The 44942-nt window shown below is 66.7% G+C and carries 40 protein-coding genes and 1 CRISPR repeat array; of the genes, 14 read left to right on the top strand and 26 right to left on the bottom strand.

Going from position 1 to position 44942, the window contains the following annotated elements; genetic code table 11:
* Together FAZ21_RS16460 and FAZ21_RS16455 are read left to right on the top strand one after the other, a co-directional pair.
* Window positions 1-1352, top strand: a 1352-nt coding sequence (locus FAZ21_RS16460; RefSeq protein ID WP_211243499.1) for a 3'-5' exonuclease, incomplete at its 5' end; no start/stop codon positions are given.
* 38 nt (window positions 1353-1390) lie between these two features.
* Window positions 1391-1639, top strand: coding sequence for a hypothetical protein (locus FAZ21_RS16455; protein WP_136774538.1), 249 nt, complete (start codon window positions 1391-1393; stop codon window positions 1637-1639).
* Between the two features lie 5 nt (window positions 1640-1644).
* Here FAZ21_RS16455 and FAZ21_RS16450 read toward each other — a convergent pair whose 3' ends face one another.
* The 3 genes from FAZ21_RS16450 to FAZ21_RS16440 all read right to left on the bottom strand — a co-directional run bounded on the left by FAZ21_RS16450 (window position 1645) and on the right by FAZ21_RS16440 (window position 3802).
* Complete coding sequence (locus tag FAZ21_RS16450; RefSeq protein WP_136774537.1) at window positions 1645-2208, bottom strand: DUF1415 domain-containing protein; 564 nt, start codon at window positions 2206-2208, stop codon at window positions 1645-1647.
* A gap of 13 nt (window positions 2209-2221) precedes the next feature.
* Complete coding sequence (locus FAZ21_RS16445) at window positions 2222-3109, bottom strand: hypothetical protein (protein WP_136774536.1); 888 nt, start codon at window positions 3107-3109, stop codon at window positions 2222-2224.
* A gap of 93 nt (window positions 3110-3202) precedes the next feature.
* Window positions 3203-3802 carry an IMPACT family protein gene (locus tag FAZ21_RS16440; RefSeq protein WP_136774535.1) on the bottom strand — a complete coding sequence of 200 codons (600 nt, stop codon included), beginning with the start codon at window positions 3800-3802 and terminating at the stop codon, window positions 3203-3205.
* Window positions 3803-3932: 130 nt separating this feature from the next.
* Here FAZ21_RS16440 and FAZ21_RS16435 point away from each other — a divergent pair, with 130 nt between their 5' ends.
* Together FAZ21_RS16435 and FAZ21_RS16430 are read left to right on the top strand one after the other, a co-directional pair.
* A complete protein-coding gene (locus FAZ21_RS16435; protein ID WP_136774534.1) occupies window positions 3933-4421 on the top strand; it encodes a GyrI-like domain-containing protein in 489 nt (162 codons plus the stop codon).
* 130 nt (window positions 4422-4551) lie between these two features.
* Window positions 4552-4764, top strand: a complete 213-nt coding sequence (locus tag FAZ21_RS16430) for a YMGG-like glycine zipper-containing protein (RefSeq protein WP_136774533.1) — start codon at window positions 4552-4554, stop codon at window positions 4762-4764.
* Between the two features lie 91 nt (window positions 4765-4855).
* Here the strand turns inward: FAZ21_RS16430 and dbpA are convergent, their stop codons facing one another.
* From dbpA to ettA, 4 genes are all read right to left on the bottom strand, one after another.
* Window positions 4856-6241 (bottom strand): ATP-dependent RNA helicase DbpA, encoded by a 1386-nt coding sequence (gene dbpA / locus FAZ21_RS16425; RefSeq protein ID WP_136774532.1) that lies wholly within the window; start codon window positions 6239-6241, stop codon window positions 4856-4858.
* Between the two features lie 247 nt (window positions 6242-6488).
* On the bottom strand, window positions 6489-7454 hold the full coding sequence (locus FAZ21_RS16420) for a Gfo/Idh/MocA family protein (RefSeq protein ID WP_136774531.1): 966 nt from the start codon (window positions 7452-7454) through the stop codon (window positions 6489-6491).
* Complete coding sequence (locus tag FAZ21_RS16415; protein ID WP_136774530.1) at window positions 7451-8383, bottom strand: Gfo/Idh/MocA family oxidoreductase; 933 nt, start codon at window positions 8381-8383, stop codon at window positions 7451-7453. Before FAZ21_RS16415 ends, FAZ21_RS16420 begins: the two co-directional genes overlap by 4 nt.
* 395 nt (window positions 8384-8778) lie before the next feature.
* A complete protein-coding gene (gene ettA / locus FAZ21_RS16410) occupies window positions 8779-10446 on the bottom strand; it encodes an energy-dependent translational throttle protein EttA (RefSeq protein WP_136774529.1) in 1668 nt (555 codons plus the stop codon).
* A 282-nt stretch (window positions 10447-10728) separates the two neighbouring features.
* Here ettA and FAZ21_RS16405 point away from each other — a divergent pair, with 282 nt between their 5' ends.
* Together FAZ21_RS16405 and FAZ21_RS16400 are read left to right on the top strand one after the other, a co-directional pair.
* Window positions 10729-11592 (top strand): hypothetical protein, encoded by an 864-nt coding sequence (locus tag FAZ21_RS16405; protein WP_136774528.1) that lies wholly within the window; start codon window positions 10729-10731, stop codon window positions 11590-11592.
* Between the two features lie 3 nt (window positions 11593-11595).
* Window positions 11596-11895, top strand: a complete 300-nt coding sequence (locus FAZ21_RS16400; protein ID WP_136774527.1) for a hypothetical protein — start codon at window positions 11596-11598, stop codon at window positions 11893-11895.
* A gap of 293 nt (window positions 11896-12188) precedes the next feature.
* Here FAZ21_RS16400 and FAZ21_RS16395 read toward each other — a convergent pair whose 3' ends face one another.
* Together FAZ21_RS16395 and FAZ21_RS16390 are read right to left on the bottom strand one after the other, a co-directional pair.
* Entirely contained in the window at window positions 12189-12479 is a 291-nt protein-coding gene (locus FAZ21_RS16395; protein ID WP_136774526.1) for a hypothetical protein, read from the bottom strand.
* A 49-nt stretch (window positions 12480-12528) separates the two neighbouring features.
* The gene (locus FAZ21_RS16390; protein ID WP_136774525.1) at window positions 12529-12801 is read right to left on the bottom strand and encodes a metal/formaldehyde-sensitive transcriptional repressor; all 273 of its coding nucleotides are present in this window, start codon (window positions 12799-12801) and stop codon (window positions 12529-12531) included.
* Between the two features lie 99 nt (window positions 12802-12900).
* Between FAZ21_RS16390 and FAZ21_RS16385 the strand changes: the two genes are divergently transcribed.
* Window positions 12901-13974, top strand: a complete 1074-nt coding sequence (locus FAZ21_RS16385; protein ID WP_136774524.1) for a nickel/cobalt efflux transporter — start codon at window positions 12901-12903, stop codon at window positions 13972-13974.
* Window positions 13975-14185: 211 nt separating this feature from the next.
* The gene (locus FAZ21_RS16380; protein WP_136774523.1) at window positions 14186-14899 is read left to right on the top strand and encodes an autoinducer binding domain-containing protein; all 714 of its coding nucleotides are present in this window, start codon (window positions 14186-14188) and stop codon (window positions 14897-14899) included.
* Between the two features lie 192 nt (window positions 14900-15091).
* On the opposite strand, the gene thrS is transcribed toward FAZ21_RS16380, so the two are convergent.
* The 15 genes from thrS to FAZ21_RS16305 form a co-directional block, all read right to left on the bottom strand.
* A complete protein-coding gene (gene thrS, locus FAZ21_RS16375) occupies window positions 15092-17002 on the bottom strand; it encodes a threonine--tRNA ligase (RefSeq protein WP_136774522.1) in 1911 nt (636 codons plus the stop codon).
* 244 nt (window positions 17003-17246) lie between these two features.
* The gene (locus FAZ21_RS16370; protein WP_136774521.1) at window positions 17247-18707 is read right to left on the bottom strand and encodes a chorismate-binding protein; all 1461 of its coding nucleotides are present in this window, start codon (window positions 18705-18707) and stop codon (window positions 17247-17249) included.
* A complete protein-coding gene (locus FAZ21_RS16365) occupies window positions 18704-19822 on the bottom strand; it encodes a 3-deoxy-7-phosphoheptulonate synthase (RefSeq protein ID WP_136774520.1) in 1119 nt (372 codons plus the stop codon). Before FAZ21_RS16365 ends, FAZ21_RS16370 begins: the two co-directional genes overlap by 4 nt.
* Before the next feature lie 19 nt (window positions 19823-19841).
* A complete protein-coding gene (locus FAZ21_RS16360; RefSeq protein WP_211243498.1) occupies window positions 19842-20627 on the bottom strand; it encodes an SDR family NAD(P)-dependent oxidoreductase in 786 nt (261 codons plus the stop codon).
* An 11-nt stretch (window positions 20628-20638) separates the two neighbouring features.
* Window positions 20639-20881 carry a phosphopantetheine-binding protein gene (locus FAZ21_RS20935; RefSeq protein ID WP_136774519.1) on the bottom strand — a complete coding sequence of 81 codons (243 nt, stop codon included), beginning with the start codon at window positions 20879-20881 and terminating at the stop codon, window positions 20639-20641.
* On the bottom strand, window positions 20878-21522 hold the full coding sequence (locus FAZ21_RS16350; protein WP_136774518.1) for an isochorismatase family protein: 645 nt from the start codon (window positions 21520-21522) through the stop codon (window positions 20878-20880). The genes FAZ21_RS20935 and FAZ21_RS16350 overlap by 4 nt, the downstream gene beginning before the upstream one ends.
* Before the next feature lie 29 nt (window positions 21523-21551).
* A complete protein-coding gene (locus tag FAZ21_RS16345; RefSeq protein ID WP_169307462.1) occupies window positions 21552-27293 on the bottom strand; it encodes a non-ribosomal peptide synthetase in 5742 nt (1913 codons plus the stop codon).
* Between the two features lie 38 nt (window positions 27294-27331).
* Window positions 27332-29038: a thiamine pyrophosphate-dependent enzyme gene (locus FAZ21_RS16340; RefSeq protein ID WP_136774516.1), complete on the bottom strand. Its 1707-nt coding sequence runs from the start codon at window positions 29036-29038 to the stop codon at window positions 27332-27334.
* On the bottom strand, window positions 29035-30357 hold the full coding sequence (locus FAZ21_RS16335; protein ID WP_136774515.1) for a hypothetical protein: 1323 nt from the start codon (window positions 30355-30357) through the stop codon (window positions 29035-29037). The genes FAZ21_RS16340 and FAZ21_RS16335 overlap by 4 nt, the downstream gene beginning before the upstream one ends.
* A complete protein-coding gene (locus FAZ21_RS16330; RefSeq protein WP_136774514.1) occupies window positions 30354-31592 on the bottom strand; it encodes a chorismate mutase in 1239 nt (412 codons plus the stop codon). Before FAZ21_RS16330 ends, FAZ21_RS16335 begins: the two co-directional genes overlap by 4 nt.
* On the bottom strand, window positions 31589-33049 hold the full coding sequence (gene pabB / locus FAZ21_RS16325; RefSeq protein ID WP_169307461.1) for an aminodeoxychorismate synthase component I: 1461 nt from the start codon (window positions 33047-33049) through the stop codon (window positions 31589-31591). The genes FAZ21_RS16330 and pabB overlap by 4 nt, the downstream gene beginning before the upstream one ends.
* Before the next feature lie 128 nt (window positions 33050-33177).
* Window positions 33178-33777 (bottom strand): anthranilate synthase component II, encoded by a 600-nt coding sequence (locus FAZ21_RS16320; protein ID WP_136774512.1) that lies wholly within the window; start codon window positions 33775-33777, stop codon window positions 33178-33180.
* Between the two features lie 17 nt (window positions 33778-33794).
* Window positions 33795-34739 carry a diiron oxygenase gene (locus FAZ21_RS16315; RefSeq protein WP_136774511.1) on the bottom strand — a complete coding sequence of 315 codons (945 nt, stop codon included), beginning with the start codon at window positions 34737-34739 and terminating at the stop codon, window positions 33795-33797.
* 224 nt (window positions 34740-34963) lie between these two features.
* A complete protein-coding gene (locus tag FAZ21_RS16310; RefSeq protein WP_136774510.1) occupies window positions 34964-35173 on the bottom strand; it encodes a hypothetical protein in 210 nt (69 codons plus the stop codon).
* Entirely contained in the window at window positions 35166-35645 is a 480-nt protein-coding gene (locus FAZ21_RS16305) for a hypothetical protein (protein WP_136774509.1), read from the bottom strand. Before FAZ21_RS16305 ends, FAZ21_RS16310 begins: the two co-directional genes overlap by 8 nt.
* 10 nt (window positions 35646-35655) lie before the next feature.
* Between FAZ21_RS16305 and FAZ21_RS16300 the strand changes: the two genes are divergently transcribed.
* The 6 genes from FAZ21_RS16300 to FAZ21_RS16275 all read left to right on the top strand — a co-directional run bounded on the left by FAZ21_RS16300 (window position 35656) and on the right by FAZ21_RS16275 (window position 42909).
* Window positions 35656-36681 carry a LacI family DNA-binding transcriptional regulator gene (locus FAZ21_RS16300; protein WP_136774508.1) on the top strand — a complete coding sequence of 342 codons (1026 nt, stop codon included), beginning with the start codon at window positions 35656-35658 and terminating at the stop codon, window positions 36679-36681.
* A 255-nt stretch (window positions 36682-36936) separates the two neighbouring features.
* Window positions 36937-38424 carry a sugar ABC transporter ATP-binding protein gene (locus tag FAZ21_RS16295; protein ID WP_136774507.1) on the top strand — a complete coding sequence of 496 codons (1488 nt, stop codon included), beginning with the start codon at window positions 36937-36939 and terminating at the stop codon, window positions 38422-38424.
* Complete coding sequence (locus tag FAZ21_RS16290) at window positions 38405-39400, top strand: ABC transporter permease (RefSeq protein ID WP_136774506.1); 996 nt, start codon at window positions 38405-38407, stop codon at window positions 39398-39400. Before FAZ21_RS16295 ends, FAZ21_RS16290 begins: the two co-directional genes overlap by 20 nt.
* Before the next feature lie 150 nt (window positions 39401-39550).
* On the top strand, window positions 39551-40504 hold the full coding sequence (locus FAZ21_RS16285; RefSeq protein WP_136774505.1) for a substrate-binding domain-containing protein: 954 nt from the start codon (window positions 39551-39553) through the stop codon (window positions 40502-40504).
* A gap of 98 nt (window positions 40505-40602) precedes the next feature.
* A complete protein-coding gene (locus FAZ21_RS16280) occupies window positions 40603-41655 on the top strand; it encodes a sugar phosphate isomerase/epimerase family protein (protein WP_136774504.1) in 1053 nt (350 codons plus the stop codon).
* A gap of 111 nt (window positions 41656-41766) precedes the next feature.
* Window positions 41767-42909 carry a Gfo/Idh/MocA family protein gene (locus FAZ21_RS16275; RefSeq protein ID WP_136774503.1) on the top strand — a complete coding sequence of 381 codons (1143 nt, stop codon included), beginning with the start codon at window positions 41767-41769 and terminating at the stop codon, window positions 42907-42909.
* Between the two features lie 105 nt (window positions 42910-43014).
* A CRISPR array of direct repeats spans window positions 43015-43716; the repeat unit is 29 nt; unit sequence GTGTTCCCCGCGTGAGCGGGGATGAACCG.
* A gap of 49 nt (window positions 43717-43765) precedes the next feature.
* Here the strand turns inward: FAZ21_RS16275 and FAZ21_RS16270 are convergent.
* Together FAZ21_RS16270 and FAZ21_RS16265 are read right to left on the bottom strand one after the other, a co-directional pair.
* Window positions 43766-44392: an NUDIX hydrolase gene (locus FAZ21_RS16270; protein WP_136774502.1), complete on the bottom strand. Its 627-nt coding sequence runs from the start codon at window positions 44390-44392 to the stop codon at window positions 43766-43768.
* Between the two features lie 25 nt (window positions 44393-44417).
* A partial coding sequence (locus FAZ21_RS16265; RefSeq protein ID WP_281279786.1) for a DNA translocase FtsK occupies window positions 44418-44942 on the bottom strand: 525 nt, incomplete at its 5' end.

The following is a 44942-nucleotide window of genomic DNA, read 5'->3' as shown; positions in this document are numbered from 1 at the left end:
TGCCGACCTTGCTGGCGCATGCGCCGCGCTTCGATCTGCTCGAAGCCGACGAACGCGCGCGCGCCGAGCGCGCCGCCGCCATCCTGCTCGATCCGGGCAACGATGCCGGTGTGCTGCCGTTTGCCGCGTGGGTGGAGCGCGTCTGGCGCCGGCTGGGCGGCGATGCCATCCACGCCGGCGCGCGCGACGCGGCCGATGCCGAGGCGCTGTTCCGCCTGCTGGAAACGTTGTCGCCGCACGGCGCGCCAGACCCGGCCGCGCTGGACGAGGCGCTGGGCCGGCTGTACGCCGCGCCCGATCCCGCCGCCGATGGTGTCGAGATCATGACCATGCACAAGAGCAAGGGCCTGCAGTTCGACACCGTGATCCTGCCCGGCCTGCATCGCAAGGGCGCGGCCGACAGCGCGCCGCTGGTGCGCTTCGAACCGCTGCGCGCACCGCAGAGCGTGCGCCTGCTGATGGGGCCGATCAAGCGGCTCGCCGAAAAGGATGCCGATCCGGTATCGCGCTATCTCGGCGTGCGCGAAGCGCGGCGCGGCACCTATGAAACCGACCGGCTGCTGTACGTGGCGGCCACGCGCGCGCGGCACCGGCTGCATCTGGTCGGCGAGGTGTCGGTGACCGACGACGGCACTGCAAAACGGCCACAAAGCAGCAGCCTGCTCGGCCGTCTTTGGCCGTTGCTGGAACTGCCGTTGCCACCCGCCGAGCCGGTGCGCGGGGTGGGCGAGGGCGCCGCCGCATTGGTCGGCCCACCGCTGGTGCGGGCCGCATTGGGCGATCTGCCGCCCGCCGGCTTGGTGCCTGTCGTGCCGCCGATGTTCGGGCGTATCGACTGGGTGCAGCGCCGGCAGGAAGCGCAGGCCGGCACCGTGGCGCATGCGTGGCTGGAGCGCATCGGCCGCGATGGCCTGACGGGCTGGGACGCCACGCGCCTGGATGCCGCGCGGCCCGCCATCGAACGCCAGCTCAGCCGTGCCGGCATGCCGCATGCCGAACTGGCCGCTGGCGCACAGACCGTACTCGATACGCTGGTCGCCACGCTGGCCGACGAGCGCGGGCGCTGGCTGCTGGCGCGGCAGGCGCAGCGCGAATGGCGGTTGGGCGGGGGCGACGGCTTGCAGCGGGTGATCGATCTGGCGCTGCGCACCGACGACGGCTGGCTGGTGGTGGACTACAAGACCACCGCGCCGCATCCCGACGAAAACCACGATGCGTTCGCCGCGCGCATGCTGGCGCGCTACCGTGAACAATTGCAGGACTACATGGCGTCGGTGGCCGCGCTGAGCGGGCTGCCGGTACGCGGCGCGCTCTACATCCCGCGCGCCCGGCTGTGGCTGGACGTGGATTGACGCACGGCGCAGGCCGGCGCATTGCGGAGGGCTGAATCATGGAAGACAGGGAATTCGACGAGCTGGCGGGGCGCATCGAAGGGGTGGCCAAGATGGTGCTGCACCTGGTGGTGGCGCTGGAGGATGCCGGCCACATCAACGGCCCGCAGTATGCCGACGGCCTGCGCCGTGCGATCCAGCCCGACGACAAAAGCCCCTCGCACCTGGCCATCGCCCAGCGCACGGTGATCGAACTGGCCGACGCGCTGGACGAAGCACGGGCGCGGCGGCGCGGGCCGGCGCACTGAGGCCTTCAGCGCGGATTGCGCTTTTCCGCCCAGTTTTCCGCCAGCGCTTCCCAGCCTTCGACGCCCAGGTCTTGTAGCAGATCGACGTTGCGCTGGTAGATCGCGGCGGGATCGGGGAAGGCATCGGCCGCGCGGGCGATGCTGGCTTCGCGCAGCAGGTGCAGCGTGGGGTAGGGCGCGCGGTTGGTGCAGTTGGCCACGTCGTCCGGGTCGCTGCCTTCGAATACGTAGCGTGGATGGAAGTGCGCCAGTTGCAGCGTGCCTTCCAGTTGCAGGTCCGTCAGCACGTCCTCGGCGCTGGCGATCAGATCGACGAAGACGTCGAAGTCGCCGAACAGCGTGGGATGGATCAGCAGCGTGGTGTCCACTTGTGCCGGATCGGCATCCGCCAACAAGCGCAGCTCAGCTTCCAGTTCGTCCAGAAAGGCATCCAGGTGGCGGGCGTGGCTGACCGCGTAACGCACCTGCTGCTTGACGTACACTGCCTTGGCGAACGGGCAGAGGTTGAGGCCGATGACCGCCGTTTCCAGCCATTGCCGGGTGCGGGCGATCACGATGTCGTCGGTCATGGCGGGCTCCGGGTCAGAACGAGGGCACGGGATTGCGCCCGGATCGCGGCACGTACCGGTCGCCCTGGTAGCGATAGATCATGCGCTGCGTGCTGCGGCGCGTGGCGGAATCGACCAGGATCGTGGGCGACGAGGCATCCTGCTGCGGGTGGTAATCCTCGTTCAGGCTCCGGAAATCCAGCACCAGGTCGCCCGGCGCGTCGTGGCCGGGGACAATCTGCCAACTGCCGGTGACTTCGTAGCAGGCGCGGCGTTCCTCGTCTTCTTCCAGGCGTTCGGTCTGGCCCGGCTCGCGGACCAGGATGGCATCGCAATCGGTGGGGGGCGGCACCGCGCCGGAGTTCAGCGCGGAAATCGCGATCGGTTCATCCAGCAGCGGGCGCACGCGCTGCTCGCCCAGTTCGTACAGTGACAGCCAGCCGCCGCATTCGCCTTGCCAGCAACTGCTGTATTCCACCGCCAGCGCGAATCGGCCTGCCGCCAGCTTCACTACCTCGGTGCTGCCGATCTCGCCGAAGAAGCCCGCGCGGCCAGCATCGTCCTGGCGTGTGTCGGCCACCCAGCGCTCGCCGTCGCGGAGCAGCCAGTAGGCGCCGATCAGGCCCGGCGTATCGTGGCCGCCGACTGCTTCACCGTGCTCGTCCACCTCGGTGGCGGCGGTGATCATCAGTGCGCGCCGGTCGGACAACCGCGTGACCTGCACCGGCGAGATATCGAACCGCCCGCTGGATTCCTCCAGTTGCAACGGCTGGATGCGCTGCCCGTCGCGCGAGGCCCAGCCGGGGAAAAACAGCGGCATCAGGGTGTTGCGCTCCAGGCTGGCGGCGGAGGGGGTCTGCGGGCCACAGGCGGCGAGGGTGAGCAGCAGGGGCAGGAGAAACAGCGAACGGTAGGACGACATGGCACCACGGCAGGATCGGAACGGGCTGCATGATAGGGCGAGTCCGCGCGCTTGCCCATGCCATCGTGTCCGCCAGGCCGGGCAGATGGGCGGTCAGGCTTCGTCGGAGGGCCCCAGCCAGCGCAGCGCGCCATGGCACGCATCGCGCGCGGCGGCCTGGAATGCCGCCGCGTCGTCGGCGGGCAGGGTGAATGCGAGCGTGACACTGTCGGCATGCGCGACGGTTTCCAGTTGCGCGCCCGCTTGCTGGATCAGCCGGCGCAGCGTGCCTTCCAGCGCGTACGGTACCTCGGCCACCAGGATGACATTGCGGCGTACCGGCACCTTGTCCGCCGACAGCAGCGCCTGCGCCACCGTGTCGGTATAGGCGCGCACCAGCCCGCCCGCACCCAGCTTCACGCCGCCGTAGTAGCGCACCACCGCCGCCACCACGCCGTCCAGGTCCTGATGCCGCAGCACGTCCAGCATCGGTCGCCCGGCCGTGCCGCCGGGTTCGCCGTCGTCCACCGCCGCCGAATGGCCGCCGGCCAGCAGGGCCCAGCAGACATGCGCGGCATCGGGGTGCCGCGCGCGCAGCGTCTCGACCAACGCTTGCGCGGCCGGGCGATCCAGCACGGGCGCAACCAGGCCGAGGAAGACGCTTTTCTTGATTTCCAGCCGGCTTTCTACCGGTGCGGACAGGGTGTAGGGCATGGAAGGGGGATTGTCCGGGCGGCGGCCGGGCGGAGCAAGCGGGCACTGTGCCACCGCCGCGCGGTCGTAGTGGTGTGGCGGCCACCAGGCCGCCGCACTACCCTGTAGCACCCTTGTCCCCGGAGCTACCATGAACGTCGAAATCCGCACCCGACCGGCCACGCACCTGGTTGGCATCGCACTGAAGACCTCCCTGCGCGACGAGCGCAACCTGCGGGAAATTCCGGCGTTCTGGCGCCAGTTGAGCCAGGACGGCGCGTTGTTCCGTCTGGCGGAGGGCGCGCCGATCTACGGCGCGGTGATCGAATTCGACCCGAGCAGCCGCGATTTCACCTACCTCGCCGGCTTCGAGCACCCGGTGGCGCAGCCGTTGCCGCAAGGCATGCAGCCGTGCGAACTGCCCGCCGGCCGCTATGCGGTGCTGACCACCACGCCCACCCCGCCCGAGAACTGCGGCGCCGAGATTGCCGCCAGTTGGTTCCATCTGCACCGGACCTGGCTGCCGGCATCGGGTTACCTGCGCGGCGCCGGCCCGGAGTTCGAGCGTTACGACGAGCGCTTCCACCCGCAGCGTGCCTTGGTGGAACTGGAGTTGTGGCTACCGCTGGGCGAGGAGTGACGGCGGGGGCGTGTCGGTGAAGTCCCACGCGATTTCAGGACTCCCCGCCGCAACCCCGCGCGGTCTCATGCCTCCAACGACTTGACGCGCTCGCAGACCGGGCGCCCATTCCATCGAAAGGAGGCGGATCATGAACCAGACATTGATCAAGGCGGTTGGCGCCACGCTGCTGCTGGCGGCGCTGGGCGGTTGTTCCAGCATGGACAAGCAGACCCGTAACACAGCGGCGGGCGCCGCCATCGGCGGCGCTGCCGGCGCCATCCTCACCAACGGCTCGGCCGTGGGCACTGTCGGCGGTGCGGCTGTGGGCGGCGTGATCGGGCATGAGACGACGAAGGATTGAAAGATGGTGAGGTGTGAGGAGTAACGTCAAAAGCAACCGCCACAGCCATGGTTTGCCTTTGCACCTCACACCTCACTCCTCACGTTTCATGTCACCCGGTCTCACCCAGCCAGCGCATCTTGAACTGGCGGCCCTTGATCTTCGCCGCCGACAGACGCTGGAATGCCTGATCCGCCACGTTGCGGTCGATGGCGACGAAGCTCTGGAAGTCGAACACATTGATCTTGCCGACCTGGCCGCTGCCGAGGCCGCCATCGCCGGTCAGCGCACCCAGGATGTCGCCAGGGCGCAGTTTTTCCTTTTTGCCGGCGGCGATGTTCAGCGTGCGCATTGGCGGCAGTAGCGGGCTGGCGTCGGCGTCGGTCAGGGTATCGCGCTCGAACCAGCGTACCGGGCCACCCTGGTATTCCTCGATCAGCTTCACCCACTTCCGGTCGCTGGGGCTGCCCAGGCTGATCGCCATGCCTTTGTCGCTGCCGCGCCCGGTGCGGCCGATCCGGTGCACGTGCACTTCGGTATCGCGCGATACGTCCACATTGATCACCATATCCAGCGTCTGGATATCCAGCCCGCGCGCGGCCACGTCGGTGGCTACCAGTACGGTGACACTGCGGTTGGCGAAGCGCACCAGTGTTTCGTCGCGGTCGCGCTGATCCAGTTCGCCATAGAGCGCCAGCGCGGAAAAGCCCGCTTCCTGCAATTGCGCCACCAGTTCGCGGCAGTGGATCTTGGTATTGCAGAACGCCAGCGCCGAGGTGGGCCGGTAATGGCGCAGTACTTCGGCCACGGCGGCGTTGCGGTCTTCGTTGGTCACTTCGTAGAAGCGTTGTTCGATACGGCTGGCCGAATGCTGGCTTTCCACCTTGATTTCGAGCGGATCACGCAGGAACGGCGCGGCGATGCGGCGGATGCTGTCCGGGTAGGTGGCCGAGAACAGCAGCGTCTGCCGGCGTGCCGGGCAGGCTTCGACGATGCGGCCGATGTCGTCGACGAAGCCCATGTCCACCATGCGGTCGGCTTCGTCCAGCACCAGTGTGCCGATGTGCGAGAGATCCAGCGTCTGGCGGTAAAGGTGATCCTGGATACGCCCCGGCGTGCCAACGACGATATGCGCACCGTGCTCCAGCGAGCCGATCTGCGGGCCCATCGGCACGCCGCCACACAGCGTCAGCACCTTCACGTTGTCCAGGTGGCGCGCCAGACGGCGTAACTCGTTCGCCACCTGGTCCGCCAGTTCGCGGGTGGGGCACAGCACCAGCGCCTGGATGCCGAAATAGCGCGGGTTAAGTTTTTGCAACAGGCCGATGCCGAAAGTGGCGGTCTTGCCGCTGCCGGTCTTGGCCTGTGCGATCAGATCGCGGCCGGACAACACCGCAGGCAGCCCGGCCGCCTGGATGGCGGTCATTTCCTGATAACCCAGGCTGGCGAGATTGGCGAGGAAAGGCGCGGGCAGGGCCAGCGAGGAAAAAGCGTGCATGGTGGCCGCCAAATACTGGAAAGGCGCTCAGTCTAGCAGTGATGAAGGGTGGTTACCGGAAGTAGGGCTCACCCCGGGGCGGGAATGACCCCCAAATCTTGAAACACACAGAGCGCACGGAGCCACGCAGAGAAAACCTGAAATCGGGAGCGCCCCTGTTGCCGGCTCACCATTTCTTGCGCTTTCTTCTGTGGAACTCTGTGTTCTCGGTGTTTCAAGATTTGGGGCCTCAACCCCCGACACGCATTCACCACCCCGCCGCGCGATAGGCCGCTTCGATCAGGGCGACGGTCTGGGCGGCGTCTTCGCCGGTGATGGGCGGTGGGCTGCCGGTTGCCAGGCTGTCGAGCCAGGCGTTCAGTTCGATGCTGTATGGGTCGGCATCGCCGAAGCCCAGGTCGGCGGCGGTGAGGCCGGTGCTGGAGGCCACCTGGACCCGCGCGGGGTCGAACGCCTGGTCGCTGTTCAGCGTGGCGTGTTCGAAGCGCAGGTGGAAGCCGTGTTCGTTGCGCGGGAAGCCGGCGCCGCCCAGGTAGTGCACGCCCGCGCCGCCCGGGAACATCAGTTGCAGCGCCACGGTGTCTTCCAGTTGGTGTGCCGACGATGGCTGGCGGGTGATCTGCGCCTGGATGGCGGTCGGTTCGCCCAGCATCGCGCGCAGCCAGTCCAGCTCGTGCGCGGCCACTTCGTAGAGATAGCCGCCACTGACGGCGCGCTGGCCTTTCCACGGCGAGATGTTCAGGAAATCATGCTCCAGCCGCCAGATCGACAGGTGCAGCGCACGCCCGAGCTTGCCGGCGCGGTAGGCGGCGGCGATGGCGCGGTAGGGCTCGAAGTAGCGCAGCACGTGGCCGACCATCAGGTTGACGCCGGCTTCGCGCACCGCCGCGTTGATCGCTTCGCAGGCGTGCTCGCCGATGGCCATCGGCTTTTCCAGAAACACCGGCTTGCCTGCGCGCGCGGCGGCGATGGCGTGCTGCATGTGCAGCGCGGGTGGCGTGGCGATCAGCACCACGTCCACTGCGGGGTGGGCCAGCAGCGCGGCGGCGTCGGCGCAGGCGGCGGCCTGGTGTTCCGCCGCCAGCGTATCGGCACGGGCGGCGTCGCTGTCGGTGGCGGCCACCAGTTGCAGCCGGCCGGTGGCGACGGCTGCCCGGGCCAGAAAGGCGCCGAACTGGCCGCAGCCGATCAGGCCGAAACGAAGCGGGTTCATGGTCGGGCTCCTTGTGGGTCGATCTCGGCGGGGCCGCCCTCGCGCGCGGCGCGCAGTACGGCGTAGTGGGCGGCAGTCTGTTCCAGCATCAGTGCGCGCGGCAGCGGCTCGGCGCCGGTGGCGAAGAAATCGCGCATTGCGGCGAACATCAGGCCGTAGCCCACATCGAATTCCAGATCCTGCGAGATGCCCAGGCTGCCGTAGAGCTTGAGGGTGAAGCCGTACCAGTCGCTGCCCGGCCCGACCAGCGCCAGCACGCCGCGTACCGGGCCAATGGCGGCGTCCTGGCCGTATTCCACACTGACGATGGCCGGGCCGCTGAGGCGATGCGGGTCGCCGTCGATGCACGGCAGGTCGGCGTGCAGCACGCGGGCGAGGCCGCAGCCCAGCGTGCCGGCCAGACAGGCGAACAGGTGCGGCAGGTACCAGTCGGCGGTGTCGGTGGGGCCGGTGACGCTGAAGAAACGCAACTCGCCCAGTTCGGCCAGCACGGCGCGGATGCGTTCGGCGGCGTGGGTGTGCAGCAGCGCGGATGCGGAATAGACGCGCGCGCCATGCGCCTCGGCCAGCGCCAGGATCTCGCGGGCATCGCCCAGGTTGCCGGCCAGCGGGCGGTTGAGGAACACCCGGCGCCCGGCCAGCAGGTGGGGGCGGACGAGTTCCAGGTAGCGGTCGGCGTCCAGCACGGTGATCAGTATGCCGTCGCAGTCGTCGGCAACGGCGTCAGGCGAATCGGCCACACTGGCGCCGAGCCGTTCGGCCAGTTGCCCGGCGATGGCCGGATCGTCATCCCACAGCCGCGCGGCGATCAGGCCGTGCTCGGGTTCGCGCTGCCATTGCTCGGCCCACATCCGGCCGTGGGTGAACGGCGCACAGCCGACGATGCCCAGCCGCAGCGGAGCGGGGGCGGAAACGGTCTGGGAGGTCATGGACACGGCCCTTGCGAAGCGATATCTGAAGATACGCTTGCCAGGTCCAGGGCGTCGATGGGGGAAGCGGGCAGGCTGTAAGGAAGGCAGCGCAGGCAAAGGAGGGGAAGAGAGAAGGGGGAAGCGCAACCGCGCGCGATACCCCAAACCCCAAGTCTTGAATCACGAAGAGCACAGCGTTTCACGAAGAAAACCGGAGGAAATGAAAGAGAGCGGAGCCACGGCGGGGCAACGCATTGCCCGGTGCGCCTGGCTTCCTTCCTCTTTCCTTTTCTTCCCTTGGTTTTCCCCGTGAAACGCTGTGCTCTCCGTGTTCTCTGCGGTTCAGGATTTGGGGGTCAGGTTTTGTTTCCCTTCCCCTTGCTCTCTTTCCCCCTCCCCGCGCGCCTGCGTGTTTAGCGCGTGATCGGCTTGTAGCGGATGCGCTTGGGCTTGGCGCCTTCTTCGCCCAGGCGCTTCTTCTTGTCGGCTTCGTATTCCTGATAGTTGCCGTCGAAGAAGGTCCACTGGCTGTCGCCTTCGGCGGCCAGGATGTGGGTGGCGATCCGGTCGAGGAACCAGCGATCGTGCGAAATCACGAACACGGTGCCGGCGAATTCCAGCAGCGCGTCTTCCAGCGCGCGCAGGGTTTCCACGTCCAGGTCGTTGGATGGTTCGTCCAGCAACAGCACGTTGCCGCCCTTGAGCAGCGTCTTGGCCAGGTGCAGGCGGCCGCGTTCGCCGCCGGACAGCATGCCCACCTTCTTCTGCTGGTCACCGCCCTTGAAGTTGAAGCGGCCCAGGTAGGCGCGGCTGCTCATCTCGAACTTGCCGACGGTGATGTTTTCCAGCCCGCCCGATACATCCTCGAACACGGTCTTGTCGCCTTCCAGGCCTTCGCGGCTCTGTTCGACGAAGGCCATCTGCACCGTGCTGCCGATTTCCACGTCGCCCGAATCGGGTTGTTCCTTGCCGGCGATCATCTTGAACAACGTCGATTTACCGGCGCCGTTCGGGCCGATGATGCCGACGATGGCGCCGGCCGGCGCGGCGAAGCTCAGGTTGTCGATCAGAAGGCGGTCGCCGAAGCCCTTGGATACGCCCTTGAACTCGATCACCTTGTCGCCCAGGCGCTCGGCCACGGGGATGAAGATTTCCTGGGTTTCGTTACGCTTCTGGTGTTCGAAGCTGGACAGTTCCTCGAACCGGGCAATCCGCGCCTTGCTCTTGGCCTGGCGGCCCTTGGGGTTCTGGCGCACCCACTCCAGTTCTTTGTTCAATGCCTTTTGCCGCGCCGATTCGGTGGCTTCTTCCTGCTTCAGCCGCGCTTCCTTCTGCTCGAGCCAACTGCTGTAGTTGCCCTTCCAGGGGATACCGTGGCCGCGATCCAGTTCCAGGATCCATTCGGCGGCGTTGTCGAGGAAGTAGCGATCGTGGGTGACAGCCACCACGGTGCCGGGGAAGCGCACCAGGAACTGTTCCAGCCATTCCACCGATTCGGCGTCCAGGTGGTTGGTCGGTTCGTCCAGCAGCAGCATGTCGGGCTTGGACAGCAGCAGCTTGCACAGCGCCACGCGGCGCTTTTCGCCGCCGGAGAGGTTGCCGATCACCGCGTCCCACGGCGGCAGGCGCAGCGCGTCGGCGGCCAGTTCCAGTTGCAGCGCGGTGTTGTCGCCGGCGCCGGTGGAGATGATGGCTTCCAGTTGCGCCTGTTCCTCGGCCAGCTTGTCGAAGTCGGCGTCCGGTTCGGCGTAGGCGGCGTAGACCTCTTCCAGGCGTTTTTGCGCGGCCATCACGTCGCCCATGCCGCTTTCCACTTCTTCGCGCACGGTGGATTCGTTGTTCAGCTTGGGCTCCTGTTCCAGGTAGCCGATCTTCACGCCTGCCAGATGCTGGACTTCGCCGTCGTATTCCTTGTCGACGTTGGCCATGATGCGCAGCACGGTGGATTTGCCGGCGCCGTTCAGGCCGAGCAGGCCGATCTTGGCGCCGGGGAAGAAGCTGAGGGAAATGTCCTTGATGATCTGGCGTTTGGGGGGTACGACCTTGCTCACGCGGAGCATCGACATCACGTATTGGGCCATGGGTTATCCACTGGGGGTTGCACGATGGGCGCCAGTTTAATCGGTGCGGCGAGCCTTGGGGTGTGTTGTTTGGCCTGGGTCCGGATTCCGACGATGGCTGGCCCCCGGCGAGCCGCCGCGAGTTCGCGGTGGAGTGCGGGCACCGGCTCTGTTTGGTCGATTCCACTCCCCGCCCTCGGAATCGCGGGCCGGCTTGAATATGCCTTCGGCATTCACTACGGTGTGGCGAGGGTCGCGTTGCGACCGGCGGTTAACCGATGGGAAACGTGCATGCGACCTGTAATGAAAGCGATCTGTCTGCTGGCCCTGGCATTGCCGCTGGCGGCGTGCACGCCGGAAAAGGCGGAGGCGCTGGTGGCGGCGGTGAAGGCGTTCGAGGCCAAATCCAACGAGGCGCTGGATGCGTATGAAGCGCTGTTCCAGGATTACGGCGAGATACGCAACGAATCGCAGGACGTACTGTTCCAGCAGGCCTATGCGGCCGTCGCGCAGCGGGGGGCGGGCAGCCCCAGTTTCTCCGATGCGGTGCAAATGGTCGGCACGCTGAAATCCACGCGCCAGAACACCACCATCGAGAATGAGTTCCGCGAGATTCGCACTGCCTACATGCTGCTGGGCAGTGCCTACGACAGCCTGCCGCAGGGCAGTGCGCTCGGTGCGCGGCATGTGTCGTGCGGTCGCAGCGCCGTGGCCAAGCTGACATTGCAACTGGTCAACTTCGCCAGCGATGTCGATCAGGATCCGCTGTATCCCACCGCGCTGCGCGAAACCTTCGCCGAGTTCAAAAAGGTCGCCGCCAAGGGCGACCAGAGCCTGGCGCAGCGTCAGTTCGATCGCTTCTATACCGGCGTCGCTGGCTATGAGGCCAGGCATGCCGAAGCATTGCGGCTGACGCTGGCGGCGGTGGAGCAGGGCCGCAAGCTGGATGGGCTGCTGGCCCGCTATGACGACGTTACGCTATCCGGCCTGCTGGGCGCGATCCAGTATGGCTTCACCTTCGCTGGCACGCTCAAGGGCGTGGACCCGGCCACGGCGTCCAGCCGGTTGCAGGCGACCAAGGCGGAGCTGGACGCCAGCCCTTACTGGCAACGGGTGGAGGCGGTTCCGCTGGCTTCCATCGCCGAATGCGCCACCACGGAGCGTTGAACCATGGCCGATATCCAGGACCGCGAATACGTCCGCCTTGCCGAAGCCGCGCTCGATGCGCTGTTCGACCAGTATGCCGCCGCCGGCCCGGCGGACAAGTGGCAGCTCAAGCCTGCGATCACCAAGGCTACCGAAGAGCTGCTCAGCGCGCGGCTGGCGCTGTTCAAGGAAGGCGTGCTGACCACCCCGGCCGATCTGGATGCGATCCGCCAGCTCAAGCAGGACATCGACCGTGCGGCGGACATCCAGACCAGCATCCTGGCGGCGGTGAAGCTGGCGGCGATGCTGGGCGCGTTCGTGTGATCGTGCCGGCCAGCCAGGCGCAATGCTAGGGCGTGTCGTCACCTGTTTCGCGACAGCGTTCGGTGCAGTTCGGGATGCCATGCCAGGAGCTGGACGCGCGGCGGTATGGATACCGCAAGCGGCCTGCGACGCCGCGCGGCGCCCGAAATGCACCGAACCCGCAGGGCTGGGCCGAAAAAACACCATCCACTGCGTTGCACTCCTTGCCAATAACTGGTTGTTGCCTGCGTCGCGCGCCTGATGGCTGGTGCTTTTTCGACCCAGCGCTGCCGCGAAACAGGTGACGACACGCCCTAGAAACCAAGCAGGCTTCTCAGCAAGCTGCCGATGAGCACAACCATTCCCGCTACCCAGGCAGCGGGCAAGGTCATGGCCGCCAGTATCGTTGCAAGCGCGCACTTCCCGCGTTGCGCTGTGCGCACGGCAACCAAGGTGAACATGGCGATCCAGGCGAACCCGAGCACCTGGACAGTGATGACACCGCGACCCTCGCCATGCCCCCCGACTGCAAGAAACGAGACAAAGAACAGAATCACGCCATTGGCCGCGCAAATCATCGCCAGAACTGGATACTTCAGCTTCATCGGTACTTTTTCTCTGTAGAAAACATATGTCGATTGCGGCGGCGGGCAGCTACTTCAGATAGGACTTGATCACTCCCAGCGCCACGTCCAGGTCTTGCTGGCGTTGTGCCGGATCGGCTTCCTTCACCACGTGATCGGTCAGGTGACCTTCGATCACCGCCACCATCAGCCCGTTCACCGCACCACGGATCGCCGCGATCTGCTGGAGCACCGCACCGCAATCGGTTTCGTCGCAGAGCTGCTTTTCCAGCGCGGTCGCCTGGCCCTGGATGCGGCGTACCCGCGCCAGCAGTTTGGCTTTGTCCCTGATCGTGTGTGCCATCGGTGATCCATATCAAAGTGCGAAGCCATCGCAGCGTAGCATGCAGATACTGGGGGGTAGTATCATCGGCAGCTTCCCATTGCCGGCCTGCCCACCGCCATGAACGACTTTTCCACGCTGTTGCAGCAAGGTAACGCCTGGCTGTTCATCCCCAGCGCCATCCTGCTCGGCGTATTGCACGGGTTGGAGCCGGGCCATTCCAAGACCATGATGGCTGCCTTCATCGTGGCGGTGCGCGGCACCGTGGGACAGGCCGCGCTGCTGGGTCTGGCCGCGACGTTGTCGCACACGGCGGTGGTGTGGGCGGTGGCGATGATGGGCTTTTATTTTGGCAACCATTGGGATGTCGCCACTACCGAGCCGTATTTCCAGTTGGCGTCGGGCGTGCTGATCGTCGTCATCGCGCTGTGGATGCTGTGGCGCACCTGGCGTGCGCAGCGCACCTTGCAGGTGGTGGCGGAATCCGCCCAGCCCGACCGCATCGATACCGGGCACGGCATGGTGTGGTTGGCGCTGACCGACGATGAGGTGCCACGCTTCCGCCTGCGTCAGCAGGGCAGGATGGGGCACCACTGGCTGGCGCGCGATGTGCAGGTGCGCACGCAGCGGCCCGACGGCTCGCAGCAGACCTTCGGCTTCGTGTCGCGCATGGGCAGCCTGGAATCGGCTGACCCGGTGCCGGCACCACACGCGTTCGAAGCGACGCTGGTGCTGCGCCATGGCGATCACGCCCACGACCATCTACTGCGCTTCGCCGAGGGAAACCGCAACGGCGAGGTTGTGCTGGAAGTGCAGTACGCGGATGCCCACGAGCGCGCGCACGCCGAGCAGATCCAGCGTCGCTTCGCCCAGCGCGACGTCACCACCACGCAAATCGCCCTGTTCGGGCTGACCGGTGGCCTGATCCCGTGCCCGGCGTCGATCACCGTGCTGCTGCTGTGCCTGCAACTGAAGCAGCTCACCCTGGGCGCATCACTGGTGCTGTGCTTCAGCATTGGCCTGGCGTTGACGCTGGTGCTATCCGGTAGCCTGGCCGCGATCAGCGTGCGGCATGCATCCCGTCGCTGGCGGGGCTTCGGCGAACTGGCGCGCCGGACGCCTTATTTCTCGGGCGTCCTGATCGTGCTGGTGGGGTTGTGGGTGAGCTATCACGGCGCTTCGGCACTGGTTTAGGTCGGCTCGATCCCCTTTGATCCCTTGCCCGCATGCGTTTTGCCTCGGCTGCCTGGACCTGGCTTTTACCTAATTATTCTTATATTCGTAAGTTATTAATAAGATAATTATTTGCATTTACTAGTTATATTTGTAATTATCCAGAAATAAAACTGGATTTAGATACCGATATGACCAGCCTGCAACTGCGGGCGACAGGGCGGCAACGAGCATGAAAACCTGGCAAGCGGATCTGCTGGACCTGGCCGAGCGGGCCGGGTGCGAGCAGGCGGTGTTCGCGCGCGTCGAACAGGCGGCCCGCGAACTGGGGTTCGAGTATTGCGCCTATGGCCTGCAACTGCCGTATCCGATGTCCAGCCCGCGCATTGTCTGGCTGAACAACTACCCCCCGAGCTGGCGGGATCACTACCTGGCGCAGGATTACATGGCGCTCGATCCCAGCATCCACCACGGGCGGCGCTCGCAGCGGCCCCTGCTGTGGGACGACGCGTTGTTCGCTGGCACGCCGCGGCTGTGGAGCGAGGCGCGCGCGGCCGGCCTGCGGGTGGGGTGGGCGCAATCCAGCCTGGATGCGCGCGGGGTCGGTGGCATGCTCACCGTGGCGCGCTCCGGCGAGCCGCTGGGCGAACACGAACTGGCGGCGCAGGAACATAAGCTGAAATGGCTGGCGAGCCTGACGCATCTCACGCTGTCACGCATCGTCGGCGACCGCCTGCGCAACGAGACCACCGAAGCGCTGACCGCGCGCGAGCAGGAGGTGCTCAAGTGGACCGCCGACGGCAAGTCGGCGGCGGAGATATCCGACATCCTGTCGCTGTCGAAGACCACCATCGATTTCCACATCCGCAACGCCATCGTCAAATTGCAGACCGCCAACAAGACGGCGGCGGTGGTGCGGGCCGCGCTGCTGGGTATGCTGATCTAGGGCGTGTCGTCACCTGTTTCACGACAGCGTTCGGTGCACTTCGGGCGGCGTCGTGCCCGCCCAGCGTTACATCGTTGGCCCACCCATTGACCCTGTCCGGAATGCGCATGGCGCCGGCGTGCAGGCGGGCGCTCCGCCTGATCGGCCCAGCGATCCCGGCCACCCGGCGGGCCGGGCAAGGTTCGCGGGTGGTCAGCCGATGGTCGTTTCCGCACGCAGTCGCGCGGCGAAGTCGGCCAGCGACAGCGTGCCCAGGTCCTCGCCAGAGCGGGCGCGCACGGTGACGGTGCCTTCCTCTTTCTCGCGGTCGCCCACCACCAGCAGGTAGGGAATGCGCTGCAAGGTGTTCTCGCGAATCTTGTAGCCGATCTTCTCGTTGCGCAGATCGGATTCGACGCGGAAGCCCTCGCGCACCAGCGTGGCGCGCACGGTTTCCACATAGTCGGCCTGTGCATCGGTCACGTTGATCAGCATCGCCTGCACTGGCGCCAGCCAGGCCGGGAAATACCCCGCATGGTGCTCGATCAGGATGCCGAGGAACCGCTCCAGCGAGCCGACGATGGCCCGGTGCAGCATTACCGGGCTGCGCCGCTGCGAATGCTCGTCGATGTATTCCGCGCCCAGGCGCTCGGGCATCAGGTAATCGACCTGGATGGTGCCGACCTGCCACTCGCGGCCGATGGCGTCCTTCAGGTGGTACTCGATCTTGGGGCTGTAGAACGCGCCCTCGCCGGGCAGTTCTTCCCACGTCACGTCACAGGCGCTGAGCGCATTGCGCAACAGTGCCTCGGCCTTGTCCCACACCTCGTCGCTGCCCAGCCGCTTGCCGGCTTCGGGGCGCAGTGCGATCTTCACCGCGATGTCGTGGAAACCGAAATCGGCATACACCTTGAGCGCCTGGCGATGGAAGGCCTTCACCTCGTCGGCGATCTGCGCTTCGGTGCAGAACACGTGGCCATCGTCCTGGGTGAAGGCGCGCACGCGCATGATGCCGTGCAGCGCGCCGGAAGGCTCGTTGCGATGGCAGCCGCCGAATTCGCCGTAGCGGATCGGCAGGTCGCGATAGCTGCGCAGGCCCTGCTTGAAAATCTGGATATGCCCGGGGCAGTTCATCGGTTTCAGCGCGTACTGGTGCTTCTCCGATTCGGTGATGAACATGTTTTCCTGGTAGTTGTCCCAGTGGCCGGACCGCTTCCAGAGCGAGATATCCAGCACCTGCGGCGCCTTCACCTCGCGATAGCCCGAATCGCGATACACGCGGCGCATGTATTGCTCCACCGCCTGCCACAGCGCCCAGCCCTTGTAGTGCCAGAACACCATGCCGGGTGCTTCTTCCTGCTGGTGGAACAAATCCAGCAGCTTGCCGATCTTGCGGTGATCGCGCTTTTCCGCTTCTTCCAGTTGCAGCAGATACGCCTTCAGGTCCTTTTCATTGAGCCACGCGGTGCCGTAGATCCGGCTCAGCATGGCGTTGTCCGAATTGCCGCGCCAATAGGCACCCGATACCTTCATCAACTTGAATGCGCGCAATTTGCCGGTATTGGGAACGTGCGGGCCGCGACACAGATCGGTGAATTCGCCCTGCGTATACAGCGAGAGCGCTTCGTCGGTGGGGATATCGCGCAGGATTTCCACCTTGTATTGCTCGCCCAGCCCGGCAAAGAAATCGGCGGCCGCGTCGCGGGTTTTTTCCGAACGGGTGACGGGTAATCCTTCTTTCACGATGCGCGCCATTTCGGCTTCGATCGCGGGCAGATCCTCCGGCGTGAAGGGCCGCTCGCCGGCGAAGTCGTAATAGAAGCCGTTTTCGATTATCGGGCCGATGGTGACCTGGGTACCGGGGAAAAGCCGTTGCACTGCCTGTGCCAGCAAATGCGCGGTGGAGTGGCGGATCACCTCCAGCGCATCCGGGTGGCGGTCGGTGACGATTTCCACGGTGGCGTCGCGGGTCAGCGGGTAGGCCGCGTCCACCAGCTTGCCGTCCACTTTCCCGGCGAGGGTGGCGGCGCCGAGCCCCGGCCCGATGGCGGTGGCAAGCTCCTGCACCGTCAATGACTGGGGGAATTCGCGTTTACTGCCATCGGGCAAAGAGATCGTAATCATTTTTGTAAGTGAAATTGGTGAATTTATACAGGTTGGCGATTCTAGCATCGTTTTTTTTGGTAAGTATTTATGAGGATAAGCTGATGCGGCACGATTGGCGCCGGGATCAATCCCCGGTACTGGCCGCCATTCACTTTCATTGAAAAACGACCCGCCGCCACCCCGGACATGGGCGATCGGCGCCGGGCAGGGGCGGATGGCCGGTCGCGCGCAATGCCAATGGGCCGGACCGTCCGCCGTTGCATTACATCCACACTGGATTGGCGGAATGCGCCGATGCCGGCGGCGACAGCAGCGCGACGAAATCGTTGTTCAGGAAGGGCGCCATCTTGTTGCTGGTTTCCAGCCATTCGCGATATGGATCGGCCCCCTGCACGATGCCGCTGCCGGCATAGACCTGTACCTCGTGGCCGGATAGCCGTGCGGTGCGGATCGCCAGCGCGAAATTGGCATCGTCGCCCAGCGTGATGAAACCCAGCCCGCCGGTGAAGAAGCCCCGTTCGATCCGCTCGAACTGCCGGATGCGCTCCCCGCCCAGATCCAGCGGCTTGCCCCAGATGGTGGCTGGCGGGTACACCGCCGCCAGCACGTCGAAGATGTTCATGCCCGGCTTGAGCTGGCCGCTGATCACGCTTTTCAGGTGCTGCACGTAGCCCAGGTCGATCACGCTGCGCGATTCACGCAGGCTCAGCGTCTCGGGCAGGCAGATCGCGGCCAGGTGGTCGTAGAACATGCCGGCGGCGGTTTCGTGTTCCTCACGTTCCTTGTTGTCGCTCAGCAATTCCTGGCGATAGCGCACGCTTTTTTCGCTGACGGCCGAGCCCTTGCGCGTGCCGGCCAACGGTTCCACCACCACTTCGCCCGCTGTCTTGCGGACCAGCGTTTCCGGCGAGATGCCGACCCAGGCGTCGCCGTCGTTCCAGCGGAACACGAATTCGTAGTTGCTGCCGGCGCGGCGCGGCGCCACCATCCGCAGCAGCGCGTTGGGCGTGGGCGGGTGCTTCAGCCGCAGCTTCACTGCTCGCGCCAGCACCACCTTTTCGGCACTGTCCGGCGTCAGCGCTTGCAGTAGATCGACCAGCGTATCGACGTAATCCACGCATTCGGGCGTGTCCTGGTGCTGAAGTACCTGCAGGCCGGGCGCCGGTGGCAGGTCGTACGCCTGTTCGAACAGGCGCGCGTCCAGCGTGGCGGCGTGGGGCCCGTCGAAGCAATGCAGCGCGCAATGTGTGGCGTCGATGCGGCACCACAGCCGGGGCAGCGTGAACACCAGCGGCTCGGTCACCAGCTCGGGCCGCGTGCCGCAGCGCCAGCCACCCAGCAATGGCGTTTCCGGTGCCAGGCCGTGACGGTCTTGTAGCATCGGCCGGATCTCGTCGAGGAACACGGCGGCCAGGCGGAACACCTGCTCGTGGTAGGGCAGCGAGCTATCCAGGCGGAATAGCGCGCTGCGCTCGATCGCCTCGCCATGGCGCAGGCGCACCGTCACCTGGTCGCCGTCCTTGAGCGCTTCCACCTGCATCTCGCAGCCCAGCGCCACCAGCGAGACCGTGCCCTGCTCGGTGGGGTAGCTGAACAGCGCGGTGAACTCGGCCGCCAGCGCCGGGTGCCGCTGCTCCAGTGCCTGTAGCACGGCCGAGCCATACAGGTTCACGCCCAGTGCCGGGCGCGGATTGGGGCAGGTGACGCGTTTGACGGTCTTCATCCGGCGTTCCTCAAGGCTAGGGCAAGGTTGCTGCACAGTTGCAGCGCTTCCTGGAATTTCAGTTGCGACGGGCGCGGGCCGCTGCCGCCCGCCGGCCCGGCGTGCAGGTAGGCCCCGGCCAGCCGGTTGTGCTGCGCGGCGTGCAGCGCGACGGTCTGCGTCAGTTCGGCGATGGCGTCGTCCAGCACGATTTCGCCGTCGTCGCGGGTATTGCCGCGCAGTGGATCGCACAGCCATACCGCCGGCGCATTCGCCTCGCGCAGCGCGGCCAGTTGCGGGCCGAGCGCGGCGCATTGCCGCCCCATGCTGCTGATCAGCACCAGCTTGCCGGGGGTCCGGTCGGGATCGAGCATGCGGCAGATGCCCACCAGCCGCGCCGGGCTGAGCTGTGGCGACACCCGCACCCCGATCGGGTTGCGCACGCCCCGGCAGAATTCCAGGTGGCTGCTGTCGGGGAACAGGTTGATCTGTTCCAGTACCAGCAGGTGCGCGCTGGCGGCGTAGAAGGCGTCGTCGTGCCGTCGCACCAGCGCAGCTTCGTAATGCAGGTTGGCGCCCTCGTGGGCGGTGTAGAGCGGCCCGTCGTCGCGCCGCAACAGCGATAGCGCCAGTTGCGCCGCCTCGTAGGCCCAGAGCATGCGCTTGGCGTCCGGCTGGCGGCACCACGGGCTGGGGGCGCGGCTGTTCACCATGTCGCCGTAGTAGCTGGTCATGGTCAGGCCGTTCACCACTTCGGTAGGTTGCAGCCGGGAGCGTGCGTAGTTGCCCGCCAGCAATCCCACCGTGGTCACCGGCGTGCCGGCCACCAGCGCCAGATAGCGCCGCAGCGTGGCCAGCGCGCGCAGCCGCGCGCCAAGCTGGGCCGGGCTGGCATCGTGGAAATATTCCTCCGCGTCGCCGGTGAGCAGCACGCAGCCCCGGCCCTCGGCGGCGGCGCACAGGTCGGCCTGGAGGCGTTCGATGTCGCCGTAACGCACCAGCCCGGGCAGGCTGGCCAGGCGCTCGGTCACCCCGGCCAGGTCGAAGTCGGGGTACGACGGCATGTGGCGGTGTTCTTTGTCCCGCCAGCATTGCGGGTGCCAGCGGGGGCGGGTTTTCAGCTCGGAGAGATCCATGTCGGTTCCTCGGAAGGGCTCATGCGAAGGTGGCGCCGCCGTCGATCACTAGGTTTTGCAGGGTGATGTGGCCGGCGTCGGGCGAGAGCAGAAACGCTACGCCGCGCGCGATGTCGGTCGGCTCGGCCACCTTGCGCAGCGGAATGCCCGTGCGGTAGCGCGCCGGGTCGCCATCGATCAGCCACCGGGTCGCGTCGGCGTTGTCGTCCAGCAGGGACTGCAACATCGGGGTGCGGGTGGAGCCAGGCGAGACCACGTTGCAGCGGATGCCATGCCGGCCCAGCTCCAGCCCCAGGCAGCGGGTGAACATGGCGGCGGCGGCCTTGGACGCGCAGTAGGCGCCCATGTCCACCCGGGGCGTCAGCCCGGCATTGGATGCGACGGTGACGATGGCGCCCTCGCCACGGCCGACCATCCACCGCGCCACGGCCTGCGACACGTGGAAGGTGCCGTGCACGTTCACTTCGAAGGTGTGCAGCCAGTCCTCGGCGGCGGTATCGAGCAGGCTGGCCGGGCTGAGCACACCAGCGCAGTTCACCAGCCCGTACAGCGGCCCCGCCGCGTCGATGGTGGCCACGGTGTCGCGCACCGCCGCCGGCTGGCCGATGTCCAGCACGTGGCCGAACAGCCGGCCGGGCGCCGGCGACTGGGTTTCCAGCCATTGCGCCAGCGCCGTGCCGTTGCGGTCCACCGCGTGCACCACCGCGCCCTCGGCCAGTAGCTGTCGCGCGATGGCGGCTCCGATGCCCTGCGCCGCGCCGGTCACGAGTACCGCGCGGTTGCTGAAGCGTTGCGGGGTCTGCATGGCGGCCTCCATCAGCGGCGCGCCGCGATCAGCGCCCACCAGGCGTCGAAGCTGCGGTGCTCCACCAGTTCGACGAAGGCCACCGCCACGCCCTGGCGGCGCCAGTTTTCGACCAGCACCATCAGCCGTACCGAATCCAGCCCGGCGTCGATGGGGTCGTCGATGCCGGCCAGCTCGGCCGGGGCGAGGCGCAGCAGCGCGGCGATGTCCGCGTCGAAGCGCGCGCGGTCGAAGTGCGGCAGCGGCGCGTTCATGCGGCGTCCCCCAGTTGTTGCAGCAGCTCGGCGCTGGACAGCACCTTGCCGGAGCAATGCGCTACGTGGTGCAGCGCCATTTCGTGGTGTGCTTGCGAAAAATCGCCCAGCGCGTCGGCCACCAGGAACGGCTCGATATCGGCCATGAAGGCGTCGGTGGCGGTCACCAGGCAGCCGATGTGTGCGTACACGCCGCAGATCACCAGTTGATCGCGCCCCAGCGCGCGCAGGCGCTCCAGCAGGTCGCTGCGCTCGAACGCGCTGTAGCGATGCTTCACCAGCAACTGGTCATGGCCGAGGCGGGGCTCCAGCCCCGGTACGATGGCGCGGCCGTCGCCCGCCTGCGGCATGCCCGGCCCCCAGAAATCGACCAGCAGCCCGCGTGCGCTGCGCGGCTGGTCGCCCGGTTGCGCGGTATAGAAGGTGGGAATGCCCAGCGCGTGGCAACGCTGGCGGATGGCGTCGATGCGCTCCACCAGGCCGCGCACGAATGCGTCCGATTCGTAGCGCGCCACGAAGTAGTTCTGCATGTCATGGATCAGCAGTGCGGCGCGTTCGGGCGCCACCTGCCACGGTAGCGGCGGGCGGTGCAGCGTCACGCCGGTCGGTACCGGGTAATCCTGGATCAGGGGGATGGCCATGTGGTCGGTCTCCGGAAAGGGGTAATGGTCTATTCGGCCAGGCGTGCGCGCAGCGCCTTCTTGTCGGTCTTGCCCAGCGTGGTCTTGGGCAGCGCGGGGACGAAGCGGATCAGATCGGGCACCTTGAAGGCGGCGATGCCGCGTTCGCGCAGGAACGACTTGAGCGAGGCTGCGAGCGCGGGCGGCGCCGCCTGCTGCTGCGGCGCCAGCACGATGAAGGCGCACGCCACTTCGCCCAGGTAGCCGTCCGGCATGCCGACGATGGCGGCTTCGCGCACCTGCGGATGCGTCAGCAGGTGGCTTTCCACCTCCTCGGCCGCGATCTTTTCACCGCCGCGATTCACCTGGTCCTTGATCCGCCCGGTGACTACCAGGTAACCGTCGGTGCGGCGGCGGACCACGTCGCCCGTGCGATAGAAGCCATCGGGGGTGAAGGCCACGGCGTTGTGCCCGGGCGCGTTGAGGTAGCCGCGTATCGTGTACGGCCCGCGCACCAGCAACTGCCCCGGCGTGCCGTCCGGTACCGGCTGGTCGTGCTCGTCCACGATGCGGATTTCGTCGTCGGCGCTGATTGGCAGGCCCTGGCTGCCCTGCACCTGCTCGGCGGCGTCGCCCGGCCGGGTGTAGCAGACCAGCCCTTCGGACATGCCGTATACCTGTTGCAGCGCGCCGGGGAAGGCGTCGGCCAGCGCGGCCGCCTGCGCTTTGCCCAGGCTGGCGCCGCCGATCTGCAACAGCCGCAGGCTGGATAGATCGTGCGCGCGTTCGGCGTGCAGCCAGGCCAGCGCCAGGCTGGGCACCGCCGCGGCGACGCTGACGCGCTCGCGCTCGATGGTGGCGAACACACTGGCCGGGCTGGGGTCGGCGGTCATCACCACCAGCCCGCCGGCGTACAGCGCGCCGAGGAAGCCGGGCGAACTGAGCGCGAAGTTGTGGCCGGCCGGCAGCGCGCACAGGTAGACGCTGTCGCGGTCCAGCCCGCAGAGGTCGGCGCTGGCGCGGATGCTGTACAGGTAGTCGTCGTGGCGGCGCAGTATCAGCTTGGGCAGGGCGGTGCTGCCGCCCGACAGCGTGATCAGCGCCGCTTCGCGCGCATCGCGTTCCGGCCATTGCGCCGGCGCGCCGTACAGGGTGTCCAGCGCGACCAGTTCCTCAGCGTCGCCGGCCACGATCACGTGGCGCAGTGCTGGTGCAGTCGGTTGCAGCGCACGGGCCAGCGCGCGGTAGTCGCAGCCGTGGGCTTTGTCCTGGATCACGTAGGCGACGGCGCCCGATGCCGTGACGATGTGGCCGATCTCGCTGAGCCGGTCCGATGGCAGGGCGAACACCGGGATCGCACCCAGGCGGAACAAGGCGAACACCACTTCGACGAAGGCCACCGAGTTGGGCAGTTGCACCACCACGCGATCGCCTGCGCCCAGCCCCAGCTCGGCGAAGCCCGACGCCAGCCGGTCGGCGTTGAGGTCCAGTTCGGCATAGCTCAGGCGGCGTGTGGCATCGACCACCGCCAGCCGCTCGGGCGTTTGCGTGGCATGGCGGCGCAACATGCCGCCCAGCGTGGCGCCGGTCCAGTAACCCTTGGCGCGATATGCGGCGGCGAAGTCGGCCGGCCAGTAGGGCGCGTCCAGCCCCGGTGGCGTGGGTACGGCGCTGTCGGGCTGGCGCAGCCGCGCCAGGCAGTCGGCATGCGCGGCCGGGCCGAAACGCACCGCCCAGCCGTCGGGTGCGGCGGTGAATGCCGGCCATAGCGAGCGCTGCCCCGCCGCGTTGCCCAGCAGCAGAAAGCGCGCGCTGTCGTCGTCGAACGGGTTGTGGAAGTCGCGCAGCGTGCGCGGTGCGCGCACCGTTGCGGCGTGGCCCAGCGCGCCGTAGCGCTGTTCCAGCACCTGCGCCAGTGCCAGCGGCTGGTCGCTGACGAAGTAATGTCCACCGTCGGCGATCACCGACAGGCTGACCGCATCGGCGTAGCCCTGCCAATCCAGGTAGCGCGTGGCGTAGTCGGGGGTGAGCGGGTCGGCGTCGCCGACCACCACGTGGATCGGCGCGCGCAGCCGTACCCGCGCATCGAGATCGTTGGCGAAGAAGTCGGCGGTCTGGTCGGCGTCGTGTTTGGTAATGCGGGCGATGGCCGCCAGGCTTTCCTCGTCCAGCGCTTCCTGGAAGCCACCGATGCTGCGCAGGAAGGCGATGATGTCCTGGCCGCTCTGCGTGGCCACGCGGTCGCGCACCGCCAGCGGATCCTGGTCGGGCAGCATGCCGCCAATCACCAATGCGGCCAGTGCCGCGCCGTCGCGTTCCAGCTTGCGTGCGATGGCCAGCGCCACCGCGTTGCCGGCGCAGTGGCCATACACCACGATCGGCCCTTCGACGCTGGCGACGATCTCCGCCGTCACGCGCTCGGCCACGTCGTCGATGGCGCACAGTTCGTCGTCCGGCCGCAGCACGTCGTGCCCCGGCAGGTTCACCGCCACGCAGGCGAAGCGCGCCGACAGTCCTTCGACCAGCCCACGGAAGGCGAAGGCGTTGCCACCGGCGAACGGTACGCACAGCAACGTCAGCCGTCCGGCCACATCGCCCTGCGCGAATCGGTGCAGCAGGGGCTGGCCGAGCGGCGCGGCGCCGCTGCCGCGCTGGCGCAGGAAGTCGGCGCTGGCGCGTGGCGTCGGGGCGTCGAACAGCGTCATCACCGGGATATCCAGGTCGCGGCAGACGCGGATCGCCTTGATCGAATCGCCGCCGACTTCGAAGAAGTTGTGGTCGATGCCCAGTTGCGCCACGGCCAGGTGGCTGCACCAGCAGGCCAGCACCTGCTCATCCAGTGCGTCGCGCGCCGGTTCCACGTGCGCGTCGCCCGCCACCTGGATATCGGGCAGCGCCTTGCGGTCCACCTTGCCGTTGAGCGTGAATGGCAGCGCCGGCAGCACGCCCAGCGCGTTGGGCACCATATAGGGCGGCACGCGTTCGCGCAGGTAGTCGCGCAGTGCCGCCACATCCACTTCGCCGCCGGCCGCCAGGCTGGGCACCACGTGCGCCAGCAGCTTGGGATCGCCCGCCGCATCCCGCCGCACCGACGCCACGGCGTCCGACACCTGCGGATGGGCGCGCAGGTGCGCTTCGATCTCGCCCAGTTCGATGCGGTAGCCGCGCACCTTCACCTGCTGGTCGGCGCGGCCGATGTATTCGAGCACGCCGTCGGCACCCAGCGCCGCGACATCGCCGCTGCGGTACATGCGGCTGCCGGGCGGGCCGTAGGGGTTGGCGACGAAGCGCACGGCGTCCAGGTCGGGGCGGTTGAGGTAGCCGCGCGCCAGCCCGGCACCGGTGACGTACATCTCGCCGTAGCCGCCGGCCGGCACCGGGCGCAGTGCGTCGTCCAGCACCAGCAGGCCCAGGTCGGCGTAGGCGCGACCGATCAGGCTGCCGTTGCCGGCGCGCGCCTGCGCGGCGGTGACGAACTGGTAGGTCGTGTTCACCGTGGTTTCGGTGATGCCGTACATGTTGAGCAGGCGGGGGCGATCCTCCGGGTGCCGGTCGAACCAGGGGGCGACGCGTGCCGGGTCGAGCGCTTCGCCGCCGAAGCACTGGTAGCGCAACCGCAGTTGCGCGCCCAGGTCGGGGCGATCCGCTTCGGCTTCCATGAAGCGGTAGAACGCGGACGGAATCTGGCCGAACACGGTGACCTGTTCGGCCACGATCAGTTCGAGCAACTGGTCCGGTGCGCGGGTGGTCGCCACCGGCACGATCAACAGGCGACCGCCATGCAGCAGCGCCCCCCACATTTCCCAGACCGAGGCATCGAAGATGTATGCGTGGCACATGCTCCACACATCGTCGCGCCGGTAGTGGAACCAGGCGTCGGTGCTGTCGAACAGCCGTACCACGTTGCGATGGCTGATGCATACGCCCTTGGGCTTGCCGGTGGAGCCGGAGGTGTAGATCACGTAGGCCAGGTCGTCCGACGCGGCGCGGCGCGGCAGGTCGGTGTCGGGCTGGCGCGCCAGTTGCTCGCGCAGCGCGGGATCGTCCAGTTGCCAGACCGGGCACGGGGTGTCGCCCAGGGTGGCGGCGCTGGCGCGATCGGCGAGCAGCAGCAGCGGGCGGGTGTCGTCGAGGATGGTTTCGATGCGGCTGGCCGGCGCGTCCGGGTCCATCGGCACGTAGCCGGCACCGGCCTTGAGCACGGCCAGGATGCTGACCACCGTTTCGACGGAGCGCGCCAGCAGCAGCGCGATCAGTGGCTGGCCGGCGCCGCGCGGCGGGGCGGCCAGTGCATGTGCCAGCCGGTTGGCGCGGGCGTTCAGCGTGGCGTAGCTCAGGTGTTCGCCGTCCAGGGTGAGCGCGATGGCATCCGGCGTTTCGGCCGCCCAGCGCTCGAAGCGATCGACCAGCGTATCGGGCGACGCGGCCTGCGCCGGCTCCTGCTTGGCGATCTCGGCGAAGAACAGCCCGAGGTCGTCGTCGCCATAGGCGTCGAGCCGCCCCAGTGGGGTGTCGGGCCGCGCGCAGAAGCGGGGCAGGAAGGCGAGGAAGCGCGCGACATGCCGCGCCAGGTCGTCCTGGCGGTACAGCGCGGGGTTGGCCATACCGACGATGCGCAGGCCGCCGCCATCCAGGTTGGGCTGGATCAGCAGCGAGAGGTCGTCCGCCGGGCCGGCGCTGAGCACGTCGGCGTGCCCTTGCGCGGTGTCGAAGTGCAGCGTGTCGCTGAACACGTCGATGTTGATCTGCGGCCCGGTCAGGCGCCGGCCTTCGCCCAGCAGGTTGCAGTCGCGCCGCACGTCTTCGGCGCGATAGCGCTGGTGGGTGCGCATCTGCGCCAGTTCGGCGCCGACCGCTTCGATCAGTTGGCCGACGCTGCGATGCATCGGCGCGGACAGCCGCAACGGCAGCACGTTGGCGACGCTGCACGGCACGCGCGTGGCCACGCTGCCCAGGCGGTTGAGGAAGGGCACGCCCAGCACGATGTCGCGATGGCCGGTGGCGCGCGCCAGGAAGGCGCCGAACGCGGCGACCAATACGGGCACCCAGTGGCTGGATACGGCATCGGCCAGCGCGCGCAGCCGCGCCATGTCGGCGGCGGGTAGCGTGGCAACGTGGTACAGCGCGTGGTGGGCGGGCATGGCGCTGTCGGGCGCCAGGCTGGGCACTTCGCCGCCGCCACGGCAACGGTCGCGCCAGAACTCGCGGTCGGTGGCGAACGCGGGGGACGCCTGCCACGCGTGGTCGTCATCCAGTAGCGCGGCCAGCGTATCGAACGGCGCGCCTGCCGGTGCCTGATCGCGGGCAAGCGTGGTGTAGCACTGCGCCACGCGCCGGAAGAACATCGACAGCGCAAAGCCATCCAGCGCGATGTGGTGGGTCTTGAAGTACCACTGGTGGTGGTGCGCATCCAGCCGCAGCAGCGCGGCGCCGAATAGCGGGCCGTGCTCCAGGTCGATGCGGCGCGCGGTGTCCTGCGTCATCCAGCGGCGCGCGGCGCCGGTGGGGTCTGCGTCGTCGCGCAGGTCGAGCAGCGGCAACGCCACCGGCACTTCGGGCAGGACTTGCTGGCGGACCACGCTGTCGCCGTGCTCGTCGCGCTGTTCGGCGTAGCGGGTGCGCAGTACGTCGGTGTCGTGCACCGCCTGGTGCAGCGCCCGCGCCAGCAGGTCGTGGCGCAGCTCGCCGCGCAGGTCGATGCAACTGGCGACGTTGTAGGCGGGGCTCTGCGGGTCGAACTGGTGACCCAGCCAGATGGCCTGCTGCGCGGCGGTCAGGGGTAGGGCGGACATGGGCATTGCTTGCGCTCCGGGGAAACGGGGGACTGCGGTCACAGTCGGGGCAGGTGTTGCTGGTTCTTGATGGCGTCGAAGAAGCGCTCGCACAGGTAGGAGCGCTGCGTCGGGTCCACCTGGGCGTCGATCAGCACCGGCTCGTCGCGGGTCAGCGCGTACGCCAGGTGCTCGCGCAACTGGCCGGTGCGGGTGGCGGTCAGGCCGGGTACGCCGTAGCACTGCGCCAGTGCGGCGAAGTCCAGCGCGGCCTGGCGCGTCAGCGATTCGTCGGCGTCATCGGCGGAGAGCGAGGTCCAGCGCTGGTTGTTGAGCACGATGACGATGGGGCTGACGCCGGCCTGCCGCGCGTGCATCAGTTCCTGCCCGGTCATGTGGAAGGCACCGTCGCCCACCAGCACCACGGGGCGGCGGCCGCTGCCCAACTGGTAGCCCAGCGCGCCGGGCACGGCGATGCCCATGCTCATGTAGAGCGAGGAGGTGAGTACGTCGGCGGGGAACATGCCCAACGACATGAAGAAGGCATCGCCGCAATCGACCACCAGCGTGGTGTCCGGGTGCGCGGCGAAGTGGCGGTTCAGTTCGTCGATCACGTGATAGGGCGTGAGTGCCTCATCGTCCGGCGCATCGGTGTCCGGCGCTTCGTGTACCGGCTGCGGCAGCAGGAAGGGCTTCTGCTCGCGCCGCAGGTCGGGCAGACCGCCGTCGCGCGGGCGGGAGATTTCGGCCAGCGCGGTGACGAAATCGGCCGTGGCGGCGGGGTAGGTTTCGCGGCCCACGCGCACCACGCCGTCGTAGGCCTGCACCAGTTGCCCGGCCGGGATGGCGCTGGCGATGCCCATGTTGACATCGGAGTTCGGCTCGCCCAGCAGCAGCAGCGCGTCGCAATCGGCCAGCAGTTCGCGGGTGACCTGCGCTGGCGACGCCGGGCCGGCGTAGACGCCGCGATAGTTGGGGTGGTCGGGCGACAGCGCGATGCGCGACATCGGGCTGGCCACCCACGGCAGCGCCAGCGTTTCGACGATGCGTGTCACGGGCGCGGCCAGGTCGTAGCGCTTGATCTCCAGGCCGGGCACCAGCACCGGCTGGCGCGCGGCGCGCAGCAGGGCCAGCGTGGCGTGCGCGGCATCCCAGGCGGGCTGGCTGTAGGCGGGCGGCGGGGCAGCCAGCCGTGGCGCGGGGGTATAGCGCACCGGGGCCAGGTACAGGTCGCGGGGGATTTCGACGTAGACCGGGCGCGATTGCGCCAGCGCCACGGCCACGGCTTCGCGCAGTTGCGCCAAGGCGCGGTGCGGATCGCTGATCCGTACCTGGTGCGCGGTCACTTCGCGCATCACGCGGTACTGGGTGTCGTCGTCCACCACGGTGTGGTGCAGGAACACCGGCGCGTCGCGTTCGCGCTGGCCGGGGGCGCCGGACAGCACGATCAGCGGCACGCGCTCGACATAGGCCTGGGCGATGCCGTTGGTGGCGTTGAGTACGCCCACGCCGTAGGTGAAGCATACTGCGCCCGGCACGCGCCGGCCCACGGCGTAGCCCAGCGCGGCCAGCGTGGTGCCGTATTCATGGGACATGGTGCGCAGGCTCAGGCCGTCGGTCTGCAACAGTTCGCGCGACAACTGCATGGTGAAGTCGCCGGGGATGCAGAACAGGTCGGCGATGCCCTGTTCCACTAGCACCGCGCCTACCAGGCGCCCCAGTGTCATGTCGCGCGATGCGGCGGCGCCGCCGTCGAAGCGGCTCATTGCAGCGCCTCCCGGTACAGGGTTTGCAGCAGCGCTTCGTCCAGTCCCTGGTCGAAGGAATAGTGCAGCGGGCTCAGCGGGAAGCCACGCAGGAAGTCGGCCACCCGGGCCGCGACGACCGCCGGTTCCACCTTTCGGAAGTGCAGATCGGCGATGAAGCCCGCCACGGCTTCGAAATCGGCTTCGCACATGCCGCGCCGGGTCATGGCCTGCACCCCCACGCGGATGCCATGGATGCCGGGCTTGCCGGGGATTTCGATATTGGTGCTGCGGATGCCGCCGCGATGCAGTGTGTTCATGCACAGGTCGAGCGCCTGTTGCAGGTCGCCCACGGCGAAATGCACCTGGTGGGTTTCGGTAAAACCGAAGTCTTCGCCGGAGACCTCGAAGCCCAGCCGGTGCAGGTGGCCGGCCAGCGCCTTGGCGTTGCGGGCGACCTGCGGCGCGTAGTCGTGGCCGAACGCTTCCATTTCCTTGAACGCCACCCACATTGGCGGCAGCAGTTCGGCGTGGCAGTTGCTTTGCAGGTGCGGGCACAGCCACAGCGAGGTATCGACCAGCAGCGGGTGCTCGGCGGACTTGAACGCGATATAGCCTTTCTGCGGGCCGGGCACGGTCTTGTGCGTGTTGCCATGTACTACGTCGGCGCCGCAATGCAGCGGCGAATCGAACACGCCGCCCATGATCAGGCCGCCGTCGTGGCTCATGTCGTAGGTCAGCGCGCACGAGGGCGGCAGCACCTTGCGAATCTCGGCCAGCGGCTGCCAGCGCAGCTTGAACGATTGATCCAGGATGGCGATGCGGATATGCGGGTTGCGCCGCAGCAGATCGTCCAGCCGTGCCACGTCGATCAGCAGCGTGTGCGGGTCCACCGGCAGGTGGAAGATTTCGATCCCCACTTTTTGCGCCAGCGCTTCCAGCGCGAAATGGCCACCATCGCGGTGGGCGAAGTGGACGAAGCCGTCGCCCGGTTTGCATGCGGCCAGCATCAGTGCCTGCTCGGCGGGCGAGCCGCCGTTGGGCCGCCAGTCGAAGGTGCCGGCGCCCAGCAGCGAGCGGCCCAATGTGTTGAGTTGCTGCGCCAGTTCGCCCATCTGGCCCGATTCGGGGAAATACCACTCGCCCGGCGGCACGTCGAACGGAAACGAGCAGTGGTAGAAGGCGCCGGCGGTGGCGCTGCCGGCCAGCCTTACCAGCGCGCTGGGGTAGTTTTCGTTGGCGGTGAGGCTCAGGCAGTCCGAGCGGTAGCGGTAATCCTTGCCCAGTACCGTGTTCAGCCGGTCGACGACCTGGCGGGCTTGCTGGCTGGCGTGGTTCATTCGTTGACTCCGGCCGACTGGAACGCCGGCGCGCTGCGTTGGAGGAGGGGTTCGCGGGGGCCGCCCACGTGTTCGTATTCGATGTGGCAGGCTTCTTCGATGATCAGGCGGTAGAGCTGCTCGATCAGCTCGCCACGCAGGTGCCAGCGCTGGCCGCGTGTCTTGCAGCGCTGCACCACTTCCAGCACGCGGTTGGGTTGCATCACTGGCGTCTGGCTGGTTTTCTTGAAGTGCGCCACCTGGCCGATCAGCGCCTGGCGCTGGCCCAGCAGGTCGATCAACTGGTCGTCGATGCGGTCGATGGCGGCGCGGAACGCGGGCAGCGTGTCCGGCGCGGGCGGCTGGTTGATGAATTCGAAGATGCGCCGGCTGGTATCCACGTAATCGGGGTGATCCGCGATCAGGTCTTCCTTCAGCGCGGTGAGCGCGGTGTGGAAGCCCGCGTGGTCGTCGCTGGCAACGCCATCGTCCAGCGTGGCCAGCGCGTTCAGCAGGCGGCGGCGCGCGTCGGCGGAGCAGGGGTTGTCGGCCTGGATTTCCCAGTACACGTCGGGGTGGTTCTGCGTCATCCGCGCCAGCAGGGCCAGCATCACGCGGAATGGCGGCGGCGCCAGCCGCAGCAGCGCATCCAGTGCCAGCGGCGAGCGGGCCAGCGTCTGGCCGAAGGCCAGCACGGCGGAATGCCCCACCGTTTGCAGCATGGCCATCGCTTCATCGTGTTGCGCCGGTGTCAGTGTCACCACGTCCAGCCGCCATTGCCGCAGCAGATCGATGAAGGCGTCGGCCAGCGGCGCGTCGCGATACGGCACCGCCGCCAGCGGCCGGCCGGCCGGGTCCAGGTCGCCGGAGAACATGGGATTGATGCCCAGCACCGCCTGCGTGGTCGGCTGGTCGGCCAGCCATGCGGCGAACGGGCTCTTGATCGATAACGTTTCCACCAGTAGCGCGTCGGCCGGCAGGTGGGGCAGCAGTTGCGGCAGCGCCTGGGTCAGCACGTGTTGCGATACCGCCAGCACCAGGATGCGGGTTTCGCCCAGCACCTGCCGCAACGCGGCGTCGGGGCGGGTGGCGTCGGCCTGGAGCACGGTGACGTTGGCCGGCGCCGCGTCGGCGCGGGCGAGGTCGATACCGGTCACGCGAAAGCCGCTACTGGCCAGTTGCCGCGCCAGCATCGCGCCGATGGAGCCGTGGACGCCCACCACCAGGGCGCGGCTACCGGGAGGGAAGGCGTTCATGCGCGCACCTCGCGCAGCCGTTCCACCGCTTCCACCACGCCGCGCGCCTTGACCATGGTTTCGGCGAACTCGCTTTCGGGGTCGGAGAGCGCGGTGATGGCGCCGCCGACGCCGAAGCGCGCGTGGCCTTTGTCCACCGTCACAGAGCGGATGACGATATTGAAGTCGCAGGCGCCGCACAGGCCGAACCAGCCCAGCGCACCGGAGTACGAACCGCGCGGGCCCTGTTCCAGCCGGTCGATGATTTCCATGGTGCGTTTCTTCGGCGCGCCGGTCATCGAGCCGCCGGGGAACACGGCGCGTACGCAGTCCACCGTGGAGACGCCGGGCTTGAGCTGGCCGCGGATGGTGGATACCAGTTGGTGCACGTGCGAGTAGCTTTCCACATCGAACAGCCGGGGCACGTGCACCGAACGCAGGTTGCAGACCTGGCCCAGATCGTTGCGCAGCAGGTCGACGATCATCAGGTTTTCCGCGCGGTCCTTTTCGTCGCCGAGCAGGTTGTCCATCTGCTGGCGGTCTTCGTCCGGCGTGCGCCCGCGTGGGCGGGTGCCTTTGATCGGCTTGGCCTCGGCCTGGCCTTGCGCGTCCACGCTGAGGAAGCGTTCCGGCGATGAGCTGACCAGGTGGAAGTCGCCGACGTTGAAGTAGCCGGCGTGCGGCGCGGGCGTGAGCTGGCGCATCACGCAATACAGGTCGAACGACGATTCGGCGAAGGGAAATTCGATGATGTTGGTCAGGCAGACTTCGTAGCTTTCGCCGTTGACGATCTCGCCCAGCGCCTGCTGGATCTTGTCGAGATAGGCGGGCTTGGGATGGCGGATCGCCGCATGGTCGGCGATCCAGCGTTCCACGTCGGGCAAGGTCATGCGGCTGCCCTGCGGGGTGGCCGGCGCGGCGGCGCCCGCCATGCCCAGCCGTGCGGCCACATCGTCGAACCAGCCGTGGGCGTCGGCGCGGTCGGCCTCGTCGGCGATCAGGTGCAGCAGATGGCAGCGCTGCTCGGCGTGGTCGAAGGCGATGAGGCGGGTGGCGAACAGGAACACCGCGTCCGGCGTGTCGGCGCGGTGTGCCTTGTTGCCGATGGTTTCGCCCTTCAGCTCGTAGCCCAGCAGGCCGACGTAGCCGAGGTTGAAGGCGAACGGCAGGTCGGCGGGCAGTTCGGTGCGAAATTGCTGCAACCGCGCCTTCAGCAGTTCGAACACGCTGGGGGTATGCACCACCGCGCGCTCGCCGCCGTGCTCGATCACGGCCAGGCCGTCGTCGATCGAGTAGGCAATGGTTTCGCCGAAGCGTCCAGCCGCATCGCCCATGAAGGAAAAGCGCGAAAAGCCGGGGCGCACCACGCTGCTTTCCAGGAAGAACTTGCTCGGCGCGTGCAGGAATTCCTGCTTGAACACCTGGAGCGGATCGGGACAGCAATCCAGGGTTCGGACTTCAATCTGAAATAGGCTCACCGCCGACTCCTTGTATGTGAAGACACAGCAACGTGAAGGCCGCGCGGGCGAGGGCGCGTCCCCGAAAGGCGGAAAAACGGCGCGGCGGGCCGGCGCTCCGGCTGGCCGGGCACACGCGCGGCGCTCGCTCAGGCATGGCGTTCGTGCCGGGCGTGGCGCACGGCGATGTCGCGGAAGTTGCTCAGCAGGTCGAGCCCGGCGTCGGTGCAGATCGATTCGGGATGGAACTGGATGCCGTACAGCGGCCGTTCGGTGTGGCGGATGCCATGGATCATGCCGTCCGCGCCCCAGGCGGTGAGAGCGAACGGCGGCTTGAGCGCTTTCACTACCAGCGAGTGGTAGCGCACCACCGGCAGATCGGGTGGCAGGCCCTTGAACACGCCTTCGTCGTTGTGGCGGATCACGCTGACGCGGCCGTGTACCGGCTCGGGCGCATGCACCACGTCCATGCCGTGCAGGTGCGCCATGCACTGGTGGCCCAGGCACACGCCCAGTACCGGGATGCGGCTGTGGCGGATGACCTCCGCACTGATGCCCACGTCGGCCGCCCGCGCCGGGGTGCCGGGGCCAGGCGAGACGATCACGCAGTCGTAATCGTCGAGCCGCAGGCCGTCCCAACTGGCGGTATTGAGCACCACTGTGGGTTCTTCGCCGCAGACCTCGCCCATGTATTGGTAAAGGTTGTAGGTAAACGAATCGAAATTATCGACAATAAGCGTTTTGCACATGGCAATTCCCCGGTGAATCAGGCAGCGTCGCTGGCGTGGGCCGTCGCGGTTGTATTGGTATCCGGCTCGCGAACGCCAATCTGCTTGAGCAGCCGGTCGAGGCGGATTCTGGTCTTTTGCGTCAATTGCCGATGCAGGTCGATGAATTCGCTTTCAGATTCGGCGATGATCTGTTCGATCTGCTGCGGCGTGAACTTGCAGGCACGCAGGATTCGCCGCTCGAATTGCCGCGTGGTATCGGTGCCGAGGAAGTCTTCGAGGTAATCCGGCATCATCTGCGTGAATTGATCACGCGTGGCCTGGGGTAATTGCGTCCAGCGTTTTTTCATCAGGTCGGCGAAATAGCCTGAATGACGGCCTTCGTCGCGCGTGTGATCCATCATCAGCGTGGTGAAGGTCTGTGCCAGGCCCTTGTCGCGCCCCAGGGTGGCGATTTCCTCGGTCAGCACGTTCTCCGCCAGCGTGACCGCCAGCAACTGGAAATCCGGGCGCATGGCCGGCGGCAGGGTTGCGCTGGCGCGGGCAGCAGCGTCGAGCTTGTGGTTCGATTCGGGCACCTGGAGCGGGGTGATGCCGCTCTGGTGCTGCATCTGCATGATGTAGTCGAGCGCGACGTGGGCGTGGTAGCCCTCATCGATGATCACGGTCAGCGCCTGCAACTTGTCGAATTCGCCGATGCCGGGAATCTGGTTGTGCAGCAGGTCCAGGCTGCACTGGATGACGAACTTGGTTTCCAGCAGGCCCACGCCGTAGAGGAACTGGTAGGCGGCTTGCGCCAGGATGAACGCCCGCGTGGCCTGGCCACGCTCCAGCACCAGCGGGTGCTCGCACACCGCGCAGCGCGCCAGCGGGTAGATCAGTTCCTCGTCGGAATAGTCGGGAACGATGATGCGTGGCGTATAGCGAACCGTGGCGCGCTGGTACCACTGCGCGGTGATCTCGTTCTGCTCGGCGATCAGCATGGTTACTCCTTGCTCGGGGTGGGGTGCGGGCCGCCTGGCGGCGCCGGTTGCCCCGGGGCCATCGCGTTGACGCGGATCGGCCCGGTTGAACGATAGGGATTGCGCGATATTGGCCAGCGGTATTTGACGCGCCGGATATCAATCGCCATTGCAATTTGATGACGAATTGGACCCGCGACGATTCGTCCCGCCCAGCGGCACGGGATGAATGAGATGACGTTGATTCAATTCGGGCTGATTTGTTTTTGGTCAAACCCGGCTTTCGCCGTTTTTGACATCATGTGTTGCTTATTGAGTGGTGTTGCGAAAGCTGCGGAATTAAAGGCGGGATGGGTGGGGGCTGTAACCTGATAAAAATAAGGGGTGACAAGATCGGTAAATACCGGTGATAGCATTGCCATGATCCAGACAAGTAAGGCTTTATTTTTATTCATGCTGTTCAAATTGCAACAATTGCCCATATTGCCCAGCCGACGGAATTGAATACGAACAACGATGTATTTGGTTGCCGGCAATTGCACGAATGCGCCAGGCCGTGCAATGGCGTACGGATTGCCGAATTGGCAGCCCGCCCATGCGGTGCCCGAAGACCGATATGACCCGATCGTCGGCACCTGTCGGGGGCGTGGCGGCAGGGCGGTATGTGACCGCAGCAAGACGCGGCTGAAAGAAAATCGCCGCTGCGGGATGTATCTCGGGCGGCAGAACAGCCCCGCCTGACACGGTGCGGGTGGCCGGCTGCTCCCGACATGGCGCGGCGTGCATTCCTGCCCTCGGCGGCCACGGTGAGATGGTTTTCGTGGCGCTTTCTTTACCGCACCGCATCATTTGTAGTGCGTTGCAGCAAACTACATTTTTCTTGATTAATCGCAAAAACGCATACACGATGTAATCGATTACATTCATGGTGCGCCTCATGCCTCGTCCTGGTGCGGCTTCCGCCGAAGCCGGCAATGTCTCGATCGCCGCCGTGGCCCGGCAGGCCGGCGTATCGGTGGCCACCGTATCGCGTGTGCTGAACGGGCAGGCGGTGGTCAAGGCCGAAACGCGCGACAAGGTGATGGCTGCCGTCGAGGTGCTGGGCTACCGGATGAACCACTTGGCGCGCAACCTGCGTACGGCGGCCAGCCGCCTGTTGCTGACCATGGTGCCGGACGTGGGCAACCCGTTCTACGCGGAGATCGTGCGCGGTATCGACAGTGTGGCGCGGCAGCATGGTTACTTCGTGCTGCTGTGCGATACCGGTGCCGATCCAGGACGCGAGCGCAGTTATTTCGACCTGCTGCGCACCCGCCGTGCCGATGGCGCCATCTGCCTGGATCCGGACACCGTGCAGCACGCGCTGGCCGAGGAATCGGCGTCGCTGCCGTGGGTGGCGTGCTGCGAGTTCGACCCCGCCGTGCCGGTGCCCTACGTGGGCATCGACAACCGCGCGGCGGCGGCGGAGGCGGTGAATCACCTGTTGGCGCAGGGGCACCGCGATATCGCGTTGATCAATTCGGACGAACGCTTTCTCTATGCGCGGCAACGCCGGCAGGGTTATCGCGATGCGCTGGCCGATGCCGGGTTGCGCCTGCACCCGGAATGGCAGTTGACCGTGCAGAGCCTGGATTTCGCCGCCGGCGCGGCGGCGGCGGCGCAACTGATGGCGCTGCCGGAACCGCCGACGGCGATCTTCGCAGTGTCCGACACACTGGCGATCGGCGTGCTGCGCGGCCTGCGCGATGTGGGGCGCCGCGTGCCGGACGACGTGGCGGTTATCGGCTTCGACGACATTGCCATCGCGGCGCAGATCGACCCGCCGCTGACCACCATCCTGCAACCGATGCGTGAACTGGGCGAAACCGCCGCCCGCCTGCTGTTGCAACGGCTGGCGGAGCCTGGCGCGGTGGTGCCCGGCATGCTGCTGCCGCATCGGTTGATCCGTAGAGCGAGTGGATGAGTGCCTTGCGATCCTTTCGCTGCGGCGCAGGGCCGGAAAGGCCTGGCACAAGGACGAAGGCAACAACCGGTTGTTTCCCAGGAGCACAACGCAGTGGATGACCTTTTTCTGGTCCGACCCGATGCGGCCCGGCCTGCCGGGCTCGGGGCATTACCCGTGGATAGGGGCGTGACAAGCTGGGCGCGATGTTCATACCGCAGTGCATCTTGCGCCTTGCCGCGCGCTGTCGCGAAAAGACCATGAGGAGGCTCTGAAATGAGCCTGTCGGTGCAATTTGAAGACCTGACCAAGGATTTCGGCCCGGTGCGCGTGCTGCATGGCGTGAGTTTCGAGCTGGCGCCGGGCAAGGTCTACGGCCTGCTGGGCGAGAACGGTGCGGGTAAATCCACGCTGATGAAGATCCTGGCCGGCTACGAGGCCGCCAGCGCGGGCGAGGTGCGTATCGACGGCGAGGCGCGGCGCTTTGACAGTTCGCGCCAGGCCGAGACGGCCGGCATCGTGCTGATCCACCAGGAGTTCAACCTGGCCGAGCACCTGACCATCGCGCAGAACATCTTTCTCGGCCACGAAAAGAAAAAGGGTTGGTTGCTCGACGATGCCGCAATGCGCGCCGAAGCCGCGCGCAACCTGCAACTGGTGGGGCTACAGGCGGACCCGGATACGCCGGTGCGGCAGTTGATCGTGGCCGAGAAGCAACTGGTGGAGATCGCCAAGGCGCTGTCGCGCCACGCCCGGCTGCTGATCATGGACGAGCCCACCGCCACGCTCACGCCGGGCGAGACACAACGGCTGTTCGCGCTGATCGCCCGGCTGAAGGCGGAGGGTGTCACCATCGTCTACATCTCGCACAAGCTGGACGAAGTGGAGCGCGTGACCGACGAGGTAGTGGTGATGCGCGATGGCCGCTTCGTGGCGCGGGCAGCCACGGCCGAGGTCGATCGGCGGCAGATGGCCAATCTGATGGTGGGGCGCGACGTGTCCGACATGTTCCCCGACAAGCAGCCGCCCGCGCCGGATGCGCCCAGTGCGCTGAAGGTCAGCGGCCTGACCGTGCCCGGCTGGGCCGAGGACCTGAGCTTCGAGGTGCGCGAGGGCGAAATCCTGGGCTTTGCCGGGCTGGTCGGCGCGGGGCGTACCGAAGCGTTCGAAGCGGTGATCGGCCTGCGGCCGCGCACGGCGGGGCGGATTGAGCTGGCCGGCCAGCCGGTGGACCTGCGCAATCCACGCCAGGCGATGCGGCACGGTATCACCTACCTGAGCGAAGACCGCAAGGGCAAGGGGCTGCACGTTGACCTGGGCCTGCGCGACAACCTGACCCTGATGGTGCTGGAACGCTATGCCCAGCCATGGCTGCGGCTGGATCGCGAGCGCGACGCGCTGGCGCACGCCGTGGCCGAGTTCGGCATCCGCACCGGCGACCATGCCAGCAAGGCACGGATGCTGTCGGGCGGCAACCAGCAGAAGCTGGCGCTGGCCAAGTTCCTGCACCCTGATCCGCGCGTGATCGTGCTGGACGAGCCCACGCGCGGCGTGGACGTCGGCGCCAAGCGCGACATCTATTTCCTGATCCGGCGGCTGGCGGCCGAGGGCCGCGCCGTGATCGTGATTTCCAGCGAACTGATCGAGCTGATCGGCCTGTGCCACCGCGTGGCGGTGATGCGCGCCGGCCACTTGCAGGCCACGCTCGGCCTCGAACGCCTGACCGAAGAGGAACTGATTGCCCATGCAACCGGAACGCACTGAATCCCCCAACGTGTCGCGCCGATGGCGCACGGCGCTGAGCGGGCTGGGGCCCATTCTCGGCCTGATCGCGCTGTGCATCGCCGGCACCTTGCTGAACCCGGATTTCGCCACGGTCGACAATCTGATGAACGTGCTCACCCGCACCGCGTTCATCGGCATCATCGCGGTGGGCATGACCTTCGTCATCATGTCCGGCGGCATTGATCTGTCGGTGGGGTCGATGGCGGCGTTGATCGCCGGCAGCATGATCCTGTTCATGAACAGCCTGGGCGCGGGCGGCCATCCGGCCACGCTGGTGGTGGCGCTGGGCATGGGACTATCGCTGGTGCTGGGCGCCGCTTTCGGCTGCGCGCACGGCCTGTTGATCACCAAAGGCCGGGTGGAGCCCTTCATCGTCACGCTCGGTACGCTGGGCATCTTTCGCGCGTTTCTCACCTGGTTCGCCGATGGCGGCGCGCTGACGCTGGATGGCGAACTATCCGACCGCTACAGCCCCGTCTACTACGCCAGCCTGCTGGGCGTGCCGATCCCCGTGTGGATCTTCGCCGCGGTGGCCGTGGCCGGCGGCGTGCTGCTCAACCGTACCGCCTTCGGCCGCCACGTGCAGGCGATAGGCTCCAACGAGCAGGTGGCGCGCTATGCCGCCATCCGCGTCGATCTGGTGAAAGTACTGACCTACATGCTGCTGGGCCTGTGCGTGGGCATCGCCACGCTGTTGTACGTACCGCGCCTGGGCTCGGCGTCGCCGACCACTGGTCTGTTGTGGGAGCTGGAAGCCATCGCCGCCGTCGTCGTTGGCGGCACCGCGCTCAAGGGCGGGGAAGGGCGGCTGGTGGGTACTGTGGTCGGCGCCATCCTGCTGTCGGTGATCAGCAACATCCTCAACCTCACCAGCATCATCAGCGTGTACCTGAACGCCGCGGTGCAGGGCGGCGTGATCATCGTCGTGGCCTTCCTGCAACGGGGGCGGCGGTGAACCGGAATGTGAGGAGTGAGGGGTGAGGTGTAAAGGCAACGTCAAAAGCCGGATGCCGTAGTTGTTGCCTTTGCCGTTACCCCTCACGCCTCACCCAAAAAACACCCACGGGCGGGGGTTGGGCTGCCCATACATCACGGAGACAACACCATGAAAAGCTTGATTCGCGTAGTGGGTGCCGGGGTACTGGCGCTCTCCGCCTGCACCATCTTCGCGGCGGAAAAAGTGACCCTGGGCGTGGCGATCCCCACCGCCACCCACGGCTTCACCGGCGGTATCGTCTGGTGGGCCAACCAGGCCAAAAAGGATCTGGAAAAAGCGCATCCGGGCCTGAAGATCATCGTCAAGACGGCCGGCTCCGCACCGGAGCAGGCCAATCAGTTGCAGGATCTGCTTACCGTGAACAAGATCAATGCGCTGGTGATCTTCCCGTTCGAATCGGCATCGCTGACCAAGCCCGTGGCGCAGGTGAAGGGTAAAGGCGTCTACGTGACCGTGGTCGATCGCGGTCTGACCGATACCAGCGCGCAGGATGCCTACGTCGCCGGCGACAACACCGCCTTCGGTAAGCTGCCGGCCGAATACCTGGCCAAGCGGCTGAACGGCAAGGGCAACATCGTGATGCTGCGCGGCATGCCCACCACGCTGGACAACGAGCGCTACAACGCCTTCATGGGCGTGATGAAGCAGCACCCGGACATCAAGGTACTGGATGCCAAGTACGGCAACTGGAACCGCGATGATGCTTTCAAGGTGACGCAGGACTACCTCACCCGCTTCAAGCAGATCGACGCCGTCTGGGCGGCCGACGACGACATGGCGGTAGGCGTGCTCAAGGCCATCGACCAGGCCAAGCGTACCGACATCAAGGAAGTATTCGGCGGCGCCGGTGCCAAGGGCATGGTCAAGACCATCCTCGACGGCAAGGACAAGCGCATCCAGGCCGACGTGTCGTACTCGCCCAAGTTCATCTACGACGCGATCAAGCTCACCGCCGAAGCGCGGCTGAAAGGTGAAAAACTGCCGGCGACCACCATCATTCCGTCGGTGCTGATCACCAAGGAAAACGCCAAGCAGTTCTACTTCCCGGATTCGCCGTTTTGAGCGGGTGAGGGGTGAGGTGTAAAACCCGCAGCGCCAGCCTGTGTTGCTTTTGCTTTTGACCTTGCACCTCACTCCTCACTCCTCACAGGAGTTACACCATGCAAACCATCAAAGGGCCGGCGGTGTTCCTGGCCCAGTTCGTCGGCGATGCCGCGCCGTTCGATACGCTGGACGGCTTGGCCGGTTGGGCGGCGGGGCTCGGGTTCCGGGGCATCCAGGTGCCGACCAACGACCCCCGACTGTTTGACGTGGCGCTGGCCGCGCGCAGCCAGGGTTACTGCGATGAAGTCGCTGGCCGCGTTGCCGCGCACGGGCTGGCGATCACCGAACTATCCACCCACCTGCAAGGGCAACTGGTGGCGGTGCACCCGGCCTACGATGCGCTGTTCGACGGCTTTGCCGCCCCCGAAGTACGTGGTAACCCGTCGGCGCGGACCGAGTGGGCGATCAGCCAGGTGATCGCCGCCGCCGAAGCCTCGCGCCGCCTGGGGCTGACCGCGCACGTCACATTCTCGGGTGCGCTGGCATGGCCATACCTGTACCCCTGGCCACAACGCCCGGCCGGGCTGGTGGATGCCGCCTTCGCCGAACTCGCCAAACGCTGGCGGCCGATCCTGGATGCTTTCGACGCGGCTGGCGTGGATCTCTGCTACGAACTGCATCCCGGTGAGGACCTGCACGACGGCATCACCTTCGAACGCTTCCTCGCCGCAGTGGGCGATCACCCGCGCGCCTGCATCCTTTACGACCCCAGCCACTTCATATTGCAGCAACTCGACTACCTGGCGTTCATCGACCGTTACCACGCCCGCATCAAGGCCTTCCACGTGAAGGACGCCGAGTTCTGCCCCGACGGCCGTCAGGGCGTTTATGGCGGTTACAGCGATTGGGCCGAACGCGCCGGGCGCTTTCGCTCACTGGGCGACGGCCAGATCGACTTCGGCGCGATCTTCTCAAAAATGGCGCAGTACGACTTTCCCGGCTGGGCTGTGCTGGAATGGGAGTGCGCGCTGAAGCACCCGCAGGACGGCGCACTGGAAGGCGCGGATTTCATCCGCCGCCACATCATCCGCGTGGCCGAACACGCCTTTGACGACTTTGCAGGCAGCAGCATCGATTCAAAACAGATCGACGCCTTGTTGGGGCTGTAGGGGATGTAAAACGGCTTCGGGGTGTGCCACACGCCTTTGGGCTGGCCGGCTCCCGTGCTCAAAGAACCCCGTTTCACCTTCTCGTATTTGAAGTTTCTCCGGAGAACCGACATGAATCGACGTCTGCGCCTGGGGATGGTTGGCGGCGGGCAGGGCGCCTTCATCGGCGCGGTGCATCGCCTCGCCGCGCGTTTGGACGACTGCTACGAACTGGTTGCGGGCGCCTTGTCGTCCGACCCCGCGCGCGCCGCCGCCAGCGCCTCCGATCTGCGGCTGGACCCCGCCCGCAGCTATGGCGACTACCGCGAAATGGCCCGTGCCGAGGCTGCGCGCGATGACGGTATCGACGTGGTCGCCATCGTCACCCCCAACCACCTGCACGCAGCGGTTGCCACGGCATTTCTCGAAGCGGGCATTCATGTCATCTGCGACAAACCGCTGGCGATCTCACTGGCCGAAGGCGAGGCAATGGCTGCGCTGGCAAGGCGGAAACAGCGCTTGTTCGCGTTGACATACACCTACTCCGGCTACCCCATGGTGCGCCACGCGCGCGAACTGGTCGCCAATGGCGAACTGGGCGATCTCCGCTACATCCAGGTGGAATACCTTCAGGACTGGCTGGCCGAGCCAGTGGAAAGCACCGGCAACAAACAGGCCGGCTGGCGCACCGACCCCGCCCTGGCCGGCCCGGCCGGCTGCCTGGGCGATATCGGCACCCACGCCTACCACCTGGCCTGCTTTGTCACCGGCCTGACCCCCAGCGAGCTGGCCGCCGAAACCCACACCTTCGTCCCCGGCCGGCAGGTGGACGACCACGTGCAGGCGATGCTGCGCTACCCCAACGGCGCGCGCGGCCTGCTGGTCGCCAGCCAGATCGCCAGCGGCGAGGAAAACGCCCTCAACCTGCGCGTCCACGGCACCCGCGCCAGCCTGCGCTTCAGCCAGGAATCACCCAACGAACTGTGGTTCACCCCGCAAGGCGGCGAAACCACCCGCCTGACCCGAGGCCGTGTAGAGGGTGCCGCAGCCGCCCACGCCACCCGCGTCCCCGCCGGCCATCCCGAAGGCTACCTGGAAGCCTTCGCCCAGCTCTACCGTGACGCTGCATTGCAAATCACAGCCCAACAAACCAACACCCCACCGCCGTCCGAGTCGTTGGCGTTGACGACGGTGGATGACGGGGTGGCGGGGTTAAGATTCATCGACGCGGTACTGGCGAGTCAGGCGGGTGGGAATGCTTGGATCAAGCTGTGAGCGGTGGAACTTGAAGCATGGTGGAGAGCCTGTCGATCGGCTTGTAAGGTTGGTGGCTTGAGCCCGACCGGATTTCGCTCGCTGAATCAATATGTTGTAATTGGTGTGTTCCCCGCGTGAGCGGGGATGAACCGGTGAAAATGACGCTCGCAATTGCAACTGATTCGTGTTCCCCGCGTGAGCGGGGATGAACCGCCCCTTGGAAATTCCCCACACCATTTTCACAAGTGTTCCCCGCGTGAGCGGGGATGAACCGCGAGGGGTGGCTTTAGACGTTCCGTCCGCGTTGTGTTCCCCGCGTGAGCGGGGATGAACCGGTGTATTTGGACGAAATGGAACAGCTACTTGAAGTGTTCCCCGCGTGAGCGGGGATGAACCGGGACTAGGGCAGGGCTACGTGCCGCCGTGCTACGTGTTCCCCGCGTGAGCGGGGATGAACCGAATTTAAGCCGGCTACAGGTTGGTATCGAACCGTGTTCCCCGCGTGAGCGGGGATGAACCGGCCGCCGGGGCGTTGCCGAGCAGCAACTGCGCGTGTTCCCCGCGTGAGCGGGGATGAACCGCCGACCACAGCGAAAACACCAAACAACACCACGTGTTCCCCGCGTGAGCGGGGATGAACCGGTGCGAGGACCACGTCCAGGTGCGCGGGCCACGTGTTCCCCGCGTGAGCGGGGATGAACCGCCCGGCTCGGCCTGACGTTCGCCGCCAGCGCTGTGTTCCCCGCGTGAGCGGGGATGAACCGACTTTCAATGCAGCGTCACGCACCAAGCTCGAGTGTTCCCCGCGTGAGCGGGAATGTGTCGCGATCGAAGCATCATCGTTCACACCTGCCTGGTATTTGAAGGTGTTGCATCAATCGAATGCGGCGGCCATGTTTCCCGCCGCTACTTGCGCGTACAGATACCGGATTTGTTCCGTCAGTACCCGGTGCGTCGAGAGTTCCGGCAGGGCCGTGGGGGCGTAAAAACCGGCGGCGGTGGTTTCGCTGGTTTGTTGCAGTAGTTCCCCGCCGTGGCTGTCGCACAGGAAAAACGCCTTCAGCGCGTGTGGCAGTTGCGGGGGATGGGCGTGTTTGTGTTTGTCCAGCAGGGCGAGTAGCCGGGTCGGGCGTACCGATAACCCGGTTTCCTCGCGCACTTCGCGTACCACGGCATCGGCGGGGGATTCGCCGATGTCGCACCAGCCGCCTGGCAAGGTCCACAGGCCGTCGCTGGCTTCGCGCACCAGCAGCACATGTTGATTGCTGTCGAGGATCAGCGCACGCACGTCCAGCTTGGGGGTGGGGTAGTGGCTGTCCAGGTCGATCCAGTTCTGGATGCGGGTCACGGGTTGGCCGGTGTCGGTGGCCAGCAGGGCGGCGGTTGCCTGCTGCAATGCGCGAAAGCGTTCGATGTCGAAGCGGTCGGTGGAATAGGTCAGGCCCGCCTGGGCGGTGGCGAGGATCTGTTCCAGGAATTGGCTCAGCGTTTTTTCATCCACGGTGCAATCCTCGTGAACGGGGCCGTCATTCTCCGGCCGGTACCAACACGGTGCGGTTGCCGTTGGTTTCCATCGGGCTGACCAGTCCGGCGGTCTCCATCTGTTCGATCAGGCGCGCGGCGCGGTTGTAGCCGATCCGTAGCTGGCGCTGCACCGATGAGATCGACGCGCGACGGCTCTTGATGACGAACGCTACCGCTTCGTCGTAAAGCGGGTCGGCCTCGGCGTCCTGCTCGCTGCCGCCGGCAAGGCCCGCAGCGGCGGCTTCGGCGTCGAAACCGCCGCCCAGCACGCCTTCCACGTAATCGGGTTCGCCGAACTGCTTGAGGTATTCCACCACGCGATGTACCTCATCGTCGGCGCAGAACGCCCCATGCACCCGCTGCGGATAGCCGGTGCCCGGCGGCAGGAACAGCATGTCGCCCTGGCCTAGCAGCGCCTCCGCACCCATCTGGTCCAGGATGGTGCGGCTATCCACCTTGCTCGATACCTGGAACGCGATCCGCGTCGGGATATTGGCCTTGATCAGCCCGGTGATCACGTCCACCGA

The organism is Chitiniphilus eburneus, assembly GCF_005048205.1.
Taxonomy (GTDB): Bacteria; Pseudomonadota; Gammaproteobacteria; order Burkholderiales; family Chitinibacteraceae; genus Chitiniphilus; species Chitiniphilus eburneus.
This window is presented reverse-complemented; position numbering and strand designations above follow the sequence as displayed.

Coding starts and splice junctions, on each gene's coding strand:
- FAZ21_RS16345 (WP_169307462.1), bottom strand. CDS start 27,293: ATGTCCGCCCTACCCCTGACCGCCGCGCAGCAGGCCATCTGGCTGGGT.
- FAZ21_RS16335 (WP_136774515.1), bottom strand. CDS start 30,357: ATGAACCACGCCAGCCAGCAAGCCCGCCAGGTCGTCGACCGGCTGAAC.
- FAZ21_RS16440 (WP_136774535.1), bottom strand. CDS start 3,802: ATGCCCTACACCCTGTCCGCACCGGTAGAAAGCCGGCTGGAAATCAAG.
- FAZ21_RS16320 (WP_136774512.1), bottom strand. CDS start 33,777: ATGTGCAAAACGCTTATTGTCGATAATTTCGATTCGTTTACCTACAAC.
- dbpA (WP_136774532.1), bottom strand. CDS start 6,241: ATGCACGCTTTTTCCTCGCTGGCCCTGCCCGCGCCTTTCCTCGCCAAT.
- thrS (WP_136774522.1), bottom strand. CDS start 17,002: ATGATTACGATCTCTTTGCCCGATGGCAGTAAACGCGAATTCCCCCAG.
- FAZ21_RS16435 (WP_136774534.1), top strand. CDS start 3,933: ATGAACGTCGAAATCCGCACCCGACCGGCCACGCACCTGGTTGGCATC.
- FAZ21_RS16275 (WP_136774503.1), top strand. CDS start 41,767: ATGAATCGACGTCTGCGCCTGGGGATGGTTGGCGGCGGGCAGGGCGCC.
- ettA (WP_136774529.1), bottom strand. CDS start 10,446: ATGGCCCAATACGTGATGTCGATGCTCCGCGTGAGCAAGGTCGTACCC.
- FAZ21_RS16385 (WP_136774524.1), top strand. CDS start 12,901: ATGAACGACTTTTCCACGCTGTTGCAGCAAGGTAACGCCTGGCTGTTC.
- FAZ21_RS16305 (WP_136774509.1), bottom strand. CDS start 35,645: ATGAATGTAATCGATTACATCGTGTATGCGTTTTTGCGATTAATCAAG.
- FAZ21_RS16400 (WP_136774527.1), top strand. CDS start 11,596: ATGGCCGATATCCAGGACCGCGAATACGTCCGCCTTGCCGAAGCCGCG.
- FAZ21_RS16350 (WP_136774518.1), bottom strand. CDS start 21,522: ATGGCCATCCCCCTGATCCAGGATTACCCGGTACCGACCGGCGTGACG.
- FAZ21_RS16405 (WP_136774528.1), top strand. CDS start 10,729: ATGAAAGCGATCTGTCTGCTGGCCCTGGCATTGCCGCTGGCGGCGTGC.
- FAZ21_RS16390 (WP_136774525.1), bottom strand. CDS start 12,801: ATGGCACACACGATCAGGGACAAAGCCAAACTGCTGGCGCGGGTACGC.
- FAZ21_RS16285 (WP_136774505.1), top strand. CDS start 39,551: ATGAAAAGCTTGATTCGCGTAGTGGGTGCCGGGGTACTGGCGCTCTCC.
- FAZ21_RS16415 (WP_136774530.1), bottom strand. CDS start 8,383: ATGACCTCCCAGACCGTTTCCGCCCCCGCTCCGCTGCGGCTGGGCATC.
- FAZ21_RS16430 (WP_136774533.1), top strand. CDS start 4,552: ATGAACCAGACATTGATCAAGGCGGTTGGCGCCACGCTGCTGCTGGCG.
- FAZ21_RS16395 (WP_136774526.1), bottom strand. CDS start 12,479: ATGAAGCTGAAGTATCCAGTTCTGGCGATGATTTGCGCGGCCAATGGC.
- FAZ21_RS16340 (WP_136774516.1), bottom strand. CDS start 29,038: ATGAGCCGCTTCGACGGCGGCGCCGCCGCATCGCGCGACATGACACTG.
- FAZ21_RS16310 (WP_136774510.1), bottom strand. CDS start 35,173: ATGAATAAAAATAAAGCCTTACTTGTCTGGATCATGGCAATGCTATCA.
- FAZ21_RS20935 (WP_136774519.1), bottom strand. CDS start 20,881: ATGAACGCGCCGCTGCCGCACTTCGACCGCGCGCGCTTCGACGCGGAC.
- FAZ21_RS16365 (WP_136774520.1), bottom strand. CDS start 19,822: ATGGATCTCTCCGAGCTGAAAACCCGCCCCCGCTGGCACCCGCAATGC.
- FAZ21_RS16295 (WP_136774507.1), top strand. CDS start 36,937: ATGAGCCTGTCGGTGCAATTTGAAGACCTGACCAAGGATTTCGGCCCG.
- FAZ21_RS16455 (WP_136774538.1), top strand. CDS start 1,391: ATGGAAGACAGGGAATTCGACGAGCTGGCGGGGCGCATCGAAGGGGTG.
- FAZ21_RS16360 (WP_211243498.1), bottom strand. CDS start 20,627: ATGCAGACCCCGCAACGCTTCAGCAACCGCGCGGTACTCGTGACCGGC.
- FAZ21_RS16300 (WP_136774508.1), top strand. CDS start 35,656: ATGCCTCGTCCTGGTGCGGCTTCCGCCGAAGCCGGCAATGTCTCGATC.
- FAZ21_RS16330 (WP_136774514.1), bottom strand. CDS start 31,592: ATGAACGCCTTCCCTCCCGGTAGCCGCGCCCTGGTGGTGGGCGTCCAC.
- FAZ21_RS16290 (WP_136774506.1), top strand. CDS start 38,405: ATGCAACCGGAACGCACTGAATCCCCCAACGTGTCGCGCCGATGGCGC.
- FAZ21_RS16380 (WP_136774523.1), top strand. CDS start 14,186: ATGAAAACCTGGCAAGCGGATCTGCTGGACCTGGCCGAGCGGGCCGGG.
- FAZ21_RS16280 (WP_136774504.1), top strand. CDS start 40,603: ATGCAAACCATCAAAGGGCCGGCGGTGTTCCTGGCCCAGTTCGTCGGC.
- FAZ21_RS16450 (WP_136774537.1), bottom strand. CDS start 2,208: ATGACCGACGACATCGTGATCGCCCGCACCCGGCAATGGCTGGAAACG.
- FAZ21_RS16445 (WP_136774536.1), bottom strand. CDS start 3,109: ATGTCGTCCTACCGTTCGCTGTTTCTCCTGCCCCTGCTGCTCACCCTC.
- FAZ21_RS16370 (WP_136774521.1), bottom strand. CDS start 18,707: ATGAAGACCGTCAAACGCGTCACCTGCCCCAATCCGCGCCCGGCACTG.
- FAZ21_RS16420 (WP_136774531.1), bottom strand. CDS start 7,454: ATGAACCCGCTTCGTTTCGGCCTGATCGGCTGCGGCCAGTTCGGCGCC.
- FAZ21_RS16315 (WP_136774511.1), bottom strand. CDS start 34,739: ATGCTGATCGCCGAGCAGAACGAGATCACCGCGCAGTGGTACCAGCGC.